The organism is Arthrobacter sp. zg-Y238, assembly GCF_024385525.1.
In the GTDB taxonomy this organism is placed as follows: Bacteria; Actinomycetota; Actinomycetes; order Actinomycetales; family Micrococcaceae; genus Arthrobacter_B; species Arthrobacter_B jinronghuae.
Map to the genome: position 1 here is coordinate 115,344 of NZ_JANFLU010000010.1, position 57,671 is coordinate 173,014.

Below are 57,671 nucleotides of genomic sequence, written 5' to 3' on the forward strand. Positions count from 1 at the left end.
GTACGGCGGCCACCAGTTCCTCGGGCGTGCCGGTGTTGTGCAGGACGACGTCGGCCGCCTCCGCCCGCTGTTCGGGAGTTGCCTGCGCCGCGATGCGGGCGCGTGCGGCCTCGGGATCCATCCCCCGCATCCGGACCATGCGGTCCAGCCGGACATCCTCGGGTGCCTCGACCACGAGGACAAAATCGAAGTTCCCGGCCTGGCCGGTTTCCACCAGCAACGGGATGTCCTGGACCAGGATCCCGTCCGGCGGGGCCTCCGCCGCAAGCTGCGCTGCCCGCGCCCGGACCAGCGGATGGATGATGCCGTTCAGCACGGCACGGCGTTCCTCGTCGCCGAAGACTACTGCGGCCAGCGCCGGGCGGTCCAGCGAGCCGTCAGCGGCCAGGATCTGAGGGCCGAAGGCCTCGACGACGGCGGCCAGGCCTTCCGTGCCCGGCTCCACCACTTCACGGGCCAGGGCATCGGCGTCCACCAGCACGGCGCCGCACTGGACGAGGGTCCGCGCGACCAGGGATTTTCCGGCAGCAATCCCGCCGGTGAGTCCAACCTTGAGCATGCCCCCACCCTACCGCCGTCGCGGACCGGAACCGCCTACTAGACTGGAAGGGTGAGCGATATCGACGCGGCGGCGGGGCGCTACACCACCGTCGCCCGTGAACACCGCGCTGAACTTGAAATCCGACGCTCACGCTTCATCACCGTGCTGCGCCGCACCGAAACCGAAGAGCAGGCGCGCGCCCTGGTGGCGGACCTGCGCCGCGAGTTCCACGACGCCCGGCACCACTGCAGCGCCTTCGTGCTGGGCCCCGGGCGCGAGGTCCAACGCTCCAGCGACGACGGCGAACCGTCCGGCACCGCCGGCATCCCGATGCTGGAAGCGCTCACCAAACGGGAGACCTTCAACGGAGCGACCGACCTCAGCGACATCACCGCCGTGACCGTCCGCTACTTCGGCGGGATCCTGCTCGGAGCGGGCGGGCTGGTGCGTGCCTACTCCGAGTCCGTCTCCTCGGCCCTCGACACCGCGCCCCTGCTGCGGCGCCGGCGGATGCAGCTTTACGGCATCCCGGCCGGGCACTCAGCGGCCGGACGGTTGGAAAACGACCTCCGGACCGCAGGCATCAGCGTGCTGGGCACCGATTATTCGGCCGCCGGTGCCTCCATCAACGTTGCCCTGCCGGACACCCCCGACGCCCTGGCTGCCTTCCATGCCAGGCTCGCTTCCCTGACCGCCGGAGCCTCCGAACCGGTCCCCCTCGGAACAGAATGGATCGACCGTGACTGACCCCGCACCGGGCCGGACCGACTTCGACTTTTCCCGCCTGCGCCGCAGGCCGGACGTCGAAGCCCCCAACCTGCAGGCCTGGGACGCCGCCGACACCCTTCTGCTGGACACGGCCGCGCCGGACCTTTCCGCAGCAGCAAACCCGGACCAGCCCGGCGTCGTCGTCATCGGCGATTCCTACGGAGCGCTCACGCTCGCAGCCGCGGCCCGGCATGGACTGCGACGCCTGCGTGTCCACCAGGATCCGCTGAGCGGCGAACAGGCGCTTGATGCCAACGCCGCGGACCTGGGGCTGCCGGACGTTTTCAGCCACCATGCCCTCGCCGCGCCGCTGGTCGAAGGCGCCCGCCTGGTGCTGCTGCGGCTCCCCCGCTCGCTGGCCGCCCTGGAAGAGATCGCTGCGCTGATCGCGGCCAACGCCGCACCGGATGTCACGGTCTACGCCGGCGGACGGGTCAAACACATGACCCCGGCCATGAACGAGGTCCTCGCCCGCTACTTCGGCTCCGTCACCGCCGGGCTCGGCCGGCAGAAATCCAGGGTCCTGACGGCGGCCTCGCCCCTTCCGCCGGAGCAGCTCCCGGAACCGGCCTTTCCGGTCTCCCAACGGCACGACGTCGGCCTGGCGCAGCCGCTGGAACTCTGGGCCTACGGCGCTGCGTTCGGCGGAACCGCACTGGATCCCGGCACCCGGTTCCTGCTGCCGCACCTGGCCCAGGCCCGCGCGGCCCGGCGCGCCGTGGACCTTGGCTGCGGGACCGGCACCATCGCCGCCTACCTCGCACTGACCCGGCCGGACCTCACGGTGCTGGCCACCGACCAGTCAGCCGCTGCTGCCGCCTCCGCCGCCCGCACCCTGGCCGCCAACGGCGTGGCGGACCGCGCCGTCGTCACCCGGGCCGATGCGCTGGGCCCGCTGCCGGACCGCTCGGAAGAACTGGTGGTCCTGAACCCGCCGTTCCACATCGGTGCCGCGGTACATGCCGGCATCGCGCTCAAGCTTTTTGCCGATGCCGGACGTGTCCTGCAGCCCGGCGGGGAGCTCTGGACCGTTTGGAACAGCCACCTGTTGTATAAGCCCGCCCTGACCAGGCTGGTCGGTCCCACCCGGGAAGTGGCCCGCAACCCCAAGTTCACGGTCACGGTCAGCACCCGGCGCTAACGCCGCACCGCCGCACCCCGTCCCCGGCCTGCCCGGGGACGCCTTTTTGTGCACCAGAGAGCGCTCTCTTGACAGTGGCGCAGATCACTCCTAGCCTGTAACCGACGCGTAGAGAGCGCTCTCTCAGACTCCGCTCCCGCCGCAGGAACCACTTTTCTTTCCTCCCGCTTTCGTCGGATCACGCCACCCGAGCACCAGGCACGGTCTACCACCCGGGATCATCAACTGCTTTACCCACACACAAAGGAGTGACCGTGAAGAATTTCCGACATCCCGCGGCGGCGATTGCAGGTGCTGCCGTAGTAGCCCTGCTGGCCGTAGGCTGCGGCGGCGGCGACAGCGAAGCTGCCAGTGAAGACAATCCCCTGAAGCTGACCGTCACCACCTTCGGAACCTTCGGCTATGACGATCTGTATGCCGAATACGAGGAAGCCAACCCCGGCATCGACATCCAGGCCAACAACATCGACCGCGGCGCCAATGCGCAGACGGACCTCTTCACCAAGCTGGCGGCCGGTTCCGGCGTCAGCGACGTGGTGGCCCTCGAAGAGGGCTGGCTCGGTGCGGTCATGGACGTCTCGGACCAGTTCGTGGACCTGAACGAGTACGGCGCGGAAGATATCAAGGACAACTGGGTGGACTGGAAGTACAAGCAGGGCACCGACGCCGACGGACGTGTCATCGGCTACGGCACCGATATCGGACCGCAGGGCCTGTGCTACAACGGCAAGCTGTTTGAGGAAGCCGGCCTGCCGAGCGACCGCGAAGCCGTAGCGGAACTCTTCGGCGGCGACGACGCAACCTGGGACACCTACTTCGAACTTGGCAACCAGTACCACGAGAAGACCGGCAAGGCCTGGTACGACCAGTCCGGATTCGTCTGGAACTCCATGGTGAACCAGATGAAGGAGGGCTACTACACTGCCGACGGTGACTTGAACATCGAAGGCAATGACGCCATGAAGGAACAGTTCATGCAGCTTGCTGCCGGAACCCAGGCAGGCCTCTCCGCCAACGAAACCAAGTGGGACTGGGGAACCGGCAAGGCGTTCACTGACGGCTCCTTCGCCACCTTCGTGTGCCCGGGCTGGATGCTGGGCACCATCCAGGAACAGCTGGAATCGGCCGGCGGCGGCGCGGACTCGGGCTGGGACTTCGCGGATGTCTTCCCCGGCGGTGCATCGAACTGGGGCGGCGCGTTCCTGGCAGTCCCCGAAACCTCCGAGCACAAGGAGGAAGCGGCGAAACTCGCGGCCTGGCTCACCGCTCCCGAGCAGCAGGTGAAGCAGTCGGCGGCCGCCAACAACTTCCCCAGCACCATTGAGGCGCAGGAACAGCTGGCGGAGGATGCAACTCCCAATCCGATGTTCAACAACGCCCCGACCGGCGCGATCCTGGCTTCCCGCGCAGAAGGCGTGGTTGCCCAGTTCAAGGGCCCGGACGATTCGGTAATCCAGGAAAAGGTCTTCGGTGTGGCACTGACCCAGCTTGATTCGGGCAAGGTCGACGGCGAGGGTGCCTGGAATGAAGCAGTTCAACTCCTGAACGAGCTGGTAGTCAAGGACTAGTACCCAGCGGGGCCTCCGGGGAACCGGAGGCCCCCTGATGGACTGTGAGAATCGATATGACCGTAACCATGAAGCCGCCCGCGCCCGCCGCGCCGCCGGAGAAAATCAAACCCACGTTTAGGCAGCGCCTGAACGTCTGGGACGTCAAAGCCTCTCCCTACCTGTACATTTCACCGTTTTTCGTGCTCTTCGCACTGGTGGGCCTGTTTCCGCTGGTCTACACGTTCTACGTTTCGCTGTACGACTGGCACCTCCTAAAGGGCCAGGGCGACTTTATCGGACTGGGGAACTTCGCCGAGGTCCTCGCCGACCGCTTCTTCTGGAACTCGCTTTTCAACACGATGAGCATTTTCCTGCTCTCGGCGATTCCGCAGCTGGCGGGCGCCCTGGTGATAGCCGCAGTCCTTGACCAGAACATCCGGGGCAAGACGTTCTGGCGCATGAGCGTGCTCATCCCCTACGTGGTGACGCCGGTTGCCGTAGCCCTGATTTTCACCTACATGTTCAACGAGCAGCATGGCCTCATTAACAGCGTGCTGAGCAACTTCGGCATAGATCCGATCATGTGGCGGACCGAAACCTTTCCCAGCCACGTGGCGGTGGCATCCATGGTCAACTGGCGGTGGACCGGCTACAACGCGCTGATCCTCCTGGCCGCCATGCAGGCAGTTCCGCGCGATATTTACGAATCCGCCGCTATTGACGGAGCCGGTGCCATCCGGCGCTTCTTCAGCATTACCCTGCCGAGCATCCGGCCCACCATGATCTTCGTGGTCATCACCTCCACGATCGGAGGACTGCAGATCTTCACCGAGCCGCGCCTCTTCGATCCCACGTATGCCGGCGGCCCGGAGCGCGAGTTCCAGACCACCGTTCTTTACCTGTGGGAGATGGCCTTCCAGCGGCAGGATTTCGGAGCTGCATCGGCCATTGCCTGGCTGCTGTTCCTCATCATCATTCTTTTCGGAGTCCTCAATCTGGCCTTGTCCAGGCGGATAGCGTCATCCGACGGCAAACGGCAGCGCCGCCGGCCCGCAGTGAAAGGGAAGCAAAAGTGAGTATCGTCGAAAAGACCGCGCCGAGGACCCAACCGCGGCCCCCGCGCCGCCGCCCGGCGCTGCGGCACCGGATCCTGGGCAACGGCCTTCGCCCCGGATATCTGACCTACGGCCTGCTGCTCGCTTTCTTCATCGGTTCCGCCTACCCGCTGTGGTGGTCCGCAGTGGTGGGCAGCCGGTCCAATGAAGCGCTGAGCCTTACCTGGCCTCCGTTGCTGCCAGGCGGGAACTTCTGGAAGAACGTTGCCGAGGTATTCGACACCATTCCGTTCTGGACGGCGTTGTGGAACAGCATCCTGATCTCGACCATCATCACTGTTTCCGTGGTGATGTTCTCCACCTTGGCGGGGTACGCCTTCGCGAAGCTGCGTTTCCGCGGGAACAACGGGCTGATGGTCGCAGTGGTGGCAACCATGGCCATTCCGACCCAGCTCGGAATCATTCCCCTCTTTATGGTGATGCGGCACTACGGCTGGACCGGTGATATCGGTGCCGTCATCATCCCGACGCTCGTGACGGCCTTCGGCGTGTTCTTTATGCGCCAGTACCTGGTGGACGTCATTCCGGACGAACTGATCGAATCCGCGCGGATGGACGGCGCCAACATGATCAAGACGTTCTGGCATGTGGCCCTGCCCGCGGCGAGGCCGGCAATGGCCATCCTCAGCCTGTTTACGTTTATGTCTGCGTGGACGGACTTCCTGTGGCCGATGCTTGTACTCGACGCCGGCAACCCCACCCTCCAGACCGCTCTAAGCCAGCTGCAGTCCAACCGGTATACCGACTACGCGGTGGTCCTTACCGGTGCCGTGCTGGCAACCATTCCCCTGCTCATCCTTTTCGCGGTGGCAGGAAAACAACTTATATCCGGAATCATGCAGGGAGCAGTGAAGGGTTAATGACGAACAACGCCACGGAGCGAAGGAATTTTCCAGCGGGCTTTATCTGGGGATCCGCCACAGCGGCGGCGCAGGTCGAAGGAGCCGCGTGGGAGGACGGCAAGGAAGACTCCGTGTGGGACACGTTCGCCCGGACCCCCGGAAACGTGAAGAATCTCGACACTCCGGCAGTAGCAGTGGACCATTACCACCGCATGCCTGCCGACGTCGCCCTGATGAAGGACCTTGGGCTGGACTCCTACCGCTTCTCCACCAGCTGGGCACGGGTGCGGCCGGGAGACCGCGGCACCAGCAGTGCGGGGCTGGACTTCTACTCCCGCCTGGTGGATGAACTCCTCGGCGCCGGAATCCTGCCCTGGCTCACTCTGTACCACTGGGATCTGCCGCAGGCCCTGGAAGAGAAGGGCGGCTGGGCCAACCGGGACACTGCGTACCGCTTTGTTGAGTACGCCAATGATGTCTACTCCGCCCTTGGGGACCGGGTGCAGCATTGGACCACCTTCAACGAACCGTTCTGCTCATCCCTGCTGGGCTACGGATCCGGGGTACACGCTCCGGGCCGGCAGGAACCCCGCGCCGCCATCGCAGCGGTCCACCATCAGCACCTCGCCCACGGCATGGCTGTCAACGAACTCCGTTCCCGCGGCGCCCAGCAGCTGGGCATCACGCTGAACCTCAGCAACTCCATCCCGCGGGATGCCTCCGATCCCGTGGACCTGGAAGCGGCACGGCTCTTTGACTCCCTGCAGAACCGCATCTTCCTCGACCCCATCCTTCGGGGCGCGTATCCGGAGGATTCGCTGAAGGACCTGGAGCCGTTTGGCTTGGCCGAGGCCATCCGTCCGGGCGACCTGGAGATCATCGGGAGCCCGATCGATTTCCTGGGAGTGAACCATTACCACGATGACCAGATCAGCGGACACCCGGACACCAGCGGCGCCGACGGCCATTCCGGCGGCGCCGGGCGGCCCGTGGCCTCCCCGTGGATCGGCGCCGAACACATCACGTTCCCGAGCCGCGGCCTGCCCCGTACCGCCATGGGCTGGGAGGTCAACCCTGACGGGCTCCGCCGACTCCTGGTCCGCCTGGGCGAGGAGTACCCGGACCTGCCGCCGCTGTACATCACCGAAAACGGGGCTGCCTACGACGACGTCGTGAGCGATGACGGAAGCGTGCCGGATGCCGAACGCACCGGCTTCATCATGGACCACATCGCCGCGGTCGGCCGTGCGATTGACGCGGGAGCAGACGTCCGCGGCTACTTCGTGTGGTCCTTGATGGACAACTTCGAGTGGTCCTGGGGCTACAGCAAGCGTTTCGGCATTGTCCGGGTGGATTACGACACCCAGGAACGCACGGTCAAGGACAGCGGCCTTGCTTACAGCCGGCTGATCGCGGCCAGCCGGGACGAGGATTCCGGCACCCGTGGGACGGCTACCGCCTCGATGGTGTGACGTCCCGTAAACTGGGCAGCGATCGGGCGTCTCGGCCCTCAGTCGCGTAGGAGAAAACTGTGAGTGCTGAATCCGGCCAGGCGCGCCCCGCCCCGACCCTGGAAATGGTGGCCGCCCTGGCCGGCGTTTCCAGGGCCACGGTGTCCCGGGTGGTCAACGGTTCGCCTTCCGTTGACCCGAGCATGGCCGACTCGGTGGAAAAGGCCGTCCGGGCGCTGAACTATGTCCCCAACCGCGCCGCCCGGACCTTGGCCAGCCGGCGGACGTATACGGTGACGCTGCTCGTTCCGGAGTCCACCTCCAAGGTCTTTGCGGATCCCTTCTTCGCCAGCGTGGTGGAAGGAATTGCCCGTTACCTGAACACCACCGAGTACATGCTCAACATGGTGACCTCCTCGGAATCCAACCCGGAGAAAACCCGCCGCTACCTGCTGGGCGGAAACGTGGACGGCGTCCTGGTGGTTTCGCACCACACGGGCGACCATTCCTGGGAGCGGTTGAACGGTCAGCTGCCGGTGGTTTTCGCCGGGCGTCCCCTGGTGGACGCCGGTCAGAGCTACTTCGTGGAAGTGGACAATGAGGAAGGCGCTGCGGCTGCCACGGCCAGGCTCACCGGCGCCGGACGGCGGAGCATTGCCACGATCGCCGGGCCGCAGGACATGCTTGCAGGTGTGGACCGGCTCGCCGGCTGGCGGGCCGAAGTCCGCCGCGCAGGCCTGGATGACGCCCTAGTCGAGACCGGGGACTTTACCGTGGCCTCCGGAGCGGCCGCGATGCGCCGCCTGCTGGACCGCGGCAGGGACATCGACGCGGTCTTCGCGGCAAACGACCAGATGGCGTCGGGTGCTTATTCGGTGCTGCAGGAACGGGGGCTGCGCATCCCGGAGGATGTCGCCGTGGTGGGCTTCGACGACGACTACTACGCCACCAGCCTTAGTCCTGCCCTGACGACCATTCACCACCCGATTACCGCCCTCGGTGGAAAGATGGCGGAGGTCCTGGTGGACCTGATAGAAGGCCGGCCCACTGAACGGGTGAACCGCCTGCCGACATCGCTGGTGGTCCGGGACTCGGCCTAGATGCCCTCAGTGGCCTTCGAGCATCTGCGCGAACTCGTCCGGCGTGACGATCCTGATGCCCAGCTCCTGCGCGCGGAGGAACTTGCTGCTTCCCGGCTCGGCACACACCAAGAGGGACGTGGTTTTCGAGACCGAACCGGCTGCGCGGCCTCCATGGGCTTCGATTAGTTCCCGGGCACCCGCCCGGGTCAGGGAGCCCAGCGCGCTGCCCTTCAGGGAACCGGTGATGACCACATTCATGGCCTCCCCCTCAGGGGTGGTGAGCCTGGCTGCCCTGGCAGCCTTCAATGGTGCGGCCGCCGGGGTGACCATATTCACCCCGGCCGCGGCCAGGCGGTCAATGACCGGCCCGTTGTCCTTCAGTGCTGCATGGATGACTTCCGCCTTGGCCTTGCCAATGCCTTCGACACCCGCGAGCTCTTCCACCGAAGCGCACCGGAGGTTCTCCATCGTCCCGAAGCGTGCGGCCAGCCGGCGGCCGAAGGTCCGTCCGGTGTAGCGCATGGCCAGGGCGGTGATAACCCGGTTCAGCGGCCGGGACTTGGCCTGCTCAATTTCGGCCATGATTTTTTTGGCCTTCTTGACTCCGAGCAGCCGGTCCGCACCCGATTCTCCCGTGCCCAGCCTCAGGTTGGCTAGCTGATCCTCGGTCAGGTGGAAGATGTCCGAGACATCCCGGACCAGATCCGCTTCGATAAGGGCGTCCCCGGTGGAGCCGCCGACGCCGTCTATATCCAACCCGGCGTCGCGGGAGACTGCGTAGGAAATCCGCCCGGAAACCGAGCATTCGGGATTTGTGCACCGCCACAGCCCGGTGGACTTATCGAATTCCCGGCCGCATTTGGGACAGCCGGCCGGCGGTTCCCACGGCGTGGAGGACGGGTCCCGAAGGTCGGCTCGCGGCAGGTGGACCTGCGGAATAACGTCGTTGGCCTTGTACGCCATGACCGTGTCTCCGACGCGGATGTCTTTCTTCAACAGGTCCTGGACGTTGTGCAGCGAGGCGTATCCGATCGTGGAACCGTCCACGTCCACGGGCGTGAACCGCGCACGGATGGACAACCGTCCGGTCTTACCGATCTCGAGTTCTATGTCTTCAATAACGGCAGGCACCTGCACCGGCGGGTACTTGTAGGCCACCGCCCACTTGGGGGCATGCGGTCCCTCCCCCAGAGCTTTCCGATCTGGGGCAGCGGGCACCTTCAGGACGGCGCCGTCGATGGGAAAACCCAGGTCAGAACGGACCGCACCCAGGGCAGCGACCGCTCCCATCGGGTCATCCGCAGCCAGGACGGCGTGCGGCAGCAGGGAACGCGCCGTCGTGAAGCCCAGGGCTGAAAGTTCCTGCATCGCGTCCAGGTGGTCGGCGTCCCCGCCAAGCGTGTATGCCGCGAAGGAGAACAGTCCGGCGTAGGTGCTGCCGTCCTTGTTCAGCATTCCGGCTACTCCGTTGCGGGCGTTCCTGAACGGCGCCTGGCCCGCCGCGGCGCGGATCGCGTTGGCCTGTCCCAGGTTCGCCTCGTTCAGGTACAGCTCCCCGCGGACTTCGAAGTCGCCTGTACCGGCGGCTTCCGGCAGCCCTTCGACGCCGCGGACCTTGCCGGTGACGTCTTCACCGGTGTAGCCGTCGCCCCGCGTGGCAGCGGAAAAGAGGCGCCCGTCCCTATAGCGGACGATAATTGCCATACCGTCGATTTTCGGTTCAACCACTGCATCGGGATGCGCAGCGGCGAACTCGATGACCTTCTCCTCGCCGGGCTTTTCCAACGACCCGGCCGGCGAGGCATGCTCGACGTTCCCGCCTTGGGCTCCCCCATGGCCGACAACCGAGTGCAGCCCGTGGGAGGCGGAGATGCCGTTGGCCGTTTCGTAGGCCAGGATCGCTGCCAGCAGACTGTCGAACCGGTGGTCCGGCATTTCCTCGACGTCGGTCTGCTCGTACGCCCTCGCCGCAGACAGGGCCTGCGCCACCAACGGGCCGTAATTATCTGCGGTGATGTTGAAGCTCCTCATACCGAACCCGTCATGGGGAACGCCACTTCCGGACCCAGCCAGAACAGGAACAGCATGAACCAGACGAGCAGTGCCGCACCGAACCACCACCGCGCCGCCGTCGGATGCTTCAACCGGCGGAGCACGGCATAGCCGCCCCAGGCAAGGCCCAAGGCGACGAACGGGCCGGGGCACAGAAACAGGGACATAACCTCGTATTTCGCTCGTTCCCCGGACTCATCGGAAGCGCCCTGCGTCATGCCGAGATTGATAAAGACAACGAATGCCACGAGCGTGGTATAGGCACCAACTAAGACGGTGAGTACCGAGGCGGTCATCAGGGCAGCAAACTCGGCACCGGATCTGGCCTTCGCCGGGCGGCCGTAAGGCGTTTGCGGGAAAAACTGCTGCGGATAAGGCTGCTGCTGGTACGGATACGGCTGCTGCTGCTGCTGCGGATACTGCTGCTGCTGGTATGGATACGACTGCTGCGGCGGCACAAACGGCCCCTGCCCCGGCCGGTCCCCTTGTTCCGCCATGATCTCCCCCTGATCGACATCGAAAAACCGTTCTCCGGCCTACCCTAGGGTGGCCGCAGGCTGGTCCGCACACAGACACGCCCGCACACGCAAAAGCGGGCCCCCACCGAAGTGGAGGCCCGCTTTAGGCAGTTACACGGTCCGGCTTACCGGACAGCGGAACCAGTGGGAATTAGTTTCCCGTGAGCTTCTCGCGCAGTGCAGCCAGGGCTTCGTCGGAAGCCAGCGTGCCGGCACCCGTCTCGGCAACGGCCGGCTCGGAGGAGTAGCTGGTGGTGCCGGAATCGGTGGATTCCGAAGCAGCAGCGATGTCCTCGGAGTTGTGCTGGGCGACCTGCTTCTTGTGGGCTTCCCAACGGGCCTGGGCATCAGCGTACTGCTGCTCCCAAGCGGCGCGCTGGGTTTCGTAGCCTTCGAGCCATTCGTTGGACTCGGGGTCGAAGCCCTCCGGGTACTTGTAGTTGCCGGCTTCGTCGTACTCTGCGGCCATGCCGTACAGAGCCGGATCGAACTCGGTGCCCTCGGGATCGACGCCCTCGTTGGCCTGCTTGAGGGACAGCGAGATGCGGCGACGCTCGAGGTCGATGTCGATGACCTTGACGAACAGTTCGTCACCAACGGAGACAACCTGCTCGGCGAGCTCCACGTGGCGGACAGCCAGTTCGGAGATGTGGACCAGGCCTTCGATGCCGTCTTCGACGCGAACGAACGCACCGAACGGAACCAGCTTGGTGACCTTACCCGGAACAACCTGGCCGAGGGCGTGGGTGCGGGCGAAGGTCTGCCACGGATCTTCCTGCGTAGCCTTCAGCGACAGGGAGACACGCTCGCGGTCAAGGTCAACTTCCAGAACCTCAACGGTGACTTCCTGGCCAACTTCGACAACCTCGGAGGGGTGGTCGATGTGCTTCCAGGACAGCTCGGAAACGTGAACGAGGCCGTCTACGCCGCCAAGGTCCACGAATGCACCGAAGTTGACGATGGAGGAAACAACGCCGGGACGAACCTGGCCCTTTTCCAGCTTGTTGAGGAACGTGGAACGAACCTCGGACTGGGTCTGCTCGAGCCAGGCACGGCGGGACAGAACAACGTTGTTGCGGTTCTTGTCCAGCTCGATGATCTTGGCTTCGATCTGCTGACCGATGTACGGAGCCAGGTCGCGGACGCGACGCATCTCCACGAGGGATGCCGGCAGGAAGCCGCGCAGCCCGATGTCGAGGATAAGACCACCCTTGACAACCTCGATGACGGTACCGGTAACGACGCCGTCTTCTTCCTTGACCTTCTCGATGTCGCCCCAGGCACGCTCGTACTGAGCACGCTTCTTGGAGAGGATCAGACGGCCTTCTTTGTCTTCCTTGGTGAGCACCAGGGCTTCGACCTGATCGCCGACGGAGACAACGTCTCCGGGATCAACGTCGTGCTTGATGGAAAGCTCGCGGGAAGGGATGACACCCTCGGTCTTGTAACCGATGTCGAGCAGGACCTCGTCGCGGTCAACCTTGACAACGGTACCTTCGACGAGATCGCCGTCGTTGAAGTACTTGATCGTTGCGTCAATCGCGGCGAGGAAGTCCTCGGCAGTACCGATGTCGTTGATGGCGACCTGCGGGGTACCGGACTTCTCGTTGGTGGTGATGGTCATGTAGTTGGGACTCCGATGTGGAAGTTGTTTTGTATTCCGGACTGGTTTCCACTAACCGGCGGTTGGGCCGGGTGGCCCCCGCAGGCAAGATACTTGCCCAAGTGAATGCCAAAGGCACGAAAGTGCCGAGGACGAACAGCTTGTTTGCCCGGAGATGGACAGGATTGGTTATAACTTGCGCTATTACGCGCCCGATCAGTCTAGCCGGACCCGCCAACGCAGGTCAAAGGGAACAGCTGGGCCGCGGTGGAAAAATACCTGCCCGCCACGCAAGTGGTTAGAAATGCGTGCTGCAGTAAGGCGCCGGCCCGGCCGAAAACAGCTCGTCCAGTACGCCTAGGGCAGCGTCCCCGGCGTGCACTGATCCGGCTGCCGCCAGGGTCCGCGCACTCACGGCCCCCAGGTACAGGGAACCGAGTGCAGCGGCGGTCAGCTGCACCCGCGGCGTATCCGCGTGTTCCCCGGCTGCGGCCGGACGTGCGGTTCCGACGCCGCCGCGTACCTCGAGCAGGAAAGCTCCCGCTGCCAGCGCCATCGGATCTTCGACGTCGAGCACTACAGCGCCGTCGCCGAAGTATCCGCGGGCCCCTAGTGCGGCCGCGGGATCCAGGATCCGCAGCCACAGGACGTCCTCGACGTGCTTTACCTTGTAGCGCCGCCGGTCAGTCAGCATCCAGGGCAGCGGATCCTCGACCGGGGCCTCGGAGAAGGTCAGCCGGTCCACCAGGTCGATGGATCCGAGGTAGCGCCACAGCTCGCGGTAGGCCTCGTCGCTGGCAGCCACCAGGTCGGTGATCTTCACCGTATGCGGCTCGTTCTGCCAGCCCAGCGACTTGTAGGCCGCATATCCGTCCGGGATGCCGTCGGCGTTGTACCGGAGGACACTGCGCACGGCCGTGTCCGGTTCAGTGTTTTCCCCGCTCCACTTCCCGGCAGCACGCATGGCGTACGAATACTGCCGCCCGAGGGCGCCGAACGTGCGTTCCAGGTGTGCCCGGAAGATTTCCGGCACGAGCCCCCGGAGCTTGTCGGCGTCGGCAACCGCGATGCTGCCACGCGGCGGGGCCGTGAATTCGAGGCCGCCGCGGGTGTCCAGCTCGACGCCGGCGGTGGAGGTGGCAGCTCCGAACCCGAAGCGCCCGTAGATGGTTGCCTCGGACGCCGTGAGGGCGGCCAGCGCCAGGCCGGAGTCTTTGGCCCGGGTGAGGTCCGCGGTAATCATCCGCCGCAGGATACCCCGGCGCCGGTGCGTGGGCCGGACGGTGACCGCCGTGACCAGGTGCGTGGGCAGCAATTCACTTCCACCGACGTTCAGGTCATTGACCATGGTCCCGTAGGTGGCCACGGGCACTGCCGGGTTCCAGGCGTACTCCGGCAGGCGATCGTCGTACACCGCGGTCAGGACGCGGCCGTCCCGCAGGTAACCGTCCACCTGGGCAGGCAGCCGCTCCTCTTTGGTGCGGTCCTCGTGGAAGCCCAGGTTAACGGCGTCGAACCACCCGGCGGTCCGCTCGTCCGCCTTGGCCGGGTCCGCGGCGTCGTACCCGGCCGGGAAGGAAGCGAACCGCAGCCCGTCCGTGGTGCTGTCCGTGCTGTGGTCCGTACCCATGGTTCCCCCTGTGTTTAGGCGGCAGCGCCTAGTGCCCGGCCTCGTGCCAGCTGATGCCCTCGCCGACGGAGACATCCAGCGGAACGGACAGGTCCGCCGCGGAGCCCATCTGGGCCCGCACCAGCTTCTCCACCGCGTCCCGCTCCCCTGCGGCGACTTCGAGGACCAGTTCATCATGGACCTGCAGCAGCATCCGGGATTTCAGCCCCTGCGCCTTCAGCTCACTGTCCACACCGAGCATGGCCTTCTTGATGATGTCCGCCGCGGATCCCTGGATGGGGGCATTGAGTGCTGCCCGTTCGGCCATTTCGCGCAGCTGCCGGTTGTCGCTGGACAGGTCCGGCAGGTAGCGGCGGCGGCCCTCGATGGTGGAGGTGAACCCGTCCTTGCGTGCCTGCTCGACGACGCCGCGCAGGTAATCGCGCACGGCACCGAACCGCTCGAAGTAGTCACGGATGAGGGTCCTGGCCTCGTCCACCGGGATGGCCAGCTGCTTGGACAGGCCGAAGGAACTGAGCCCGTAGACCAGGCCGTAGGACATGGCCTTGACCTTGGAGCGCATGGCACTGGTGACCTCTTCGGGGGCCACGTTGAACACGTGCGACCCGACGAAGCGGTGCAGGTCCTCGCCCGCCTGGAAGGCGGAAATCAGCCCTTCGTCGCCGGAGAGGTGGGCCATGATCCGCATTTCAATCTGCGAGTAGTCCGCGGTGAGCAGCGAATCGTAGCCTTCACCGACCACGAAGACTTCGCGGATGCGGCGGCCCTCTTCGGAGCGGATCGGGATGTTCTGCAGGTTCGGGTTCACCGAGGACAGCCGTCCGGTGGCGGCCACTGTCTGGGCATAGGTGGTGTGGATGCGGCCGTCGTCGGCAACGGACTTCCGCAGGCCCTCTACGGTGGAGCGCAGCTTGGACGCGTCGCGGAAGGCGAGCAGCTGCTCCAGGAACGGATGTCCGGTCTTCACGATCAGGTCCGTCAGCGCATCGGCGTCGGTGGAGTACCCGGTCTTGATCTTCTTGGTCTTCGGTAGCCCGAGTTCGTCAAAGAGGACGGCCTGCAGCTGCTTCGGGGACCCGAGGTTGATTTCCTTGCCGATGATCCGGAAGGCCTCGTCACTCGCGCGGGTGATGGTGGCGCTGAAATCGTCCAGCAGCCGGTCCAGCTTCTCGGAGGACACCGCAATACCGGCAAGCTCCATTTCGGCGAGGACCTCGGACAACGGAAGTTCCAGCCCGCCGAGCAGCTGGTTGGCGCCGCGCTCCACGAGCTGGCCGGCAAAGTGCTCGCTGAGCCGCAGGGCGGCAAACGCCTTGGACACGGCGGGTGTTGCCGCGTCTTCGTCCCCGAGGGACAGTTCCAGCTGGTTGCTGGCGGCCGCCGCGGGAACAATGTTCATCTTCAGGTGGTACTGGGCCAGGTCCGCCAGCTCGTAGCTGCGGCGGTCCGGCTGGATCAGGTAGCCCGAGATTGCGGTGTCATCAACCTCGCCGGCCAGGTGCAGGCCGCGGGCTGCCAGTGCCTTGTAGGCTTCCTTGAAATCGTGCACCACCTTGGGTGCATCTCGATCCGCCAGCCAGGCCGCAAGCACCTGTTCGGCGGCGGCGTCGAGCTCGGCAAGGGGTACGTAGGCCGCCGATGCGTCCGTCACCAGGGCGAGGCCGACGACGTCGCGCGCCCCGGCGGCACCCTCCGTCACCAACTGCACCGCGGTGCGGGCCTGGTTGCCGGCACGGAACCAGCCGTCCAGTTCCGCGGCGTCGGTGATAATGCTGTGTTCAGGGGCGGCCACTTCGGGGTGCGCGGCGGCCTCGCCCTCATCTTCCCCGTAGACGTCGAAGAGCCGTTTGCGCAGCGCGTTGAACTGCAGGGCGTCAAAGAGTTCCTCAATGGCCTCCCGGTCCGGCCGCTGGGCGGCCATGGCCTCCAGGTCCACCGGCAGGTCCAGGTCACGAAGCAACCGGTTCAGGCGCCGGTTCCGCTTCACATCCTCGATGTTCTCGCGCAGGGAGTCGCCTACCTTGCCCTTGATGGAGTCGAGGTTCTCGAGGATGCCTTCGAGCCCGCCGTAAAGCTTGATCCACTTGGCAGCGGTCTTGGGCCCCACGCCCGGGACGCCGGGCAGGTTGTCCGCGCTCTCGCCCACCAGTGCGGCGAGGTCGGAGTACTTGTCCGGCGGAACCAGGTATTTGGCTTCCACAGCTGCGGCGTCCATGCGCGGCAGGTCGGAAACACCCTTCTTGGGGTAGAACACCGTGACGTGGTCATCCACCAGCTGGAAGGCATCCCGGTCCCCCGAGACGACCATGACGTCCCAGTTGAGGGCCGACGCCTTCTCGGCCAGGGTCGCAAGGATGTCATCCGCTTCGTAGCCGTCCATGGACAGCGTGGGAATGCGCATGGCTTCCATGACCTTGATGATCAGGTCGATCTGTCCGTGGAACTCCTCGGGCGTCTTGTTCCGGCCGCCCTTGTACTCGGTGTATTCCTCTGACCGGAAGGTAGGCGTGTCCAGATCGAAGGCCACGGCCACGTGAGTGGGCTTCTCCTCCTTGATCAGGTTGATCAGCATGGAGGTGAAACCGTAGACGGCATTGGTGTGCTGGCCGGTGTCGGTGGAGAAGTTCTCGGCCGGGAGCGCGTAGAAGGCCCGGAACGCCATGGAGTGCCCGTCAATCACCAGCAGCCGGTTGTGTCCCCCGGCATTCACGGTTCCCAGGGACGCGGGTGCTGTACCCGGGGTGGCCGGGTTTTCGACGGCGGTGGTGCCGTTATTAACGCTGCTCTTGCCGCCGTCTTCCGTGTCGCTCGTAATGTTGCCGCTAAGGGGGGTCGTGGCCAGTTTGGTAGATTCACTCACAAATGCAAGCCTAGTTGCCATGAGCGAGATTTTCACGCCGGGCCCTGCCGGCCGTCAGGCGGACACCAACCCCCACAAGCAGGAACTTATCGACGCCGGTGTCCCGGAGGAGATGCATGACTGGCTGGCTGCGCACGGCGTGGGCCGGCTGGTGGCGAAGCTGGGCATCCGCTTCCTCGAGATGTCAGCGGACCGGCTGGTGGCCACCATGCCGGTCGAGGGCAACGAACAGGTGGCGGGCATCCTGCACGGCGGCGCGCACCTTGTCCTCGCGGAGACCCTCGGCTCCTTCGGAGCCGGTATCCATGCCGGACCCGGGCGGCACGCGGTCGGGATAGAAATCGGTGCAACGCACCACCGGTCCGTGTCCTCGGGGCTGGTCACCGGAACGGCCACCGCCGTGCATCTGGGCAACACCCTCACCACGCACGAAGTGGTCATGACCGATGAGGAGGGCCGCAGGCTGTCCACGGCCCGCATCACGAACATGATCCGCGAGTCCCGCTAGGGCTCTTCAGCTGCACCGAATCCGTAACAGAGCCGCATGCTGCCGTCGGCGGACCGGCGGGCGCTGAGCAGCAGCGCCGGCCGTTCCGCGGCAAGGGGCAGCAGCGGACGGCCCTGCCCGAGCAGGACCGGATGCACCACCAGGCGCAGTTCGTCCAGCAGTCCGTCATGCAGGTACTGGCCGGCCAGGTCCGCACCCCGCAGCCACACGTCTGAACCGTTGGCCGAGTCCGCGATGTCCGCCGCGAATTCCCCCACCGGACCGCGGACAAACATGATGTCCGCGCCGGGGACCGCGGGAAACTCATGATGCGTGTAGACCCAGACGGGCCCGGGCGGACAGTCCCACGCGCCGGCGCCGCCCTCCCCGACCTGCCGCTGCAGCCGGGCATAGGTCCCCGCCCCCATCACGACGGCGCCGGCGTTCGCCGGCGATTCGGCCACCCGGAACCGGTCGTTTTCCGCCTTGGCGGATTCGCCGCCGGGCGCACTGTCGGCGGTGAATCCGTCAAGGGATATCGAGGCGTAGTAGACAGTCCTCACCATGCCGCCATGGTAGCCAGCCGATGGTCAGACAGGTATGGGCTCCGCCACAGTCGGCGCCACCCGAGGAATAGGTTCGCGGGGCGCCGGGTTGCCGCCTACGGAACCACACTGCCGCTGTCAGCACCGCCTACGCGGGCGCAGGTCAGCGGCGACCTATAGGAAGAGTTACTTAGTGAGCCTGTTTTCCCCGATGACCGCCGGCAGCCTTGAACTGTCCAACCGCCTCGTGATGGCGCCGCTGACCCGCCAGCGGGCCGGACGCGAAGGCATCCCGGGTCCGATGATGGTTGAGCACTACAGCCAGCGCGCCTCGCTGGGCCTGATCGTCAGCGAAGGAACGTATCCCAGCCGTGAAGGGCAGGGATTCCCCGGACAGCCCGGGCTCGTGGACCCCGAGCAGCTGGAAGGCTGGCGCAGTGTCACCGACGCCGTGCATAACGCCGGCGGCCGGATCGTCGCGCAGGTCATGCATGCCGGCCGGGTGACCCATCCGAACATCAACGGCGGCGTCGACCTGGTAGCCCCGAGTGCAATCGCCGTGGACGGCATGTCCCACACATATGACGGCAAGCAGGCCTACACAGTGCCGCGCGCACTGGAAACCGAGGAACTGGCTTCCGTGACCGCGGACTTCGTGCGCGGGTCCCGGGCAGCGGTGGACGCCGGGTTCGACGGCGTGGAGCTGCACGGAGCCAACGGCTACCTGCTGCACGAATTCCTCTCCCCGGTAGCTAACCAGCGCACGGACAATTACGGCGGAAGCCCGGAGAACCGTGCACGGTTCGTCATCGAAACGCTTCAGGCAGTCGCGGCCGAGATCGGCGCCGACCGGGTGGGCCTGCGTATTTCGCCCGAACACAATGTCCAGGGCTGCCTGGAAATGGACCCGGAGGACGTGCTTGCCACCTACGGCGCCCTGCTGGATGCCATCGCCCCGCTCGGCCTCGCCTACCTGAGCATCCTGCACCGTGATCCCGCCGGCGAGCTGGTGCAGGCCCTGCGCACCCGCTTCGGCGGCAAGGTTCTGCTCAACACCGGCTTCGGTCCCCTGACCACCCGCGAGGAAGCCCTGGCCATCATGGACGACGGGCTCGGCGACGCCGTCGTCGTTGGCCGTCCCGCCATCGCCAACCCGGACCTGGTGCGCCGCTGGCAGGAAGACCTGCCGCTGAACACCCCGGACGCGACGACCTTCTACTCCTTTGGACCCGAGGGCTACACGGATTACCCGTTCTACGAGGCTGCTTCGCAGAACTAAGCACCGCCAACGTAAAAGGCCCGCAGGATCAACTGATCCTGCGGGCCTTTTCTGTAGGTGCTGAAGTCTTAGCCGTGCAGCGCGGGAACGATCAGGTAGATACCGAACAGTACGGCTACAGCGCTAAGCGCGAAGCAGGCGAACGCCCCTGCCTTCGCCAGGGCAACGCGGTTGCGCGGGGTGGAGCCGGTCTCCGCATCGAGCGAGACCGCGTACAGGCGAACCCCGAACGAATAGATGCAGACCACGGTCAGCGCGGCGAGGAGCGTGACGCCGAAGACCGTCAGGTAGTCCATCCAGTGGATGTTCATTTGGAACCTTCCTTGACCTTGACCCCGGCAGCGGTGCTTCCGCCCTTACCGGAGTTGTTGTTCTTGCCGGTGCTGCCGTTCTTGCCCTTGCGGTTGTTCTTGCCTCGGCGCTTCTTGATGCGGACTACTTCGCCGGCATTTTCAATGTCGCTTACGGCGTTGTCGTGGTTGACCGGGCTGCGGCGGGACCACAGGAAGATGCCCAGGATGGTGAGGGTGCCAAGGATGGAGATTGCAACCACACCTGCAGTGCCCAGGGACGCGATGAGCGCCGCGATGGCACCCATAACGGCGGCGGCGGGAAGCGTGAGGAGCCAGCCGGCGCCGACCTTACCCGCGGTGCCCCAGCGGACCTCGGCGCCCTTGCGGCCCAGGCCCGAACCGATGACGGATCCGGAGGCGACCTGTGTGGTGGAGAGTGCGAAGCCCAAGTGGGACGACGCCAGGATGGCGGCGGCCGTACTGGTTTCGGCAGCAAAGCCCTGTGCCGGCTTGACCTCGGTCAGGCCGGTTCCCATGGTGCGGATGATGCGCCAGCCACCGGCGTAGGTTCCGGCGGCAATGGCAATGGCACAGGCTGCGACCACCCAGAACTCGGGCCCGGTCCCGGAAGTCTGCAGGCCGCCGGCAACCAGGACAAGGGTGATCACACCCATGGTCTTCTGGGCGTCGTTGGTGCCGTGAGCCAGGGCGACAAGGGAGGAGGAGAAGATCTGGGCGTAGCGGAAGCCGCCGCGCTTGCGGGGCAGCTTGTTGCCCGAATCGGGATCATGCCGGCGGGTGATCCGGTATGCCAGCTTGGTGGCGAGGTAAGCCACGAACAGTGCGATGCACGGAGCGATCAGCGCCGGCAGGACAACCTTGGACATCAGCACGGAGTAATCCACCGAACCGAATCCCGCACCGACTATGGCGGCACCGATGAGGCCGCCGAACAGGGCGTGGGAGGAACTGCTGGGCAGTCCCCGCAGCCAGGTGATCAGGTTCCAGATGACTGCACCCATCAGGCCGGCGAAGATCATGACCGGGGTTATCTGGATCCCGCCCTCACCTTCCTTGATGAGTCCGCCGGAGATGGTTTTGGCTACCTCCGTTGAGAGGAAAGCACCTACCAGGTTGAGCACGGCCGCCAGAGCGACGGCCGTTTTTGGCTTGATGGCGCCGGTGGCGATGGGGGTAGCCATCGCGTTGGCGGTGTCATGAAAGCCGTTGGTGAAGTCGAAGAATAGTGCTAGCGCGATCACCAGCGCGACCATAAGGGTGAGGTCCACCGCATACCCTAACTAAAGACGAGTGAAAGAATCCGCGCAGCGGGACATCCCTCGGCACGTGTTTCGCTGCCGACGCCCGCTTTACGCCAGATTGATCGTATGCGCTCGGACAGGCGCGTACCAAAGCGGCGGATGTGCCCTTGCTCTCCCTGATGGGCGGCCAGGGTCAGATCCTCAGGCCGGTGCGGGGCTCACGCCCTCCGAGTTCGACGTCGATCACGGTGTCCGGTGCGGGCAGGACCACGCTCCGGGTGTGCGTGGTATGAGCGTCCGGTTCAATGATGCTGAGGACATACTCGCCGGGTCCGGGCAGGGGCAGTTCGTAGTTGCCTCTGCTGTCCGAGCGGGCCGAGGCAGATACCTCTCCACCCGGCCGGACCAGAATCACCAGCGCATCCGCGACGGCACGGCCGGCATGCCGGATCCGTCCGGTGAGGGCCAGTTGCCGGCGGAAGTGGATGTCGTGGTGTACGGCCGTGCCCCGGATGGCCAGTACCTCCGAAACCGGCAGCCAGCGGGCCTGGCTCGCGACCATGACGTATTGGCCGTCGCCAGGGAGCAGGACGGCATAACCGCCGTCGTGGTCCGCACGGTCCCAGTCCACCGGCCCGCCCGCGCTGTCCAGCACAGTGACGGTCCCCCGGCCCACGGGCCTGCCGTCCGCTGCCGACAGCAGCCGTCCGCCGACCATGAGCTCCCGCTTTTCCTCCGGCTGCGGCTGCCCCTGTCCCGCAACGGCATGCAGGTCCGGATGCGTGGCCTCATGCCGGCGGGACCGGGGAATCAGACAGGCGACGCCGGTGGCGGCCAGGGCGGCCAGGCCTGCCAGAACGAAGATGGTCCGGAACGCGTCCAGTGCGGGGAATGTGCTGCCGCCGGTGCTTATTGTCAGCGAGGCCAGGATAGTGGCCACTGCTGCGCTGCAGGTGGAGGTGCCCACGGACCGGAGCAGGGTGTTGAGGCCGTTGGCCGCCGCAGTGTCGGTCAGCGGGACGTTGCTCATGATGATGGTGGGCATGGCGGCCATGGAGATTGCCGTGCCGACCGACACAATCACGGCCCCGGTGATGATTTCCGGAACCGTATGTACAAAGAGGACGCGTGCCAGATACCCCGCAGCCATAACGGCGCAGCCGGTCACCAGGGTGACCTTTGCTCCGTAGGTGTTGGTGATGCGCGCCGAAACCGGGGCAACCGCCACCATCGCCAGCCCTGACGGGATCATGGTGAGCCCGGCCGTCAGCACGCTCAGCCCGAACCCGTAGCCGGTTTCCTTCGAGAGCTGCAGCTGCTGCGTAGTGACCAGCATGTTCGCGTACATGGAGAAGCCCACTAGAACGGCCCCGATGTTGGTGAGCAGAACCGGACGGCGGGCAGACGTCCGCAGGTCCACCAGGGGCTGTCCGTTGCGCAGCTCCGCCGGAAACCAGAGTGCGAAGCAGACGGCGGCGGCGGCAAAAAGGCCCAGGACCGGATAACTGGTCCAGCCCCAGACCCCGCCCTTGGTAATGGCCAGCAATACGGCGGTCATGGCCGCCGACAGCAGCACGGCCCCGACGTAGTCAAACGGTGCCGGACTGCGGACCGTCGACTCCGGGACGAAGACGACGACGGCGGCAATCAGCACCGCGCCGATCACGCCCACCACCCAAAAGGTGCCCTGCCAGCCCAACCGCTCGTAGACCAGCCCGGCAAGGGGCAGGCCTAAGGCGCTGCCGATGCCGAAGCTGGCACTCATCAGTGACACGGCGCCGGCGATCTTCTTCTGCGGCAGGGCATCCCGGAGGATGCTGATCCCCACCGGTATGACCGCACCGGCGAAACCCTGCAGCCCGCGGCCCACCAGGGCCCACGCGAAAGTCCCGCCGATGGAGGCCGTGAAGGCGCCGGCAACCATCAGGGCCATGGCCACCAGCAGCATCCGGCGTTTGCCGTACATGTCCGCCAGCCGGGAGACGATGGGCGTTGCCACCGCCGCGGAGAGCAGTGTTACGGTGACCAGCCAGGACACGTCGTCGGAGGTGACCCCGAAGATCCGGGGGTATTCCGGCAGCAGCGGAACCACTGCCGTTTTTTCGAGCGAGACAACTATGCCCCCGCATCCCAGCGTGGCAATCATCAGCCAGTCGGGGAACCTGCGCGCGCCCTTGCGTGCCGCATGCGGGGCAGTCATGCCGGTCCTTCGGGTTCAGCTCGGCGGGGGCCCTAGCCCCGCGAGATGGGAACCTTGGTTGATGTCGGTCCAACCTCCGGGACCGGCACGCGGATTTCCAGCACACCGTCGTTGTAGGTGGCAGTGACATTGTCCTGGCTGGCTCCGGAGGGCAGGGCTATTTCCCGGGTGAAGGACCCGTAACGGAACTCCGAACGATAGCCGTGCCGTCCCTTGTGCTCCGTTTGCTCCTTCCGCTCCCCCTTGATGTGCAGGACACCGTCGCTGACCGTGACGTCCAGGTCCTGTTCGGGATTGATGTTGGGCAGTTCGGCCCGGATCACCATGGCCGAACCGTCCTGGTATTCCTCGACGGGGAAGGCCGGAACCTCCCAGTCCCCCTCGAAGAATTTGCGGACCTGGTCGGGCAGTTCAAAACGCTCGCGGCGTGCAAGGGAAGCCATGGATATCTCCTTCTCTGTTGCCCGGTCCGGCGGCGCTGGAGCTAATTGGAGCTGCCGGGGCGCTGCGGCGCCGGGCGGAATGAACGGTGCCGCAAGGGTACGTCCGCTGCCCGGCGGTCCTCAATGGAAAAACGGCAAACCCGGGCCGGGGACAGGGTTTCGCCGCCGTTTTGCTTGTGGTCCCGGCGCCCGGCGTCCGAACCCTAGTCATGGATTTTCGGCGCGCGTAGAGTTTTTTCTGCGCGCAGCCCTGTGAGGACCCCACCGCCGTTCACTACGGCTTGATGGCAGTAGGCATACCGTCGATGAGAGGCTGACAAAAATGGCGCAGAATGATCCTGATTCACTTTCCGTCAATCCACTTTTTGCCCGGCCGGGCGAGGAAACCGCCGCCCCGAAGTTCCGGCTGAATGACAGTGAAATGCTGCCGGAAACGGCATACCAGATTGTCCACGACGAAACCATGCTGGACGGCAATGCACGCCTGAACCTGGCGACTTTTGTCAGCACCTGGATGGACGACCACGCGAACCGGCTCTACAGCGAGACGTTCGACAAGAACATGATCGACAAGGATGAATACCCGCAGACTGCGCAGATTGAGCAGAACTGCTGGCGGATCCTCGCCGATCTGTGGCATTCCCCTTCCCCGGAGAACTCCATCGGCACCTCGACGGTCGGTTCCTCCGAAGCCTGCATGCTGGGCGGGCTGGCGTTCAAACGGCTTTGGCAGCATCGGCGCCGCAGCGAGGGAAAACCCACTGATAAGCCGAACCTGGTGATGAGTTCAGCGGTCCAGGTGTGCTGGGAGAAGTTCTGCAACTACTTCGACGTCGAGCCGCGGCTGGTGCCCATCAGTGAAGAGCACAAATGCCTGGACGGCTTCGAGTTGGAGAACTACGTCGACGAAAACACCATCGGCGTCGTCGCCATCATGGGCGTGACCTACACCGGCATGTATGAGCCGGTGAAGCAGGTCGCCGCCAAGCTCGACGAGATCCAGTCCTCCACCGGCCTCGACATTCCCATCCACGTGGACGGGGCGTCCGGCGCCATGATCGCTCCGTTCATCCAACAGGATCTGGAGTGGGACTTCCGGCTGGAACGGGTCCACTCGATCAGCACCTCCGGCCACAAATACGGACTGGTCTATCCCGGCCTCGGCTGGGTGGTCTGGCGGGAACGGCAGTGGCTTCCGGAGGACCTGATTTTCTACGTGAGCTACCTGGGCGGCGATATGCCGACCTTTGCCCTCAACTTCTCGCGCCCCGGTGCCCAGGTGGTCCTGCAGTTTTACTTGTTCCTGCGCCTGGGCCGCGAGGGCTATGCACGGATCCAGCAGGCATCGCAGGACGTGGCTCTGCACCTGTCGGGCGCGATCGCGGAGCTTGGCCCCTTCGAACTGTGGAACGACGGCTCCGACATTCCGGTGTTCGCCTGGCGGTTGAAGGATGGATACACGGACAAGTGGAACCTGTATGACCTGGCGGAGCGGCTCCGCACCAGGGGGTGGCTCGTGCCCGCCTATCCCCTGCCGGACAACCTCTCGAACCTGACGGTGGAACGGATTGTGGTCCGCAACGGGCTGAGCATGGATCTGGCCGAGAAACTGCTGGCAGACATCCGTCGGGAAACGGCGTATCTGGAACACCTGAGCGCCCCCATGCCCCGCGAGGCGGAGCACCCCGGATTCCATCACTAATCAAAGAGGTGGGCTGAATGAGCGATTCGAAGGCAGCAAATCCGTCCGGGTCGGACCGGCGGCGGGCGAAGTCGAAGCAGAACGCCCAGATCACCATCGGTGCCCTGGCAGTGATGAACATTGTGGCCGTGGTCAGCCTCCGCGGACTTCCGTCCGAGGCCGAGTACGGCCTGAGCTCGATTTTCTACTACGTCCTGGCCGCCGTCGTCTTCCTGATTCCGGTCTCCATTGTGGCTGCGGAGCTGGCCACCGGATGGCCGGAAACGGGCGGCGTATTCCGCTGGGTCGGCGAGGCCTTCGGACCACGGTGGGCGTTCCTTGCCATGTTTATGCTCTTCATCGAGGTCACCATCTGGTTCCCCACCGTGCTGACTTCGGCGCGGTTTCACTCGCCTACACCGGGGACAGCCAGAGCCTGGATGCGCAGCTGGCAGGAAATAAATTCTTTGTCCTCGCGGTGGTCCTGGTGGTCTACTGGCTGGCCACGTTCATTGCTTTCCGCGGCGCGAAGGCCTTCTCCCGGGTGAGCCAGTGGGGCGGCATCGTCGGAACCATCATTCCGGCCGCCATTTTGATCATCCTTGGCTTCTCCTATTTCTTTGCCGGCAACACCCCGCAGATCCAGCTGGGCTGGGGCGAACTCATTCCCGACTTCGGCAACTTCTCCAACGTGGTGCTCGCAGCATCGATTTTCCTTTTCTACGCCGGCATGGAAATGAACGCGATCCACGTCAAAGAGGTCAAGAACCCCACCCGCGACTACCCGATTGCTGTGCTGACCGCGGCGGCAGGGACGGTCATCATCTTCGTGCTGGGAACCCTGGCCATCGCGTTCGTGGTGCCCCAGGCCGATATCAACCTGACCCAGAGCCTGCTGACCTCCTACAACGACATGTTTGAATGGGCCGGCATTGGCTGGGCAGGACCCATAGTCGCGTTTATGCTCCTGATCGGTGTCCTCGCCGGAGTGGTGACCTGGGTGGCAGGTCCGTCAACGGGCATGCTCGCCGTGGCGAAGGCAGGCTACCTCCCCCGCTTCTGGCAGCACACCAACAAGAACGGAATGGGCACCCACATCCTGTTCTTCCAGGCCTTTATGGTCACCGGCCTGGGACTGACCTACGTGGTGCTGCCCTCGGTTCAGGCCGCCTACCAGATCCTGAGCCAGCTGACAGTGATCCTGTACCTCATCATGTACATGCTGATGTTCGCTGCCGCGATTTACCTGCGCTACAGCCAGCCGAACCGTCCGCGGCCCTACCGGGTGCCCGGAGGCGACGTCGGGATGTGGATTATCGGCGGCGTGGGTTTCCTCGGTTCACTGATGGCTTTCGCCTTCAGCTTCATCCCGCCCGACCAAATCACTGTGGGATCCCCGGAAGTGTACGTGGGCATCCTGGTGGGCGGGGCGGTGGTGATGGTAATCCTGCCGTTCCTTATCTACGCCTTCCGCAAGCCGCACTGGCGGGACCCGACCAGCGAGTTCGTTCCGTTCACGTGGCAGATTGAGCATTCGCATCCCGGGACGGTCACCGAGTCGAGTGTTTCGACCCAGCAGTTGACCCGGGAAGCTGAATCCTCCGGTTCGCCGGTGATGTTCTCGCACGACGACGGCGGCGGGCGCGGCGGGAGCTCGGCGGTATGAAACTCGATGATGCCGCCATTGAATCGGCGGTCCGGACGGCGTACGCAGACCACCGTAACGACTCCGGGGGCAGGAACGCCAGCTACATCCCGTACCTGGCGTCCGTGAACCCGGACCTCTTCGGGGTTTGCGCGATGACCGCGGACGGAGCGTTGTTCGAAGCCGGTGACACAGGCTTCGAATTCGCCCTGGAATCCATTTCCAAGGTGTTCTCCATGGCGTGGGCCATGGAACAGGTGGGGCTGGAAACCTTCCAGGAAAAGGTGGGTGCGGATCCGACCGGGGAACCGTTCAACTCGGTGATCTCCGTTGTACTGCACGGTGACACACCGGTTTCGCCCTTGGTCAATGCCGGGGCCATGTCTACGGTTTCCCTGATTCCCGGCGACAACGCCGAGGATCGGTGGGAGGCGATCCTGCAGGTCCAGAGCGCATTTGCCGGCCGGAGAATCACGCTGAGTGACGAGGTGAATAACTCCGAGCAGTCCACTAACTTCCACAACCGGGCGATTGCCTGGCTGCTGTACTCGGGCGGCACCATGTATTCGGATCCGATGGAAGCGTGTGATGTGTATACCCGGCAGTGCTCCACCCTCGTCACTGCCCGGGACCTGGCCGCCATGGGAGCCACCATCGCCAACAAGGGAATCAATCCCCTGAGCGGGGACCGGGTGGTGCAGGCTGCCAACATCCCGGCCATGCTGGCCGAGATGACCATGGAAGGGATGTATACCGCCTCCGGTGACTGGGCCTACCGCGTGGGACTGCCGGGAAAGTCCGGCGTGGGCGGGGGAATCCTGGCCATCATGCCCGGCAAGCTGGCGATTGCCGGGTTTGCGCCGCCGCTGGACGAGGTGGGCAACAGCGTCAAGGCCCAGGCTGCGGTGGCCCAGGTTGCCGCAGCGCTGGGCCTGAGCATATACAAGGCCAGCGAGTACAGCGACTAGCCCAGGTCCCGGCCTATCCGGTCTGCGGCGGCGCGCAGCGGCGGAAGCACCGTCTCCTCCACGCGCTCGGCGCTGTGCAGCTGCAGCGACACGTTGGCGGCCGCGACCACTGTGCCGTCGCCGCTCCGGACCGGAACGGCCACGCCGCGCAGGCCGTCCTCCAGTTCATCAGCCACCCGTGACCAGCCCCTCTCGCCGGCCTCGCGTACGGAAGCCCTCAGCTCCTGGATGCTGCGGACGGTGCGCCCGGTGTAAGGCAGCAGCTCCACGGTGCTGAAATAGTCTTCCTGCTCCGCCTCGGGCAGGGACGCCAGCAGCACCCTGCCCATCGACGTGGCCCAGGCCGGGAACCGGGTCCCGACGTTGACCGCCACCCGCACCAGCCGGGGGGAAGTGATGCGCGAAACATAAACGACGTCGGTCCCGTCCAGGATGCACAGCGACGTCGTCTCACCCAGGTCTGCGGAGAGCTGCTTCAGGTGCGGTTCCGCGGTGTGCGGCAGGGCGAGATGCGCCAGGAACGAGGACCCGATGTCCAAGGTCCTCGGCGCCAGGCGAAAGGTGGTTCCGTCAAAGCCCAGGTAGCCCAGGTCCCGGAGGGTGAGCAGGAAGCGGCGCGACGCAGCCCGGCTGATGCCTGCGGCCGCGGCCGCGGAGCTGACCGTATGTTCGGGCACGTTCAGCGTGAAGGCGCCCAGCACGGCAAAGGCCTTCTCCACTGATTTCACGTAATAGCCGTCTGCGCCCTCCACTTAACCCGCCTTCCGTTTCGGCTCCCCCCGGGACGCCAGGTACTGGGAGGCCAGCCGGACGGGTGCGTTGGGTGCACCGTAACCTTCATACCCGCCGCGCCGTTCCACCACTTCGAAGAACACGTTACCCACCGTGCCCGTGTAGAAGTGCAGGAATTCGCCGTCGCCGTCACGGTCATAGAGCAGGTTCAGGTCCTGCAGTTCCGCCAGGAAGCCCGGATTCAGCCGGAAGCGGGCTGCCAGGTCCTCATAGTAGTTGGCAGGAACCGGCAGGAACTGCAGGCCCCTTTCGGCGGCCTGACGGGCCGTGGCGACCAGGTCGGTGGAGGTGAAGGCCACATGCTGGGGGTATTCCCCGCCGCCGGGCCCGGACTCCACGATCAACGGGGCAATGTTCAACGCCAGCCGCACCCCGCCGTCGGCGCTGCGCATCACCTGGCTGCGGACCAGCCCCATGGGGCTGGGGACCTCCTGCGAGGCGATAGGGGTCAGGGAAAGCGTGGACTCGTAGAAGAGCACCGCTTCGTCGAAGTGCTGCCAGGGCTGGGACAGGTTGATGTGGTCAATGGCCGAAATCAGCGGCTGTGCCGGCTGCCCGGCGGTTCCCCCGGGTCCCTGCTGCACCGCGGGTCCGAACTCGTCCGCCCACGCGGCAGTGCCGTCGGCGGTGGCTTCGCAGAGGAAGACCTCCGTGGAGTCCGGGGCAAACACGGCCTGGAGAACCTGCTCGTCCGCCTGGCTGCGCCGGCTTACCGGCCGTGCCCGCAGCTGCACGGCGCGGGAGGCAGCGGCCTGCGGGTCCTGCACGTCCAGGCCCAGTGCCGAGATGCCCGGTTCCATGCCGCCGGCCTGCTGCCCGTTGATGATCACGCGGGCCGCGCCGGAGGTCCACAGCTGCACTGGTTTGGTCCGGTGCCCGCCGGCGAAGCTGAAGCCCAGCTGATACAGGAGCGCGGAGACGGCGTCCGGGTTCCCGGCCTTGACCTCGGCGAAGTTGAACCCGGTGGGCTCGGCCACGCTCGGCAGGGTCGCGAGGGACATCGGATACTGCGTGCCGCCGTCGTGCTCTTTGAGGTACGACGCCGTACGCTCCTCCAGCCAGATCAGGGACCGCATGGCGTCCACCGCCGTGCGGTCCTCGGCCGTCTGCCGGAAGACGTCGTTGAAGATCTCCAAGGAGACGGGCCCGTTGTAGCCGCTGCGGACCAGGTGGGCCATGAACCGCACCAGGTCGAACGCGCCCTCCCCGGGAAAGACCCGGTAGTGCCGGCTCCAGGATAGGACGTCCAGGGACAGTTCCGGCGCGTCGGCGAGTTGGACGAAGAAGATCTTCTCCGCCGGGATTTTTTCGATCGCGGCCGGGTCCCAGCCGCGGGAGAGGATATGGAAGCTGTCCAGGCAGGTGCCGATCTGCGGGTGGTCGGCCAGGTCCACTATGCGCTGGGCATGCTCGAAGTCATTCACGTAGCGCCCCCAGGCCAGTGCTTCGTAGGCAACCTTCACCCCGTAGCCGGCCGCCAGTTCACCCAGCCGGCGCAGCTGGTCCGCCGCCGCGGCGTCGTCGTCGATGGTGGCAGTGCCCACGTTGCTGCACAGGAGCATGGTTTCGATGCCCAGGCGGTTCATCAGTTCGAACTTTGCCCGGGCCCGGTCCAGGTTGGCTTCCAGCAGGGGTGCTTCGACGCCTTCGAAGTCGCGGAACGGCTGGTACAGGTCCAGGGTCAGGCCCAGGGCGTCCGCCAGGGTGCGGATCTGCTCCGGGCTGGACGGGGACACCAGGAGGTCCGGTTCGAAGATTTCAATGCCGTCGAAACCTGCATCGGCGCAGGCACGCATTTTCTCTTCGAGCGTCCCGCTCAGGCAGACGGTGGCAATTGACGTGCGCATGGTGCTCCGGTCCCCGGCCCTCAGCGGCCCTGGCTAATCAGTTCGTGGAAGTGGGTGAGCATCCGCGCCGCGTCGGGCCGGATGCCGGTAATCAGTTCAAAGGCGTCCACGGCCTGGCCCACGGCCATCCGGCCGCCGTCCAGCACACTGCAGCCCCGCGCCTGTGCGCCGCGGATCAGTTCCGTTTCCACCGGACGGTAGACGACGTCGGCCACCCACTGGGAGGGGCTGAGCAGGTCCAGGTCCACGGCGAGGCCGGGATGGGAATGCATCCCCACCGGTGTGGCATGGACCAGGCCGTCGGCTCCGGGCAGGACGGCTGCAAGGTCTGCCGGCGTGCCGGAGATAATCTGCCGGTCCGGGAAGAGCCCGGACAGTGCTGCGGCGCGTTCCGCAGCGCGCAGGGGGTCCAGGTCCAGCAGGGTCAGCCGGCCGGTGCCCGCCTTGAGCAGGGCATAGGCCACGGCCGCTCCCGCCCCGCCCACGCCGAGCTGGACCACCGCGTCCAGCTTGGCGTCCGGCAATCCGCCGGCCAGTGCTCCGCCGAAGCCGGAGAAATCGGTGTTGTGCCCGATGAACCTGCCGTCGCGGATCAGGACGGTGTTGACTGCGCCTAGCCGCGCGGCGTCGTCGGACACTTCATCGAGTTCGGCCAGGACCAGCTGCTTGCAGGGATGCGTCACATTGAAGGCATTGAAGCCCAGGTCCCGGCCGGCGCGCAGCAGCGCTCCGACGTCGGTGCCCGGACGGCCCAGCTTTGTTAGGTCAATCGGCCGGTAAATGTACCGCAGCCCCTGATGATCGGCCTCCCTTTCATGCATGGGCGGGGTGAGGGAAGCGGTGATGCCTTCCCCGATCAACCCGACAACGAATGATTCCTCGGTGCCGCTCATGGCGCTGTTCCTTCCGGTGCCTGACTGTGGGCGGCGGTGCCCTTTCGACCACGCAGGACTCATATGCGTCGCTGCTTGCCGGACCCTTAACTGTGGGCTACATTACTTCAAGCGTACGGAGAATGCACACAAGTGCGCATTCCGCACAATCCAATACCGCACACGTCGCCCACCCCCCCCACCTCAGCCCACGTCAGGAGAGATGCAATGGACGCATCCGCCCCCGCTGGACCAGCAACGGGCAAGACCCCGCGCAAGGCCGCCACTGCCAGCTTTATGGGCAGTGCCGTCGAGTACTACGACTTCTTTATCTTCGGTTCCGCTGCCGCGCTCATTTTCCCGCGCGTGTTCTTCCCGGACGCCGACACCCAGGCCAGCGTTATGTCGCTCGCCACCTTCGGTTTCGCCTATATTGCCCGTCCGGTCGGCGCCGTTATCCTCGGACACTTCGGCGACCGGGTGGGCCGCCAGAAAGTCCTGATGTTCACCCTCCTGCTGATGGGCGGGTCCACCTTCCTGATCGGCTGCCTGCCGGACTTCAACACGATCGGCTGGTGGGCTCCCGTCCTGCTGGTCTTCTGCCGCCTGATGCAGGGACTTTCCGCCGCCGGCGAGCAGGCCGGCGCCAGTTCCATGACCCTGGAACACGCGCCGGACAACCGCCGCTCGTTCTTCACGTCCTGGACCCTGACCGGCACCCAGGGCGGACAGATCCTTGCCGCACTGGTGTTCATTCCCGTGGTTGCCCTGCCGGACGACATCAAGTACGGCATCGGCTGGCGCATTCCGTTCTGGCTGAGCGCCGTGGTTGTCGTAGTCACCTACTTCATCCGCCGCTCCCTGCATGAAACCCCCACCTTCACGGAGGCCAAGGAACGCAACGAGATCGTGAAGCTGCCGGTGGGCGTCCTGCTGAAGGACCACTGGCGCGACGTGCTGCGGGTCATCTGCTGCGCCTTCATCGCGGCGGTTTCCACCGTCTACGGAACGCTGGCCATCAAGTACGGCACCGAGGTGGGCGACGTGGACGCGAACATTACGCTCTGGCTCGTGGTCGCCGGCAACGTCTTCGCGCTGTTCACGCAGCCGCTGTTCGGCCGGCTGGCCGACCGGATCGGGCGCCGTCCGGTCTTCATCTACGGTGCGGTATCCAGTGCGGTGATCATGCCGTTCTACCTGCTGTCCATGGAGTCCGGTAACACCCTGCTGCAGTTCGCCCTTTCCGTGGCGGTATTCTCCTGCGGCTACGCGGCGGCGAACGCCGTCTGGCCGTCCTTCTACGGAGAGATGTTCAGCGCCAAGGTCCGCTTCTCCGGCCTCGCCATCGGCACGCAGCTCGGCTTCCTGATGGCCGGTTTTGCACCGTCCATCGTTGCTGCCATCGGCGGACTGGAACCCGGCGGATGGGTGGTCACCAGCATGTTCACCGGCGCCATCTGCGCCATCGCCGCGATTTCCGCCCTCACCGCCAAGGAGACCGCACACACCCCGACGGCGGAACTGGGTCTGCACCTGGACAAGACCGCCGCCCCGGTGCGCCCGGCCACTGCATAGGAGGCGGCAACCGCATTACCCGCAGGGCCGGGGTGGGAACTTTTCCCGCCCCGGCCCTGCGTCGTATGCCGCGCCGTGTCACGTTCCGCAGTGTCATAAGCCGCGCAGCCGGGCCCGGCGCGAAGTCCAGGCGATGTATCCGCCCAATGCCCCCGTCGATGCGAGCCCGGCACTCATCAGCGGTGCCTGCCAGGATTTCCAGCGGGACGAATCACCCAGGGTCAGTTCCCCCACGCCACGGATAAACGCCGATGCGAAGATTGCCGCCACCAGCCTGTTTCCCACGCGCTCCAGCCGCATCACCAGCGGCAGCAGTTCCTCGCCGCGGAGGTGGACCTCCACTCCCTCGATTTCCAGGGTGCTGAGCAGCCGGCGCGCCTGGTCCGGCAGTTCAGCTCCCAGCTCCAGGACCTCGGTTCCGGCGCGGCCGAGCCTGCGGGCGTAGTTCACCGGGTTCAGCTGGTGCACCGCCATCCTGCGGGCATAGGGCCCCAGGGTGGGGCCCAGCCGGAACCGGGGATCCAATACCTCGCCCATTCCCTCGGTCATGATCAGCATCCTCAGCAGCAGCGCCATTTCCCGCGGCAGCTGGATGTGGTGCGTGCGCAGGATGCCGAGCCCGGTGGTGATGATGGTTCCCACCGGTGCCGAAGCCAGGTCCTTGCCCGAATACAGGCGGATCAGCGGACCAAGGTCCATCCTCAGCTTCACCCGGTTCACCCGCATCCCTGAGGCGTTGATCCGGACCAGCGCATTGGTGATCCGCTCGGGATCCTTGCGCACGATGCCGATGAACAGGGCGGACAGCTGGCTGCGCAGCTTCTCGTCCACCTCGCCCACCATCCCGAAGTCGATCAGCCCCACCCGGCCGCCGGGCTGCACGAAAAGGTTTCCCGGGTGCGGGTCCGCATGGAAAAACCCGTCGTCGAAGACCATCTTCATTTCAACGCGTGCCGCGGACACCGCCAGCGCCGGTCGGTCGATCCCGGCGGCATCGAGCGCGGCAACGTCCGTGACCTTCATTCCCCGGATCCGGTCCATCGTGAGGACCCGGGAGGTGCTGTGGTCCCAATAGACGGCGGGAATGGTGATCGCGGCGTCGTCCTGGAAGTTGGCCTGGAACCGGTCCGCATTGCGGCCTTCCTGGAGATAGTCCAGTTCCGAGCGGAGGGTGGAGGCGAACTCGTCCATCAGCCCGGTGAGGTCGTAGTCGCGGGCGGCTTCCCAGCGCTTGCCGGCCGCGTTGGCCAGGTTCTGCAGGATTTCCAGGTCCTGCTCCACCTGCGCGGCGATGCCGGGCCGGCGTACCTTGACCACCACCTCGGTGCCGTCTTTGAGAACGGCGGCGTAGACCTGTCCGATCGAGGCGCTTGCCATGACCGTGGTGTCGAAGGACCGGAAGACCTCCAGCGGGTCTCCGCCCAGTTCCTGCCGCAGCTCGTCGGCGATCTGCGGCCACGGGACCGCTTCGGCGTCATCCTGCAGCTTCGCCAGCTCGCGCTGGTACTCCGGGGGCAGCAGGTCCGGGCGGGTGGAGAGCAGCTGGCCCATTTTCACATACGTGGGGCCCAGCTCCTCGAGGGCCGTGCGCAGGTACTCCGGACGGGTGCGGGGCTTCGCTCCCGGCTCGGCTGCCTGCTGGCGGCGGAACGGCAGCCTGCCCTCCAGGCCGAGGGCAGACACCAGGAAGCCGAGGCCGTTGCGGGAGAGGATTTCGGCGATCTGCCGGTAACGGTCCAGCTGGCTGATCATTGGTCTGCTCCGTCCACGAGGACTCCGGTTCTGCCGGTGCTGTTCGTTACCGAAACACTAGCGGCAGGGCAGGTTCCGCCGACAGGCTCCGCACCTGTACGGCACCTGTACCGCTTCAGCCGTCCGGTGCTCTTCTCCCGGCCGCGGCCGGGACCTAGACTCCGGCACATGCCGATGTCCTCACCTGACCAGCCGTCCGCTGCCTCGCTGCGGGAGCGGGTGTCCTCTCTCCCGCCGGACGAAAGACCCGTCCTGCTGTCCGGAGCCTCCTTCTGGAGCACCGCCGCTGCCCCGGCGGCAGGGCTCCGGCCCCTGGTGCTCTCCGACGGGCCGCACGGCATCCGGCGTCCGCGCAGCGACACCGAGCCGGGAATCGGCGACGCGCTTCCCGCCACCTGCTTCCCGGCCGAATGCCTGACGGCGTGCTCATGGGATACGGACCTGCTGGCCCGTCTCGGCACCGCAACGGCGAGGGAAGCGGCAGCCGCGCATGTCGACGTCGTGCTGGGACCGGGGCTGAACATCAAGCGCACTCCCCTGTGCGGACGCAACTTCGAGTACTTCTCCGAAGACCCGCTGCTTGCCGGCGCCCTGGGGGCTGCCTGGATCCGCGCGGTCCAGGCCGAGGGGGTGGCGGCCTGCCCCAAGCACTTCGCCGCGAACAACCAGGAAGCGGACCGGATGCGCATTAACGCGGCGGTGGACGAACGTACCCTGCACGAGATTTACCTCAGGGCTTTCGAAACGGTGGTCCGGACCGCACACCCGTGGACCCTGATGGCTGCCTACAACAAGGTCAACGGCATCCACTCCGCGGAGAACGCCTGGCTGCTGGAGACGGTCCTGCGCGGTGAGTGGGGTTTCGACGGCCTGGTGATGTCCGACTGGGGTGCGGTCACCGACCGGGCGGCCGCACTCGACGCCGGACTGGACCTGGAGATGCCCGCCAGCGGCGGGCTGGGGCTGGCGGAACTGCAGGCCGGCCTGGTCGCCGGCACCGTCAACCAGCAGATGGTGGATTCATCCGTGGCGCGGCTGCTGCAGCTGGCAGACCGCACCGCGGCGCCGGCGCACAACGATGCGGACCTGGACGGACACCACCAGCTGGCACGCGAGGCAGCTGCGGCATCCATGGTGCTGCTGAAGAACGAGGGCGGAATCCTGCCGTTCTCCCCCGACCTGCGGCTGGCCGTGGTGGGCGAGCTGGCCCGCACCCCCCGGTACCAGGGGGCCGGTTCCTCGCAGGTGACCCCCACACGGGTGAGCGTCCCGCTGGAGGTCCTGTCCGAGCGGACCGCTGCAGCCGTCTTTGCCGCCGGTTACCGGCTGGACGGAACGCCCGACCCGGAGCTGGTGACCGAAGCGGAGACCGCGGCCGCCGCGGCGGACGCGGTGCTGTTCTTCCTCGGCCTGCCCGAGGACAAGGAGTCGGAGGGATTCGACCGGCCGGACCTGGCCCTGCCGGAGAACCAGTTGGCGCTGCTGCGGGCGGTGACCGCCGCAAATCCCTGGACCGTGGTGGTCCTGTTCAACGGCGGCGCAGTGGAGACCGGGTGGGTGGAGCAGGTGCCGGCCGTACTGGAGGCGTGGCTGCCCGGCCAGGCCGGAGGCGAAGCACTGGCGGATGTCCTGCTGGGAGACGTCAACCCCTCCGGAAAACTGGCCGAAACCTTTCCGCGGCGGATCGAAGATACTCCGGCCTTTGGAAACTATCCCGGCGAGGCGGGCACCGTCCGCTACGGCGAAGGGGTGCTGGTGGGCTACCGCTGGTATGACGCGCGGGCCATCGAACCGGCCTTCGCCTTCGGCCACGGGCTGTCCTATACCGCTTTCGAGTACACCGGCCTGGCCCTCCGCCTTGCGGACACGGACATGGGGCCGGTCCTGGCAGTCGAGGCAACGCTCACGAATACCGGCAGCCGGGCCGGCGCCGAAGTCCTGCAGGTTTACTCGGGCGCTCCCGCGGGACCCGCGGTACGGCCGCCCCGCGAGCTCCGGGCCTTCCGCAAGGTCTTCCTCGAACCCGGGGCCTCGGCTCCTGTTGCGTTGACGGTACCGCTGCCGGACCTGGCGAGGTTCGACCCGGCGTCGCACCGGTGGATTACCGACGCCGGAACCTACCGGATCGACGTCGGATCCTCCTCCCGGGATATCCGGCTCAGCGGAACCATTGACCTGCCCGGCACAGAAGGCGGCACGGCGGCCCCGCTGACACTGGATTCGACTATCTCGGAGTGGCTGGCCCATCCGCTGGGGCGGAAGCTGCTGGGCGGCACAGACCGCGGCGCAGACCCGGGCAGCGGCGGAGATGCTGCGGGCGGGACCGGCACCGGCGGCATGGCCGACGCGCTGGCGCTCATGGGCAGTATGCCGCTGCGCCGGCTGGCCCGGTTCCCCGGCACGCCCCTTACGCCGGACCTGCTGGCCGGACTGGAACAGGTACTGCGCGGCGCCGGCCCGGCGGGCGGGGAATCCTCCTAGTCCGTGAGCAGGGACCGGTAGAGCTCCTCATGCGCTGCGGCGACCATCCGGCGCTCGGCGGTCCGCTCCGCCCGGCTCATTCCCGGCCGGTTCCGGGCGGCATGCACCTGCTTGAGCCCGTTGGCCAGGGACTGGGCATCGAGCCCGTCCTCGTTATGCACGAATTCGGTGACACCGGCGCGCTGCTGGGCGTAGAAGCCGCAGGACGGGGCCAGCACGGCCGTGCCCAGGTCGGTGCACGCTTCGAGCCAGCCCGAGTGGGTGCCGAACCGGTACGGCAGCACGGACACATCCAGGCTCGACAGGTAGTCCCAGAGCTGCGGTTCGTCGAAGTAGTCCCGGACGTGCAGTTCGAGCCGTCCTGCCGCGGCGGCTTCAGACAGCCAGCGGTGCAGTTCCGGGCGGTACTTGTCCCCTCCGGGAGTAAGGATGTCCGGATGCCCGTTCACCTGCAGCACGGCACCGGGCAGCTGCTCCACGGCGTCGAGCAGGTCCGGAAGAATCGCCCCCTCCATCATGTTCGGACGCAGGCTCTTCAGGTGCACCCCGACGCGGAACTCCTCACGCGGACCGGCTGCCAGCCGCACGGCCTGGCGCCGCTCGAGCTCCTCGAGGTCCACCACGTGCGGATGCGGCAGCACCTGCGGGCGGCGGCCCCACCGGCGCTCGACGACGGCCGCGGCCCCGGGGGTGAGCGTGATCAACGCATCGGCTGCGGAGATCAGCACGCCCAGCTGCGCGTCGTGTGCCTCCGGCGTGAGGTGGTGCGGATTGCGCAGGTCGTGGACCGTGTAGACCAGCGGTTTTCCCTGGGCCTTCAGCTCGTCGGTGACCGCCTGCAGATCCTGGGGCGAAATGGCGTCGAAGCCGAAGTGGATGTGCATCAGGTCGAAGCTGTCCGCGTTCTCCCGGATCCAGCCTGCGTCCAGCATGACCGGCGGCCACCACGTCGCCTCCGTGGACTGGCCGGGGTTGCGGGGGTCCGGGTCCGGCAGGCGTACCACCGGGTTCCGCTCACCGGGGACGGCGCCGGTATGCCGGATATAGACCTGGCTGTGCGGCACTGACGCCACCCTGATGTTCGATCCTTCAGCCCTGCCCACGCATCCTCTTTCGCCGCTGATAAAAAACCGTCTTCAGTATACTTAGTATTTTGCGGTGCCCGCGGAGGGCACCCCCGGCGGAAGGAACGAATGCAGCCGCAGCAGACCGGCCCTGATCAGGCGTTTTCCGTGCTCATCATCAGCTCGGGACGCGATGCCCACCTGGCCAATGCCGTCCGCGGGATCAGCCGCTCCACCCGCACGCCCGCCGAGATAGTGGTCTGCTACCTGAACCAGCCCGAGGCTGTTCCCCCGCCCAGTGACGTGCCGCTGCGGGTGGTCCATGCGGCGTCGGGACCCGGCGAACCGCTGCCCCTGGGAGCAGGCAGGAATGCCGCAGCTGCTGCGGCGCAATGCGAGACACTGGTCTTCCTCGACGTGGACTGCATCCCCGGTATCGGGATGTTCGAGCATTTGCTGTCGGACCTGGACCGGACCGGCGGCCTGGTTATGGCCTGCCCCCGCTACCTCGCGGCAGACGCGGACGTGCCGGCATGGGTGTCCGACGGCGACGAGCAGGTGCTGATCCGGGACTCCGTGCCGCACCACGCACGTGCCGCCCTGGCGCCGGCGCAGGGGGAACCGGCAATTGCCTCCCGGGAATACGCGCTGTTCTGGTCGCTGGGGTTTGCCGTCCACCGGGAGACCTTCGAACGGATCGGCGGCTTTGACGAGTCCTTTGCCGGGTACGGAGGCGAAGATACCGACTTCGCCTTCACGGCGCAGCGGCTGGCGGTCCCGCTGGCGTTCTCCGGGGCAACCATGTTCCACCAGCACCACGGCGTGCACAGGCCCCCGCTGCAGCACCTGGAATCCATTGTCATTAACGCCAAGGCGTTCCGGGGCAAATGGGGCAGCTGGCCGATGACCGGCTGGCTCGATGCCTTTGCCCGGGACGGCTACGTGTCCTGGGACCGCGACGGCGGGGACCTGCGGCTGCTGCGCCGTCCGGCTCCGGACGAACTCGCCGCGGCCCGCGTCAATGCACCGTACTGACGTTCCCGCCGCCGGGAACGGCCTCCCCCTGCAAATCCACACCGGACACGGCCGAGCCAACTGCAGCCAGGAAACGGTCCCGGAACTCGTCGGAAGAAACCAGCAGGGTCCTGGCCAGCAGCTGCGGATCGGACCCGCGCAGCTCTTCCAGCAGGCTCGGCCAGTCCGCCACTGAGGCGAAGCCTGCGGCGGCCGCGGCCCCGGCCGCAGCGAGCGAAGAGGCGAACACGGCCTGTTCCCTGAACGGCCGTGGTTCGGGAATCAGCAGCGCCGGCCGGCGGGCGGCAGCCGCAGCGGCCACCGCATTGTGCCCGGCCGAGGTAACCACCACGTCCGCGCCGGCCAGCCGGGGTCCCGGATCCGCCACCACGCCCAGCAGCGACACATTCGCGGGAACCTCGCCCGGGGCGCCGGCGGTATGTCCCATCACGTCCCATTGCCAGTCCGGGGTCTGCCGGGCGGCGGCGAGCACGTCCGCCAGCGCCACGCCGGTTCCGCCCAGGGAGGTCTGCACCGCGACGGTCCGCGGCCGCACCGGCACGAGCCCGGCGGAGGGAGCGGTGTCCGGAGCGAGCATGCCCAGATAGGTGCTCCTGGAGCCGTAAGCCTGCAGATGCGCCGGATCCTCGATGGCTTCCGGGAAGTAGGCGATGAGCCGGTGAACGGAGTCGTAGGCCAGACGGTGGGCCGGATCGGTCCGTTCCCCGTGCATCCGGCGGTGGATGACCGGATAACCCGCCAGCCGGGCAAAGGCGGCAACCTCCACGGACACATCCACAACCACTACATCCGGGGCAAACTCCTCCCAGAGCCGGTGCAGCCGGCTGAAGCGGGACTGCAGCGCCGACCCAGCCGGCGCATAGTGCAGGAACTCCCCCGGTCCGGGCGCGAACGGACCGTCGGGTCCGACGTCGGGCGGCAGCGGCGCAAACCGCGCACCACCGGGCAGCCGCGGGGGTCCTCCGGCCGGGGCGGTGCCGGTGACAAGCAGCTCCACGGCTCCCAGCCGGGCAATGTTGGCGGCATGACGCAGGTGTCCGGTGCCGTGATGGTGCGCGTAGTAGGCCACGCGCGGCATGCGGGAGGAAGGCAAGTACTGCTCCTGTTACGGCACGAGGGCGGCGTCGGGATGACCGGCGGCGGGCAGGGCGGAGCCCGACGGTAGTCCGTCCGGCTCGAGCAGTGACCGCATTTGTTCCTCGTAGGAATCCACCATGGCGGACGCGCTGAAGCGCGCAGCGGATTTCCGTACCCGATCTCGGTCGAGCCGGCGGGCATCCGTGACGGCAGCGGCCAGGGCATCTGCACCGAGGCCTTCGGCGAGCCGGCCGGCGTCGGCGTCGATGATCTCGGGCATGGCACCCAGCGGCAGGGCAGCCACCGGCGTACCGCAGGCCATCGCCTCCAGCGCGGTTAATCCGAAGGGCTCGGACCAGACAGGCGAGGCAATGAAGACCTCTCCGGAACCGAGGAAGGCGGCCAGTTCGCGGTGGTCAAGGTGGCCAACGTGCTGCACCCCGCGGCCGAGGTGCGGTGCAACGGTGCGTTCGAAATACTTCGCATCGCTGATCGGCCCGGCAAAGTGCAGTTCCATGCCTGCCATCCGAGCCGCATCGATCGCTATGTGAAGGCCCTTTTCGGGGGTGACCCGTCCGGCCCAGACTACGGTTCCAGTACGGCGTCCGGTGCCTGCGGGCCAGTCCGCCAGCCGGATGCCGTTGTGGACGACGTGCAGGTCCGGCAGGTACGGGGACCAGCCGGTGGCGTTGCGGGCCGAAACACTGACGAAGCGGTGCAGCGGTGAGAGCGGCGCGCGTCCGTCCTCTACGGCGTCCACAATCCACGGCAGCGGCGGGGTGTGGAGGATGGTCAGCATCGGTGTATCCGCCAGCAGAAGGTAGGGCAGCAGGCTCAAGGAGTTGTTCACGACGACGTCGAAACCGCCGTCCCGGACCGCGGCAACGGCGGAGCCCAGCGCGGTGTCCAGGGCCTGCTGCTGCCGCTGCATTCGTTCGGGGGCCAACCCGCGCCGGAATTCGAAGTTTTCCGGGAGGACCTCCACCACCCGGCCGGCGGACACGGAGCCGGCCTTGGCGAAGAGCGTGACCTCGTGGCCGCGGGAGGCGAGCTCGTCCGCCATCAGCGAGGTGTGCATTTCGAGCCCGCCCTGGAACGGGCTGGAGATCGGGTGGTGCAGGTGGGACAGGACGGCTATGCGCAGTGGTTTCCCGTCTGCCGCGTGCCCCTGCGGCAGGGGGAATTCAAGACTCATATTACTAAGTATGCCTTAGTATTTTCCGCCGGGCCCGGGCAGCGGCAGGCCGTAACAGGCAGGCGGGGCGCTAGGCGGAGAAGGGTTCCGCGCCGAACGGCACCGGCGGGATGTGGTGGGAAGGCAGCCGGTCGCGGTCGTAACTGATGGTGGTGTACCCGTGCGGGACGGGCTTGCCTTCCTCATTCAGGTTGACGAACACGATCTTGTCGATCGTGAGGATGCTGCGGCGGGTGATCATGTTCCGCACTTCTGCCTGCATGGTCAGCGACGTACGGCCGAACTTGGTTGCGGTGAGCCCCATTTCAATCAGGTCGCCCTGAACTGCGGAACTGACGAAGTTGATCTCCGACATGAATTTGGTGACCACCCGGCCGTTGCCCATCTGCAGGATGGCGTAGACCGTGGCTTCTTCGTCGATCCAGCGCAGCAGGCTGCCGCCGAACAGGGTGCCGTTGGCGTTCAGGTCCTCGGGGCGGACCCACTTGCGGGTATGGAAATTGATGTTCTCAAGGGGCATATATTCAGCTTATCCACAGGACTGTTGCCCGTTGGCCGGATCGATGGATGCCTTGCTCACAGACCCCTGTTAGGTGTCTGACGCTGCTGTGACGGCGCTCCCGGGCGCGGTGCCGCCGCTTCAATCCGGGGCCTCATTCAGCTGGTCGCCGAGGTGGGTCAGGTCACCGTCCGGCGGAACCTCCATGGCTTCGAGCCCTGCGGCCTGCTGCAGGTCCCGGATCAGGTCCGCCGACCCGCCCACGATCGTGGAGTCGAAGTCGATCTCGGAAGCCAGGAACCATGCGCCGTCGGCCGGCCAGAGCAGGTTGGGGCTCTGGATCGGGTCCCAGCCGTTGTGCTCCTGCCAGCCCGGTTCGGCAAAGACCGCCAGGCTGCCGGTAAACAACAGGTAGTCGCGCAGCGGCAGTTCGAGGCGGCGCACCGTCTCCACGGAATCGTAGCCCCGGAAGGGCTGCGGCAGCGCCTCCCGGTCGCCGGCGCCGGACAGGGAAAGGGTTTCCCCGCTGCCGGCCACCCAGCCGTACCCGTCCCACAGCCCGGCGAAGCAACTGCCGGGGGTTTGCGTGTGGGCGCCGAGGACGCGGCTGACCTCGGCCAGCGTGCCCGCCGGGAGCGCGCCGACCAGCGGGTCTTCGTAGTGCCACCCCGGTTCGTTCGATACCGGATTGCGGTAGCCGGCAAGAATGGCGGCCCATTGCATCATCGGGTGGGCAACCGTACCGCGCACCCCCGCCAGCTCCTCCCAGCGCATGGGGCGGGACTCAACACGCACCGGTCCGTCCTGCTGCCAGCCCAGCAGCTGCGCCCGGATCGGGTGGAAAACCCGCGCGTAGGCCTCAAACCCGCCAGGGACGGTGCCCGCAACCGTACCGGGCTCAGCAAGCCGCTCCGCGATCCAAACTCCGGACTGCGGGTCGGAAAGCGGCCCTTCCAAGCTCGTCATGCGGCCAGTATGCCCTACCGGGTCCCGCAGCGGGTGCTGCTGCTGCAAGGGATTGCCTCGCCGGCGGCGGATTGGCCGGCTAGCCGGAACGTGCCGCGTCCCCGACAGCCGGCAGGTCGCGGCTATCAGCCGGTCCCTGGTCCAGCCGGAACGGCGGGTATTCGTCACGCATCAGCGCCGTGTACGCCAGGACGCGGTAGGACCACCGCTGCAGGCCCATAACGAAGTCGAACAGCGGACGCGGATAGCGTCCGGTGAACAGCAGTGCCACTGCAGCAACCAGGACCAGCAGGGACAGCAGGGATATGCCGACTGTCCAGCCGCCGGCCGACCGCAGCCCTTCGCCGGCCGGGTCCGTTGCCCAGTTCACCGCTGAGCCGCCGTCGCCGCCGCCCATGCTCCGGTCCCACCCGCCGAACGGGCCGTTTTGGCGCACAATGACATAGCCGGACCCGGTGAACGCCCCCACGATCAGCGCCTGCGGGATAACCAGCAGCCACCACTTCACCAGCACCAGCCCCCGCGAAAGCCGTTCCGGGTAGGCGACGTCGAAATCGGCCGGATAGTCGGTCCGCTCCAGGCTGAAGGGCGGATACCGGTCCGTGCCCAGCACCCCTGAGGCATAGAACGCCACCCGCCAGCTCCAGCGCAGCACCCCCACGTTGAAGTCGAAGAGCGCCCGCGGATAACGGGCAGTGAAGAGGATGGCGAAACCCGCAATGACGGTGGCTACCCAGAACGCGATCCACAGGAAAGCCAGCAGGATGTAGTGCGGAATGGCCAGAAACCACTTCACCAGCCACAACCACCGGGAGAGCCCGGGGTCCAGTTCCCCGTAGAGCCGGGCGGGATACGGCGCCCCGGTGCCTCCGGCAGTCAGCTGTGCGGAAGCGGGAACCGGGGCTGCTCCGTAACCGTAGGGACCGTGCCCGCCGCTGGGTCCTGGGTATTCTCCGCCATGCTTCCGGCCGGTCAGAATGGCAGCAAGGATCAGTGCCGTGCCGCCGAGGACCAGGATGACGGCTCCGATGACCAGCCACAAGGTGAGCGGTCCCAGGACATCCGACAGGATGCCTGCCTGCAGGTCCGCCCTGACCCCGGGGGCGGCGTCGGCGTTCATCACGACAACGGTCCACTCGCCCTGTTGCAGCGGCCAGGCAAGCTCCTGCGTGCCGGCTCCTGCGGAAGAGGCGGCCCAGAAGTCCTGCTCCCCCGGCGGGGCCGGCGCGGCGGTGCCCGGGATCTCCTCGTACTCCGCGGAGAACGGTTCGAACGTAACGTCCCCGAGTTCCGAATGGGCGACGCCGGCCAGGTACCGGTCGACGTCGGCCTCGGACGCAATGCCGATAAACAGCTCGCCGTCGGGGTCGGTTCCCCGGACCTGCACCGTCGCGACGTTGTCTTCCGGCCGGACGCCCGGACTCACCTCGAAGCTCTGGCTGGTCAGGGCGTAGGAACCGACGCTGTAGGTCTCTTCGGGAACGGACAGGTAGCCGTCGTCGCGCTGGGCAGCGGCGAGGATCCCCAAGGCAGCAGCACCGACCCCGGCCGTCAGTCCGGCAAGGACCAGCAGGGAACCAATGATGACCAGAACGATTCTGCCTGCCTTCATGGCATTGCCCTTCGCTCGCTGGAAAGCGGTACCCGGCTAGAAGTTGATCATGTGGCCGGTCAGTCCGTGGAAAGCTTCCTGCAGTGCCTCACTGAGGGTTGGGTGGGTGTGCACGTTGCGGGCGAGTTCGGCAGCTGTCAGGTCCCACTTCTGTGCCAGGGTCAATTCCGGCAGCAGTTCCGAAACATCGGGGCCGATCAGGTGCCCGCCCAGCAGCTCCCCGTACTTGGCGTCGGCCACCAGTTTCACGAAGCCCACCGGTTCGCCCAGCCCGTGGGCCTTGCCGTTGGCCGTAAACGGGAAGGTGCTGACTAGGACGTCATGGCCCTCGTCGCGGGCCTGCTGTTCGGTGAGCCCGAAGCTTGCCACCTGCGGCTGGCAGAAGGTGGCACGGGGCATCATGCGGTAATCGCCCAGCGGCAGGGTTTCGGCCTTGCCGATGGTTTCTGCCGCCACCACGCCCATGGCCTCCGCCACGTGGGCAAGCTGGAGCTTGGCAGTGATGTCGCCGATGGCGTAGATGTGCGGAACATTGGTGCGCATGTACTCGTCGATGCCGACGGCGCCGCGTTCCGTGAGTTCCACCCCGGTTTTCTCCAGGCCGAAACCCTCGGTACGCGGGGCAAAGCCGATGGACATCATCACCCGGTCAGCTTCGATGCTGCCCTGCTGGCCGTTCTTATCCGTATAGGCCACCGTCACGGACGATCCGTTGTCCTTCACGGTTTCAACCTTGGTGGAGGTGAGGATGGGGATGCCGAGCTTCTTGTACTGCTTGGTGATTTCCTTGGAGACGTCCACGTCCTCGTTGGGCAGGGCACGGTCCAGGAATTCGATAATGGTGACATCCACGCCGTAGCTCCGCAGCACATAGCCGAATTCCATCCCGATGGCCCCGGCACCGACGATCACCATTTTCTTCGGCAGGTCCCGGTCCATGATCTGGGCTTCGTAGGTGACCACGTTCTCGCTCAGTTCGACGCCGGGCAGCAGCCGTACGTAGGTTCCGGTGGCGATGATCGCGTTGTCGAAGGTGATGGTCTCGCTGCCGCCCTTGGACAGGTCCACCTCGAGGGTGTGGTCGTCGGTGAAGACGCCGTGGCCGTCGTATTCCGTGATCTTGTTCTTCTTCATCAGGAAGTGGACGCCCTTGACCCGGCCGTCGGCCACCTGTCGGCTGCGGTCAAATGCCGCCCCGTAATCAAAGCTGACGTCACCGCTCATGCCGAACGTCTTGGCCTGGTTGGTGAAGATCTGGGCCAGTTCGGCATTGCGCAGCAGTGCCTTGGACGGAATGCACCCGACATTGAGGCAGACGCCGCCCCAGTATTTCTCCTCCACTATTGCCGTTTTCAAGCCCAGTTGGGCCGCGCGGATGGCGGCCACATAACCGCCGGGTCCGGCCCCGAGGACCACGACGTCGTAATGTTCGCTCATGGGAACCAACTCTCCTTGCCTGGGGGTGCGGGAAAATTTTCTAAGCCGGCTTAAGGCTCTCACGAGGCTGCCGCCGAGGGCACGGGTGCCGGGAACGTTCAGTTGTAGCCCCGGTAGCCGGTCCAGGCCCGGCGCCGTTCGGGAAACGGATCCGACTCAATCCGGTCCAGCTTGTCGAACACACGGGTTTGCCGGTGGGCTTCGTCGTAGGCCGGCCAGTCGCTGCCGGGGTGGGAATGCCGGGCCAGGCTCAGCAGCGAGCCCTGGAAGCGTTTGGACAGGGCTCTCAGCTCTTCTGCCCCGCCCAGCAGAGTCAGGGCCTTTGCGGTTCCGATGCCGATGTCCCCGAACATCACCGGCACATCGAAGGAATGGGTGGCGCCGAACCCCAGCAGGTTCATTGCCGGTGTCGCGTAGTCGTAGCGGTATGCCCAGGTAGGCGCAACGCGTGAGTGCCCCTCGGCAACCATTTGGCTGGGATACCAGAACACCAGGTCGCCGCTGATATCCACTGAACGCTGGCGGGACGGATAGCCGGGATACGCGGCCACCACCCGGTCCCGGGCCTGCGGATCGGTGCCGGCAAACATCTTCTCGATCCGTTCGGGCGTGGACGGCAGGATGTTGGATACCTTCGCGAACAGCGCACCTTCCCGGGCCATGGTGCCCAGCACCAGGGGAACCGGATTCGAGTCTCCGGAAAGGAACATGTCAACGGGGTATCTGGGCAGGAAGTCGCCGTCGATGACCGGTGAGACGCTCAGGGACCCGGGTTGCTTGACCGGGCCGATCTTCGTGGTCAGTTTCCGGGTGGCGTTGACCAGTTTCGCCGCGGGCAGGCGGGTCAGGGCGTCGGCAGCAGCAGAGGGCGGGACGCCGAGGATTTCCAGCAGGTCAGCCGCCCAGCCCGCGTGCATTTCCGGAGAATAGGCTGCCGATGGTGCCGGGCTTTGCGCATAGGCCTGGTGGAACAGGGACCGGGCGCTCGGAACGCACATCAGGGAGGTGACCGCGAGCCCGCCTGCGGATTCCCCGAAGAGGGTGACGTTGTTGGGGTCTCCGCCGAATGCTTCGATGTTCTGCTGCACCCATTCCAAAGCGGCGACCTGGTCCCGCAGGCCCATGTTGGTATCAAAGGGTCGGTCCGGCGTCGAATACGCGCGGAAGTCCATGAACCCCAGTGCGCCGATGCGGTAGTTGAGCGAAACGTAGAGCACGCCGCCGTCCCGGACCAGTCTTGTTCCCCGGTACGTCGGCTCCGCCGAGGATCCGGAACTGAAGGCCCCGCCGTAGAGGTAGACCAGGACCGGCAGCAGACCGTCCGCAGGTTCCAGCGGTGCAGAGACATTCAAGGACAGGCAGTCCTCATCCATGGCCACCCGGCGCCGGGTTCCGGTGAGGCTCGGCGCCTTGGACTGAGGAGGAACCGGTCCGAAGCTGCCGGCGTCGCGGATACCGCTCCAGCTCTGAGGCGGCTGCGGTGCACGGAGGCGGAAGTCACCGACCGGCGGGGCCGCGTAGGGAATGCCGCGCCACGTGCGCACGCCGTCGTCCACTATGCCCTGTACCAGCCCGCTGCCGGTTTCAACCACCAGTGACGCAACGTCAATAGCCACAATCGACTCATTTCAGCCGGGGAACCCCTGCCTTGCGACTACCTACGATAGGCGTGCGTCGATGGGGCCACCAGATCAGGACCCGCTGCCGGCCGTCCCCGGCCCAACATCCTGGTCCTGCTGTACGAGCCGGCGCCTAGGCTGCAGTGACGAGCTGCCGGGAACCGGCGCTGCGCCGTCCATGGGCGGGCCTCGCCGCCAGGCGGCGGTGCACAATGACTTCCCGAAGGCAGAACCCAGCGACTGCTGCGACGTTGAGGGCGATCTTTGTGCCGGTTGACCAATCGGTTCCGACGCACAACATCCAGACAAGGATCAGGACGGGAACTTCCCCCGACCTTAACGCCTTCACAGGGCGGTTCCGACGCGGCCAAACTGCGCGCCCGGATTTCCTGCGCACCCGCGCTGATCCGTTTTGCCGATGCTTCCGCGGGCCGCTGAGGCGGCACTGCGGTATTCCATCCGTGGAGCCATGAGGACACTTCTTCCGTGAAATCGCCCGAGACCTACGTTCCGCACCTCCCAAGGATGCGTCACAGCATACTTTGTATCACATCCGGCACCGTACTGCCGGGTCGAAGCCCGGCGCGGGATTCGACCGACACCCGGCGGCAACGGGGCTAGGCTGCGCTGACCTTTCCGTCCGTGACTTCCCAGCGGGTGTCGAGGCGGACATTTTCCAGCAGTCGCCGGTCGTGGGAGACCAGCAGCAGGGCCCCTTCGTAGCTTTCCAGCGCCTCTTCGAGCTGCTCGATGGCGGGCAGGTCCAGATGGTTGGTGGGCTCGTCCAGGACCAGCAGGTTCACGCCCCGGGCCTGCAGGAGGGCCAGCGAAGCGCGGGTACGTTCCCCCGGGGAGAGTGCGTCGACGCGGCTGGCCACCTGATCGGCCTTGAGTCCGAACTTGGCCAGCAGAGTGCGTGCCTCCGCGGACGTGAGTTCCGGAACGGCCGCCTCAAAGGCCTCCCCCAGCGGTAGATGGGCCGGAAGCTGGCCGCGGCCCTGATCGATTTCCCCCACGGCGACTGAGGCACCCAGGGAGGCCGTGCCGGCGTCGGGCACCTCGCGTCCCAGCAGCAGCCGCAGCAGCGTGGATTTGCCGGCACCGTTGGGACCGGTGATGCCGATCCGCTCCCCGGCGTTCACCTGTACCGATACCGGACCGAGGGTGAATCCGCCCCGGGCCAGCACGGCGTCGTTCAACGTGGACACCACCGAGCTGGAGCGGGGCGCCGATCCGATGCGCAGCTGCAGCTGCCATTCCTTGCGCGGTTCCTCCACCTCGTCCAGCCGGGCGATGCGTGACTCCATCTGGCGGACTTTACGTGCCTGCTTTTCGGATGATTCAGTGCTGGCCTTGCGCCTGATCTTGTCATTGTCAGGGTTCTTCTTCATGGCGTTGCGCACGCCCTGCGAACTCCATTCCCGGGTGGTCCGGGCACGGGAGACCAGGTCCGCTTTTTTGTCAGCGAACTCGTCGTAGGCCTCGCGGGCATGCCGGCGGGCGACGGCGCGTTCCTCCAGGTACGCCTCGTAGCCGCCGTCGTAGACCGCCACGCTGTTCTGCGCCAGGTCCAGCTCCACCACGGTGGTTACGCACCGAGCGAGGAATTCACGGTCATGGGACACCAGTACGACGCCGCCGCGGAGTCCGCGGACAAACTGTTCCAGGCGCGCCAGGCCGCCCAGGTCAAGGTCATTGGTGGGCTCGTCGAGCAGGACAATGTCGAAGCGGCTCAGCAGCAGGGCGGCCAGCGCCACGCGTGCCGCCTGCCCGCCCGAAAGCCCGGCCATCTCGGTGTCCAGGCCGAGCTGCAGGCCAAGGTCTGCCAGTACGGCGGGTGCCCGGTCTTCCAGGTCGGCTGCACCGGACGCCAACCACCGGTCCAGTGCAGCCGCATAGGTGTCATCCGCACCGGGGAGTCCGGATCCCAGCGCTTCGGCAGCAGCCTCCATGGCAACGGTGGAAGCCGCCGCCCCGGTACGGCGGGCCAGATACGCGCCGACGGTTTCCCCGGCCAGCCGTTCGTGCTCCTGCGGCAGCCAGCCCACGAAGGCGTCCGCGGGAGATGTGCTGACCGTGCCGGCCTGCGGTTCGGCCGCTCCGGCGAGCAACCGCAGCAACGTCGATTTGCCGGCACCGTTCGCGCCCACCACGCCCACGACGTCCCCCGGCGCGACAGTGAGGGAAAGATGCTCGAAAAGGGTGCGGTGGGCGTGGCCGCCGGAAAGGTCCCGGGCGACGAGGGTTGCAGTCATTCCTCCATTCTATTTTGTGCACGCACCTGTCTCGGCCCGGGTCGCCGGCGGTAAGGTAATCACCTGTTCCGCACCTAAGGACGATCATGACCTCCATGCATCCATCCGGGCCCGGGGCCCTTCGGCTGATCTTTCCGCAGTGGCAGGGCGCCGCCGGAGCAGGCGCCGTCGGTTCGCTGCCTGCGGGCCAGCCGCACCAGACCCAGCTTTCGTACCATCTGGGACCGGCCCTGCTCGAGCTGCTCTCCCCCGCCCATGAAGGACCCACCGCCTTTGTGCCGGTCAGCACCGACACATCGGATGAGGCAGTGGAGACGGTGGACGGCATCTATGCCCGCGAGGCGGTCCTGCGCCAGCTGCGGGAAGGGCTCCGGTTGGTGTCGGAAGCCGATCCGGCGTCAGTGGTGACCTTCGGCGGGGAATGTTCGGTGAGTGTGGCGCCGTTCAGCTACCTGGCCGCCAGGTACGGACCGGACCTTGCGGTGCTGTGGGTGGACGCGCACCCGGATACCGGGATCCCTGGCGACAGTTATACCGGGTTCCGTTCCATGTCCCTGTCGACGCTCGCCGGGGAGGGCGACGCCGAATTCCTGGCCGCGCTGCCGGCTGTGGTGGCGCCGTCGAACGTCCTCCACATCGGCCTGCAGGACTGGCAGGATCCCGGCATGGCCAATAAGCACCGGCTGGGCATTTCCAGCGTGGGCATCACGGACACCCCGGAGGACACCCGCCGCATCCTGGATTGGCTGGCACTCACCGGAGCAACCAGGCTGGCCATCCACGTGGATCTGGATGTGCTGGACCGGAGGGATTTCACGGGAACAACGGGTAACGGCACCCGGGGCATGCGGGTGCCGGACCTGCTTCGGATTATGGATGCCCTGGGCGATGCCGGCGAGATAGTCGGCCTCTCGCTCGCCCAGCATGCACCGCTGGAGCTTCTTCGCCTGGGCGGACTGCTGCGGGACCTGCCGGTCTAGGTCAGCGGTAGCCGCGGTAGCCGTTCCAAGCTTCGCGGCGGTTCCGGTGGGGATCCTGTACAACACGGTCGGTGTCGTCGAAGACCTTGGTTGCGCGCGTCCCGATCCCGTAGGCCGGCCAGAGTCCCGGATTTCCAGTGCGGGCAAAGCGCAGCAGCGCGCCGCGGAACCGGTTGCCAACGGAAACGGTAGTGCGTTTGCTGCCCGGCAGCGTCAGGAACCGGCCAAGCCCGGTGGTGTAGTTGCCGAACACAGCCGGGGTGTCCATACCGTGGGTGGCGCCGATCCCCAGCAGGCCCGCCACCCGCGGGGCGTAGTCAAACCGGTAGGACCACGTGGGCGCATAGGAGCAGTGCCCTTCCGCCACTTGGACACTGGGAAGCCAGAAGACCACATCGCCCCCTACGTCCACGGCTGCGTGCTTTGAGGGGTAGCCGGGGTAGGCGGCGAGGACGCGTGCCTTAAGCTCCGGTTCCGTGCGGGCAAACATTGTGTCAATCCGTTCCTCCGTGGTGGGGAGAACGTCCTGGACCCGGTCGAACAACGCACCTTCGCGGAACATATTGCCGATGACCAGCGGGATCCGGTGTGCCTTGCCCGTCCGGAAGGCATCGATGGGATGCAGCGGCAGGAATTCCCCGTCGACTACCGGCGCCACGGCCAGGGCGCCGGGCTCGGATTCCGGTGTGACCTTGCGGGTGAGCCGGCCGACTGCCTTCACCAGGCGCTCCGCAGGCAACGAGGCCAAGGCATTCGGTGCTTCCTCATCGGAGACCCCCAACAGTTCGATCAGGCTGCCCGCCCACTTTTCCGGCAGGCCGGGGCCGTAGGCAGTAGCCGGTGCCGAGCTCTGCACGAAGGCCCGGTGGAAGAGCCCCTCGGCAGACGGAACGCACATCAGCGCAGTAATCGACATGCCGCCGGCAGACTCGCCGAAAACCGTCACGTTCTCCGGATCCCCTCCGAAGCCGGCAATGTTGCGCTGCACCCAGCGCAGGGCCGCGACCTGGTCCGCCAATCCGACGTTGACGTCGAAGGGCCGCTCCGGCGTCGAATACCGGCGGAAATCCATGAACCCCAGTGCTCCCAGCCGATAATTCATGCAGACGTACACCACGTCCCCGCGCTCCACGAGATTCGTGCCGTCATAGGCTGCGGCAGAAGCGGCCCCGATGGTGAATCCGCCGCCGTAGAAATACACCAGGACGGGGCGCGGCGGAGCATTGTCCAACGGTGCGGTGACGTTGATGGTGAGGCAGTCTTCGTCCATTGGAGTTTTCCGGCCCGCACCCATGGACGGCAGTCCGGGTTCCTGGGGCGGCACGGGACCGTACCTGCCGGCGTCCAGCACACCCTCCCATGGCTGTACCGGACGGGGCAGGCGCAGCCGCAGGTCGCCGACGGGCGGGGCCGCGTACGGGATTCCGCGCCACGCCCGCACACCGTTCACCACTATTCCCTGCACCATTCCGTCCGACGTCGAAACAGTGAGGTCCGGCTGAGCCGTAGTTGTTGCCACAGCGTTCCTTCCGCGGTTTTTCGAGCCCAGCGCGATCATAACCAAGCGCCGGAGGCCGCCGCTATCCCCGCCCATGCTATTCGCACGAACTGCTAAGCCCTTGGCGGACGGCAGGGGCAGAACCCTGCAAAAATTCGACAGCATGCTTATGGTGGAAGGACCGTCACCAACCTAAAGGAGAAACATATGTCCCGCATCGCCATTATCGGAGGTCACGGAAAAGTAGCCCTGCACCTGGCCCGCCGGCTGACCGACAAAGGTCACACCGTCACCTCGCTCTTCCGCAATCCGGAACATGCAGCCGATGTTGAAAAGACCGGCGCGGAAGCCGTCGTCGCCGACGTGGAAAACCTCTCCACCGACCAGATCACCGAACTGCTCCGCGGGCAGGACGCCGTCGTCTGGAGCGCCGGAGCCGGGGGCGGCACCCCCGAACGCACTTTCGCCGTGGACCGGGACGCCGCGATCCGCTCCATGGACGCCGCAGAAGCAGCCGGAGCCGGCCGCTATGTGATGGTTTCCTACTTCGGTGCCGGCAAGGACCATGGGGTTCCCGAAGACGACGGGTTCTTTGCCTACGCCGAAGCTAAGGCCGACGCCGATGAGCACCTGCGGGCCAGCGGCCTGAACTGGACCATCCTTGGCCCCAGCGCGCTGACCATGGATCCCGGCACCGGCCGGATCGAAACGGGAGCAGGAGTTGAGGGCACGTCCGTTTCGCGTGAAGACGTTGCCCACGTGGCCGCCGAAGTCCTCGAGCGCCCCGACACCGCCGGCAAGACGATCGAGTTCAACAACGGCTCGACGCCGGTTGCCGAGGCCCTGGATTCCCTCGCCTAGGCAGGGATCTTCTCCGGCACTGCAGCCACGGCCGTCCCTATAGTCCCCCTATCCACGCCAACCGAAGGATTCCCCCATGAACCAACCGGAACAGCAGCAGGAAGTACCCGGAACCCAGGCGCAGATGACGCCCGTTCCCGACTGCGGCGAAGACTCGTACCGAGGCAGCGGCAAGCTCCAGGGCAAAGCGGCGGTCATTACCGGCGGCGACAGCGGCATTGGCAGGGCTGTGGCCATCGCCTATGCGCGCGAAGGCGCCGACGTCCTGATTTCCTACCTGAGTGAAGACGAGGACGCGCAGGACACCGCGCGCCTGGTGGAAGAGGCCGGCCGCCGGGCCGTCCTGGTCCGGGGCGACCTGGACACGGCCGAGCAGTGCCGCAAGGTCATCAGCACGGCCGTTGAAGAATTCGGCAAGGTGGACATCCTGATCCACAACGCCGCGTTCCAGATGGATCACGAAACCATCGAGGAGATCCCGGACGAGGAATGGGAGTACACCTTCAAGGTCAACATCAACGCGATGTTCTACCTGGTCAAGGCTGCACTGCCGCACATGGCACCGGGTTCGTCCATCATCGGTACCTCCTCGGTGAACTCGGACATGCCGGTGCCCACCCTGGCACCGTACTCGGCCACGAAGTCCGCCATCGCCAACTTCTCCGCCAGCCTGTCCCAGCTGTTGGGCGAGCGGGGCATCCGCGTCAACAGCGTGGCCCCCGGCCCCATCTGGACCCCGCTGATTCCCGCCACTATGCCCGCGGACAAGGTGGGTTCCTTCGGGGCCGACACCCCGCTGGGACGCCCGGGACAGCCGGCCGAACTGGCGCCGGCCTACGTCCTGCTCGCGTCGGATGACGGCAGCTACATTTCCGGTGCCCGGATTGCCGTCACCGGCGGCAACCCGATCCTGTAGCCGGTCCACCAACAACAACGGCAGCCGCACCTGCGGCTGCCGTTGTTGTTTCTGCGGTGTTAACCGGTGATCTTGTACTTTTCGCGGTCCGCGGCGTCGAGGATCTGCTGTTCCTCAACGGCCATGGCGCTGCCGCCGCGGCTCCGCGGCATCCACCAGGCTCCGGGCTCGGGCGTCACCGGGTAGGTATCGATGCAGTAGTCGATTCCCTCCTGCAGTTCCTCCTGCAGCCGACGGGTCTCTTCGACGACGTCGGCATCCGTTTCAACGCGGATCATTTCCCCTACGTGCACGCGCACCGGATTTTTCCAGGCGGCCTTGATGCTCAGGCCGTGTCCGCGGGTCAGCATGCGGTGACCGCCCCAGACCGATACCGGAATGATCGGCACACCGGCTTCGGCGGCCATGCGCACGGCGCCGGTCTTCAGCTGCCGCACGGTGAAGCTGCGGCTGACGCCTGCCTCGGGCAGGACCGCAAGGTAATCACCGCCGCGCAGCTTTTCAACGGATTCCTTGTAGGCTGCTGCGCCGTCGGCACGGTCCACGACCACGTGCTCGCACCAGTCACAGACAGCCTTGACGAACTTCTTCTTCGTGGCTTTCTTGGTGACGAGGAACCGCATGTGGACCTTCAGCTTCCTCCACATCAGGAGCTCCGCGAACGCAAAGTCCAGGTAGCCGAAGTGCGTGATGGCCACCACTGCGCCCTTGCCGGGGACGACGGTCCGGTTCAGGCCGCGGATTTCTTCCTCTGCGGGAAGGTTCTCCAGGCCGGAGGGGATCACGGGGACCCTAAAGAGGCTGCGGGCAGTGAGGCCCGTAAATACGATGCCTCGATAGACGAACTTGTTGGGGTTACGCTTTGCGGGCAACGTCGGCTCCTGAGTCGGGCGGATTTTCGGGGCAGGCAACGAAATTCTACCGCGGCGGCCGATGGCTGCTGTCCTGCTTGTCCGCGCCGCGCGGAAATGACCCGCCCCGCGCTCCCCGGGCCCGGGTTCAGCAGACGCGGACCAGGTTGGCGGCTATCTTTTAGCCATGGTGATACGCGGGAGGTTCGCCGGCCGGGGGCCGGGTGCAAGGCTGCGCACCGAACCGGCTGCCCCGGCTGATCCTGCTGCCGCCCGAGACGCGCAACTCGGCGACGTCGACTGGTCCGCACTTCCTGCCGGTTGCGTCAGTTCCCGGTTTCCGGCACCCAGCGGGTCCCTCGCGGCCATCAGCATGGGAGACGCAGGAAGTCCGGCGGTGGTCCTGGTGCCCGGGGCCATGGGATCAAAGGAAGACTTCTCACTGATGCTGGCGGAGCTGGCAGCGGCGGGATACTTCGCCTTCAGCTTCGACCTCGCCGGCCAGTACGAGTCCGCCGACGCCGGCCCCGAGCATCTGCGGCCGCCGCGGGACCGGTACGACTACGAGCTGTTCACGGGTGACCTGATATCCGTGCTGACTGCCTGCGGCCCGGCCCACGTGGTTGGCTACTCGTTCGCCGGCATCGTGGCGCAACTGGCCCTGCTGCAGCGGCCGGACCTGTTCCGCAGCATCACCCTGCTTGGCTGTCCGCCCGGCGGCGGCCAGAGTTTCCGCGGTGTAAGCCGTATCGGCTGGGCCGCCCCGTTCGTCGGGGACCGGATCAGCGCGGACCTGATTGTCTGGGGCGTGCAGCGTAACTTCATTGGGGCATCCCCCGGCCGGATGGCGTTTGTGTCGCACCGGTTCACCCGCACCCGGAAAGACTCCATCCGGGACATGGTGGGGCTGATGCGGCACGCCCCGGACCTGCGGGCGGACCTTCGAGCGGCCCGCCTCCCGAAGTTCGTGGCCGTGGGCGAGCATGATGTCTGGCCGCTGCGGCTGCACCGGGAGTTCGCCGCCGGTATCGGAGCATCCTTTGCGTCCTACGGCAGCGGACACAGCCCCAGCGAGGAATCGCCCTACCAGTTCACGCGGGACCTGCTGCACCTGTTCGATTCCGCCGGCTGAGGCTGCGTGCACGCTCCCGCCGACGCCGGCACGGCGGCTCCTGCTCGAAGTCGAGCTTGAACGTGGTCCAGGCCATGGAAACCCGCCGCCCCAGTCCGCGCCACGTGTCAAAGGGCCGGGCGGATACACCTACGCGCAGATCCGGGTCCCAGCGGACCCACATCCCGGGACGAAGCTGATAACAGAGGTCCAGGTCATCATGCACGCGGGGATCTCCCCGGTGCACCCGGTTCCTTAGCCGTATCCACATGCTCCGGTGCAGGCCGAAGTTGGACCCGAAGAGCGGCGGGTGCCCCAGCAACAGGTTCATGGACCAGCGGTAGCCGCCGATGTAGAGGGTTTCCGCTATCCACCGGACCACCGGCCCGGAGCCGTAGAACTCCCCCGGTCCGGTGACAGCGGTGTCTTTGCCGGCCTCGAGGAGATCCGCTTCCAGATGCTCCAGCCAGTGCGGCGGAGGCACCGAGTCTGCGTCCAGGCGGGCCAGCCATTCACCGCCCGCCTCATCGAAGCCGCGGAAAGTAGCGGAGGCGACACCGACGTCGGGCTCGTAGATCCTGCGGACGCCCGCTGCCCGGCAGACGTCCGCCGTCGCATCGGTACTGGCGTTGTCCACTACCAGCACCTCGTCCGGCTGCCGTGTCTGCCGGGCCACCGCGCGCAGGCACGCAGCAAGCATGGCGGCGTCGTTATGGGAGGGGATCACCACTGTAATAGTCGACATCGCGTCCTGGCTGCCGGTTGTCCGTTGCCCTCCGATTCTGCCACCGCATGCTTCCCCCGGCCACGGACGGGAAGGCTGCAGGCGGGCGGCACGGTCAAGTGGTGCACTCCGGTGCCGCCTTTGTCCACCTAAGCCGTCACGGCGCTTAATCCGCGGACATGCGGGGCCATATTCCTTGGCGGCCCGAAAGCACCCGGACTAGCGTTGCTCAACTGCGGCACGTTGCCGCGGCATCTCCCCTTTCTCCTAGGAGCAGTTTCAATGCTTATTTCAGGCCTGCTGGTCGGGTTGGCACTCGGATTCGTTATGCAGCGGGGCCGCTTCTGCGTCACCGGTGCCTTCCGGGATGTCTGGGTCACACGCAATACCCGCTGGCTCACCGCGTTCCTGGTGGTTGTTGCCGTGCAGAGCGTCGGCGTATTCGCCTTGGACGCTGCCGGCGTCATTACCCTGCAGGCCGAGGCGTTCCCCTGGCTGGCGACCATCGTGGGCGGCTTCATCTTCGGCTTTGCCATCGTGCTGGCCGGCGGCTGCGCCACCGGAACCTACTACCGCGCCGGTGAGGGCCTGGTCGGCAGCTGGCTGGCGCTGATCTCCTACGCACTGTTCGCCGCGATCATGAAGACCGGGCCCCTGGCCGGCTTCAACACCGCAATGCGCTCCGTGACCGTGGAG

The 57,671-nt window shown here is 66.2% G+C and carries 48 protein-coding genes (2 of these 48 cut by a window edge); 21 read left to right on the plus strand and 27 right to left on the minus strand.

Translation table 11 applies throughout. The annotated features are described in order from the left end of the window. Positions 1 to 559, minus strand: partial view of a dephospho-CoA kinase gene (gene coaE, locus NNX38_RS09450; protein WP_255797753.1) — the 5' portion only. The gene continues 62 nt to the left of window position 1, outside the view; the window shows 559 of its 621 coding nt (coding positions 1–559); the start codon lies at positions 557 to 559; its stop codon lies off the left edge, out of view. Between the two features lie 51 nt (positions 560 to 610). Between coaE and NNX38_RS09455 the strand changes: the two genes are divergently transcribed. From NNX38_RS09455 to NNX38_RS09485, 7 genes are all read left to right on the plus strand, one after another. Next, positions 611 to 1,288 carry a YigZ family protein gene (locus tag NNX38_RS09455; RefSeq protein ID WP_255797754.1) on the plus strand — a complete coding sequence of 226 codons (678 nt, stop codon included), beginning with the start codon at positions 611 to 613 and terminating at the stop codon, positions 1,286 to 1,288. Next, positions 1,281 to 2,450 (plus strand): methyltransferase, encoded by a 1,170-nt coding sequence (locus tag NNX38_RS09460; RefSeq protein WP_255797755.1) that lies wholly within the window; start codon positions 1,281 to 1,283, stop codon positions 2,448 to 2,450. The genes NNX38_RS09455 and NNX38_RS09460 overlap by 8 nt, the downstream gene beginning before the upstream one ends. 254 nt (positions 2,451 to 2,704) lie before the next feature. Then, the gene (locus NNX38_RS09465; RefSeq protein WP_255797756.1) at positions 2,705 to 4,018 is read left to right on the plus strand and encodes an ABC transporter substrate-binding protein; all 1,314 of its coding nucleotides are present in this window, start codon (positions 2,705 to 2,707) and stop codon (positions 4,016 to 4,018) included. 56 nt (positions 4,019 to 4,074) lie between these two features. Then, a complete protein-coding gene (locus NNX38_RS09470) occupies positions 4,075 to 5,076 on the plus strand; it encodes a carbohydrate ABC transporter permease (RefSeq protein WP_255797757.1) in 1,002 nt (333 codons plus the stop codon). 59 nt (positions 5,077 to 5,135) lie between these two features. Continuing rightward, positions 5,136 to 5,975 (plus strand): carbohydrate ABC transporter permease, encoded by an 840-nt coding sequence (locus tag NNX38_RS09475; RefSeq protein WP_227922784.1) that lies wholly within the window; start codon positions 5,136 to 5,138, stop codon positions 5,973 to 5,975. After that, entirely contained in the window at positions 5,975 to 7,429 is a 1,455-nt protein-coding gene (locus NNX38_RS09480) for a GH1 family beta-glucosidase (RefSeq protein WP_255797758.1), read from the plus strand. Before NNX38_RS09475 ends, NNX38_RS09480 begins: the two co-directional genes overlap by 1 nt. Before the next feature lie 104 nt (positions 7,430 to 7,533). Then, on the plus strand, positions 7,534 to 8,508 hold the full coding sequence (locus NNX38_RS09485; RefSeq protein WP_304660413.1) for a LacI family DNA-binding transcriptional regulator: 975 nt from the start codon (positions 7,534 to 7,536) through the stop codon (positions 8,506 to 8,508). A gap of 6 nt (positions 8,509 to 8,514) precedes the next feature. On the opposite strand, the gene ligA is transcribed toward NNX38_RS09485, so the two are convergent. The 5 genes from ligA to polA form a co-directional block, all read right to left on the minus strand. Further along, complete coding sequence (gene ligA / locus NNX38_RS09490) at positions 8,515 to 10,521, minus strand: NAD-dependent DNA ligase LigA (RefSeq protein ID WP_255797760.1); 2,007 nt, start codon at positions 10,519 to 10,521, stop codon at positions 8,515 to 8,517. Further along, on the minus strand, positions 10,518 to 11,039 hold the full coding sequence (locus NNX38_RS09495) for a hypothetical protein (protein WP_255797761.1): 522 nt from the start codon (positions 11,037 to 11,039) through the stop codon (positions 10,518 to 10,520). Before NNX38_RS09495 ends, ligA begins: the two co-directional genes overlap by 4 nt. Positions 11,040 to 11,211: 172 nt before the next feature. Further along, positions 11,212 to 12,684, minus strand: a complete 1,473-nt coding sequence (rpsA, locus tag NNX38_RS09500) for a 30S ribosomal protein S1 (RefSeq protein WP_227921792.1) — start codon at positions 12,682 to 12,684, stop codon at positions 11,212 to 11,214. A gap of 277 nt (positions 12,685 to 12,961) precedes the next feature. After that, positions 12,962 to 14,293, minus strand: coding sequence for a GNAT family N-acetyltransferase (locus tag NNX38_RS09505; protein WP_255797762.1), 1,332 nt, complete (start codon positions 14,291 to 14,293; stop codon positions 12,962 to 12,964). A gap of 28 nt (positions 14,294 to 14,321) precedes the next feature. Next, positions 14,322 to 17,153 carry a DNA polymerase I gene (gene polA, locus NNX38_RS09510; RefSeq protein ID WP_370646411.1) on the minus strand — a complete coding sequence of 944 codons (2,832 nt, stop codon included), beginning with the start codon at positions 17,151 to 17,153 and terminating at the stop codon, positions 14,322 to 14,324. Between the two features lie 19 nt (positions 17,154 to 17,172). Between polA and NNX38_RS09515 the strand changes: the two genes are divergently transcribed. Beyond that, positions 17,173 to 17,661: a hotdog fold thioesterase gene (locus tag NNX38_RS09515; RefSeq protein WP_255797764.1), complete on the plus strand. Its 489-nt coding sequence runs from the start codon at positions 17,173 to 17,175 to the stop codon at positions 17,659 to 17,661. Here NNX38_RS09515 and NNX38_RS09520 read toward each other — a convergent pair. Continuing rightward, positions 17,658 to 18,206, minus strand: a complete 549-nt coding sequence (locus NNX38_RS09520; RefSeq protein ID WP_255797765.1) for a dihydrofolate reductase family protein — start codon at positions 18,204 to 18,206, stop codon at positions 17,658 to 17,660. The two genes, NNX38_RS09515 and NNX38_RS09520, sit on opposite strands and share 4 nt — an antisense overlap. 172 nt (positions 18,207 to 18,378) lie before the next feature. On the opposite strand from NNX38_RS09520, the gene NNX38_RS09525 reads away from it, so the two are divergent. Continuing rightward, a complete protein-coding gene (locus tag NNX38_RS09525; protein ID WP_255797766.1) occupies positions 18,379 to 19,464 on the plus strand; it encodes an alkene reductase in 1,086 nt (361 codons plus the stop codon). A 68-nt stretch (positions 19,465 to 19,532) separates the two neighbouring features. On the opposite strand, the gene NNX38_RS09530 is transcribed toward NNX38_RS09525, so the two are convergent. The 4 genes from NNX38_RS09530 to NNX38_RS09545 form a co-directional block, all read right to left on the minus strand. After that, positions 19,533 to 19,775, minus strand: coding sequence for a hypothetical protein (locus tag NNX38_RS09530; protein WP_231703681.1), 243 nt, complete (start codon positions 19,773 to 19,775; stop codon positions 19,533 to 19,535). Beyond that, on the minus strand, positions 19,772 to 21,046 hold the full coding sequence (locus NNX38_RS09535; RefSeq protein WP_255797767.1) for an inorganic phosphate transporter: 1,275 nt from the start codon (positions 21,044 to 21,046) through the stop codon (positions 19,772 to 19,774). Before NNX38_RS09535 ends, NNX38_RS09530 begins: the two co-directional genes overlap by 4 nt. 166 nt (positions 21,047 to 21,212) lie before the next feature. Beyond that, positions 21,213 to 23,219 carry an MFS transporter gene (locus tag NNX38_RS09540; protein WP_255797768.1) on the minus strand — a complete coding sequence of 669 codons (2,007 nt, stop codon included), beginning with the start codon at positions 23,217 to 23,219 and terminating at the stop codon, positions 21,213 to 21,215. Positions 23,220 to 23,251: 32 nt separating this feature from the next. Next, on the minus strand, positions 23,252 to 23,662 hold the full coding sequence (locus NNX38_RS09545) for an Hsp20/alpha crystallin family protein (RefSeq protein ID WP_229951982.1): 411 nt from the start codon (positions 23,660 to 23,662) through the stop codon (positions 23,252 to 23,254). 322 nt (positions 23,663 to 23,984) lie between these two features. Here NNX38_RS09545 and NNX38_RS09550 point away from each other — a divergent pair, with 322 nt between their 5' ends. Genes NNX38_RS09550 through glsA form a run of 4 tightly spaced genes read left to right on the plus strand, consistent with a single transcriptional unit; the run spans position 23,985 to position 27,956 of the window. Next, the gene (locus NNX38_RS09550) at positions 23,985 to 25,364 is read left to right on the plus strand and encodes a glutamate decarboxylase (RefSeq protein WP_255797769.1); all 1,380 of its coding nucleotides are present in this window, start codon (positions 23,985 to 23,987) and stop codon (positions 25,362 to 25,364) included. A gap of 17 nt (positions 25,365 to 25,381) precedes the next feature. Beyond that, positions 25,382 to 25,891: an amino acid permease gene (locus tag NNX38_RS09555; RefSeq protein WP_255797770.1), complete on the plus strand. Its 510-nt coding sequence runs from the start codon at positions 25,382 to 25,384 to the stop codon at positions 25,889 to 25,891. Then, positions 25,780 to 27,009, plus strand: a complete 1,230-nt coding sequence (gadC, locus tag NNX38_RS09560) for a putative glutamine/gamma-aminobutyrate antiporter GadC (protein WP_255798161.1) — start codon at positions 25,780 to 25,782, stop codon at positions 27,007 to 27,009. The genes NNX38_RS09555 and gadC overlap by 112 nt, the downstream gene beginning before the upstream one ends. Next, the gene (gene glsA, locus NNX38_RS09565) at positions 27,006 to 27,956 is read left to right on the plus strand and encodes a glutaminase A (RefSeq protein WP_255797771.1); all 951 of its coding nucleotides are present in this window, start codon (positions 27,006 to 27,008) and stop codon (positions 27,954 to 27,956) included. The genes gadC and glsA overlap by 4 nt, the downstream gene beginning before the upstream one ends. On the opposite strand, the gene NNX38_RS09570 is transcribed toward glsA, so the two are convergent. The 3 genes from NNX38_RS09570 to NNX38_RS09580 are packed head-to-tail and all read right to left on the minus strand — an operon-like array spanning position 27,953 to position 31,488. Next, complete coding sequence (locus NNX38_RS09570) at positions 27,953 to 28,708, minus strand: IclR family transcriptional regulator C-terminal domain-containing protein (protein ID WP_255797772.1); 756 nt, start codon at positions 28,706 to 28,708, stop codon at positions 27,953 to 27,955. The two genes, glsA and NNX38_RS09570, sit on opposite strands and share 4 nt — an antisense overlap. After that, positions 28,709 to 30,595 carry a bifunctional sugar phosphate isomerase/epimerase/4-hydroxyphenylpyruvate dioxygenase family protein gene (locus tag NNX38_RS09575; protein WP_255797773.1) on the minus strand — a complete coding sequence of 629 codons (1,887 nt, stop codon included), beginning with the start codon at positions 30,593 to 30,595 and terminating at the stop codon, positions 28,709 to 28,711. 20 nt (positions 30,596 to 30,615) lie between these two features. Further along, on the minus strand, positions 30,616 to 31,488 hold the full coding sequence (locus NNX38_RS09580) for a shikimate dehydrogenase (protein WP_255797774.1): 873 nt from the start codon (positions 31,486 to 31,488) through the stop codon (positions 30,616 to 30,618). Positions 31,489 to 31,695: 207 nt separating this feature from the next. Between NNX38_RS09580 and NNX38_RS09585 the strand changes: the two genes are divergently transcribed. Further along, a complete protein-coding gene (locus NNX38_RS09585; RefSeq protein WP_255797775.1) occupies positions 31,696 to 33,042 on the plus strand; it encodes an MFS transporter in 1,347 nt (448 codons plus the stop codon). A gap of 93 nt (positions 33,043 to 33,135) precedes the next feature. Here NNX38_RS09585 and NNX38_RS09590 read toward each other — a convergent pair whose 3' ends face one another. Continuing rightward, complete coding sequence (locus NNX38_RS09590; protein ID WP_255797776.1) at positions 33,136 to 34,794, minus strand: AarF/ABC1/UbiB kinase family protein; 1,659 nt, start codon at positions 34,792 to 34,794, stop codon at positions 33,136 to 33,138. A 168-nt stretch (positions 34,795 to 34,962) separates the two neighbouring features. Here NNX38_RS09590 and NNX38_RS09595 point away from each other — a divergent pair, with 168 nt between their 5' ends. Next, positions 34,963 to 37,275, plus strand: a complete 2,313-nt coding sequence (locus NNX38_RS09595; protein ID WP_255797777.1) for a glycoside hydrolase family 3 C-terminal domain-containing protein — start codon at positions 34,963 to 34,965, stop codon at positions 37,273 to 37,275. On the opposite strand, the gene NNX38_RS09600 is transcribed toward NNX38_RS09595, so the two are convergent. Continuing rightward, entirely contained in the window at positions 37,272 to 38,378 is a 1,107-nt protein-coding gene (locus NNX38_RS09600; protein WP_255797778.1) for a glycosyltransferase family 1 protein, read from the minus strand. The two genes, NNX38_RS09595 and NNX38_RS09600, sit on opposite strands and share 4 nt — an antisense overlap. A 90-nt stretch (positions 38,379 to 38,468) precedes the next feature. On the opposite strand from NNX38_RS09600, the gene NNX38_RS09605 reads away from it, so the two are divergent. Further along, a complete protein-coding gene (locus NNX38_RS09605) occupies positions 38,469 to 39,374 on the plus strand; it encodes a glycosyltransferase family 2 protein (protein WP_255797779.1) in 906 nt (301 codons plus the stop codon). Here the strand turns inward: NNX38_RS09605 and NNX38_RS09610 are convergent. From NNX38_RS09610 to abc-f, 8 genes are all read right to left on the minus strand, one after another. After that, the gene (locus NNX38_RS09610) at positions 39,358 to 40,467 is read right to left on the minus strand and encodes a glycosyltransferase (RefSeq protein ID WP_255797780.1); all 1,110 of its coding nucleotides are present in this window, start codon (positions 40,465 to 40,467) and stop codon (positions 39,358 to 39,360) included. The two genes, NNX38_RS09605 and NNX38_RS09610, sit on opposite strands and share 17 nt — an antisense overlap. A gap of 12 nt (positions 40,468 to 40,479) precedes the next feature. Continuing rightward, entirely contained in the window at positions 40,480 to 41,646 is a 1,167-nt protein-coding gene (locus tag NNX38_RS09615; RefSeq protein ID WP_255797781.1) for a glycosyltransferase, read from the minus strand. A 70-nt stretch (positions 41,647 to 41,716) separates the two neighbouring features. Beyond that, the gene (locus NNX38_RS09620) at positions 41,717 to 42,166 is read right to left on the minus strand and encodes an acyl-CoA thioesterase (protein WP_227921835.1); all 450 of its coding nucleotides are present in this window, start codon (positions 42,164 to 42,166) and stop codon (positions 41,717 to 41,719) included. A 120-nt stretch (positions 42,167 to 42,286) separates the two neighbouring features. Next, on the minus strand, positions 42,287 to 43,111 hold the full coding sequence (locus tag NNX38_RS09625; RefSeq protein ID WP_255797782.1) for a hypothetical protein: 825 nt from the start codon (positions 43,109 to 43,111) through the stop codon (positions 42,287 to 42,289). A 79-nt stretch (positions 43,112 to 43,190) separates the two neighbouring features. Then, positions 43,191 to 44,723, minus strand: coding sequence for a DUF4389 domain-containing protein (locus tag NNX38_RS09630; RefSeq protein WP_255797783.1), 1,533 nt, complete (start codon positions 44,721 to 44,723; stop codon positions 43,191 to 43,193). A 36-nt stretch (positions 44,724 to 44,759) separates the two neighbouring features. After that, positions 44,760 to 46,160, minus strand: coding sequence for a dihydrolipoyl dehydrogenase (gene lpdA / locus NNX38_RS09635; RefSeq protein ID WP_255797784.1), 1,401 nt, complete (start codon positions 46,158 to 46,160; stop codon positions 44,760 to 44,762). A gap of 98 nt (positions 46,161 to 46,258) precedes the next feature. After that, complete coding sequence (locus tag NNX38_RS09640; RefSeq protein ID WP_255797785.1) at positions 46,259 to 47,776, minus strand: carboxylesterase/lipase family protein; 1,518 nt, start codon at positions 47,774 to 47,776, stop codon at positions 46,259 to 46,261. Between the two features lie 620 nt (positions 47,777 to 48,396). Beyond that, the gene (gene abc-f, locus NNX38_RS09645) at positions 48,397 to 50,034 is read right to left on the minus strand and encodes a ribosomal protection-like ABC-F family protein (protein ID WP_255797786.1); all 1,638 of its coding nucleotides are present in this window, start codon (positions 50,032 to 50,034) and stop codon (positions 48,397 to 48,399) included. 86 nt (positions 50,035 to 50,120) lie between these two features. Here abc-f and NNX38_RS09650 point away from each other — a divergent pair, with 86 nt between their 5' ends. Continuing rightward, entirely contained in the window at positions 50,121 to 51,014 is an 894-nt protein-coding gene (locus NNX38_RS09650; RefSeq protein ID WP_255797787.1) for an arginase family protein, read from the plus strand. A gap of 1 nt (position 51,015) precedes the next feature. Here NNX38_RS09650 and NNX38_RS09655 read toward each other — a convergent pair whose 3' ends face one another. Further along, complete coding sequence (locus NNX38_RS09655) at positions 51,016 to 52,533, minus strand: carboxylesterase/lipase family protein (protein WP_255797788.1); 1,518 nt, start codon at positions 52,531 to 52,533, stop codon at positions 51,016 to 51,018. Positions 52,534 to 52,719: 186 nt separating this feature from the next. Here NNX38_RS09655 and NNX38_RS09660 point away from each other — a divergent pair, with 186 nt between their 5' ends. Then, positions 52,720 to 53,373 carry an SDR family oxidoreductase gene (locus tag NNX38_RS09660; protein ID WP_255797789.1) on the plus strand — a complete coding sequence of 218 codons (654 nt, stop codon included), beginning with the start codon at positions 52,720 to 52,722 and terminating at the stop codon, positions 53,371 to 53,373. A gap of 76 nt (positions 53,374 to 53,449) precedes the next feature. Next, a complete protein-coding gene (locus NNX38_RS09665) occupies positions 53,450 to 54,289 on the plus strand; it encodes an SDR family oxidoreductase (protein WP_255797790.1) in 840 nt (279 codons plus the stop codon). A gap of 59 nt (positions 54,290 to 54,348) precedes the next feature. Here NNX38_RS09665 and NNX38_RS09670 read toward each other — a convergent pair whose 3' ends face one another. Then, complete coding sequence (locus tag NNX38_RS09670; protein WP_255797791.1) at positions 54,349 to 55,161, minus strand: 1-acyl-sn-glycerol-3-phosphate acyltransferase; 813 nt, start codon at positions 55,159 to 55,161, stop codon at positions 54,349 to 54,351. A gap of 166 nt (positions 55,162 to 55,327) precedes the next feature. On the opposite strand from NNX38_RS09670, the gene NNX38_RS09675 reads away from it, so the two are divergent. After that, entirely contained in the window at positions 55,328 to 56,272 is a 945-nt protein-coding gene (locus tag NNX38_RS09675; RefSeq protein ID WP_255797792.1) for an alpha/beta fold hydrolase, read from the plus strand. On the opposite strand, the gene NNX38_RS09680 is transcribed toward NNX38_RS09675, so the two are convergent. After that, the gene (locus NNX38_RS09680) at positions 56,232 to 56,996 is read right to left on the minus strand and encodes a glycosyltransferase family A protein (RefSeq protein ID WP_255797793.1); all 765 of its coding nucleotides are present in this window, start codon (positions 56,994 to 56,996) and stop codon (positions 56,232 to 56,234) included. The genes NNX38_RS09675 and NNX38_RS09680 overlap by 41 nt on opposite strands. A 261-nt stretch (positions 56,997 to 57,257) precedes the next feature. Here NNX38_RS09680 and NNX38_RS09685 point away from each other — a divergent pair, with 261 nt between their 5' ends. After that, on the plus strand, positions 57,258 to 57,671 hold the beginning of the coding sequence (locus NNX38_RS09685) for a YeeE/YedE family protein (RefSeq protein ID WP_255797794.1). It continues 639 nt past the right edge of the window; only the first 414 of its 1,053 coding nucleotides appear in the window; its start codon is at positions 57,258 to 57,260; the stop codon falls past the right edge of the window.

What these genes read in the sequence shown, in the direction of transcription:
- NNX38_RS09470 (WP_255797757.1), top strand. Translation starts at nt 4,075, where the DNA reads ATGACCGTAACCATGAAGCCGCCCGCGCCCGCCGCGCCGCCGGAGAAA.
- NNX38_RS09480 (WP_255797758.1), top strand. Translation starts at nt 5,975, where the DNA reads ATGACGAACAACGCCACGGAGCGAAGGAATTTTCCAGCGGGCTTTATC.
- NNX38_RS09485 (WP_304660413.1), top strand. Translation starts at nt 7,534, where the DNA reads ATGGTGGCCGCCCTGGCCGGCGTTTCCAGGGCCACGGTGTCCCGGGTG.
- ligA (WP_255797760.1), bottom strand. Translation starts at nt 10,521, where the DNA reads ATGAGGAGCTTCAACATCACCGCAGATAATTACGGCCCGTTGGTGGCG.
- NNX38_RS09495 (WP_255797761.1), bottom strand. Translation starts at nt 11,039, where the DNA reads ATGGCGGAACAAGGGGACCGGCCGGGGCAGGGGCCGTTTGTGCCGCCG.
- rpsA (WP_227921792.1), bottom strand. Translation starts at nt 12,684, where the DNA reads ATGACCATCACCACCAACGAGAAGTCCGGTACCCCGCAGGTCGCCATC.
- NNX38_RS09505 (WP_255797762.1), bottom strand. Translation starts at nt 14,293, where the DNA reads ATGGGTACGGACCACAGCACGGACAGCACCACGGACGGGCTGCGGTTC.
- NNX38_RS09515 (WP_255797764.1), top strand. Translation starts at nt 17,173, where the DNA reads ATGAGCGAGATTTTCACGCCGGGCCCTGCCGGCCGTCAGGCGGACACC.
- NNX38_RS09520 (WP_255797765.1), bottom strand. Translation starts at nt 18,206, where the DNA reads ATGGTGAGGACTGTCTACTACGCCTCGATATCCCTTGACGGATTCACC.
- NNX38_RS09530 (WP_231703681.1), bottom strand. Translation starts at nt 19,775, where the DNA reads ATGAACATCCACTGGATGGACTACCTGACGGTCTTCGGCGTCACGCTC.
- NNX38_RS09540 (WP_255797768.1), bottom strand. Translation starts at nt 23,219, where the DNA reads ATGACTGCCCCGCATGCGGCACGCAAGGGCGCGCGCAGGTTCCCCGAC.
- NNX38_RS09545 (WP_229951982.1), bottom strand. Translation starts at nt 23,662, where the DNA reads ATGGCTTCCCTTGCACGCCGCGAGCGTTTTGAACTGCCCGACCAGGTC.
- NNX38_RS09550 (WP_255797769.1), top strand. Translation starts at nt 23,985, where the DNA reads ATGGCGCAGAATGATCCTGATTCACTTTCCGTCAATCCACTTTTTGCC.
- NNX38_RS09555 (WP_255797770.1), top strand. Translation starts at nt 25,382, where the DNA reads ATGAGCGATTCGAAGGCAGCAAATCCGTCCGGGTCGGACCGGCGGCGG.
- glsA (WP_255797771.1), top strand. Translation starts at nt 27,006, where the DNA reads ATGAAACTCGATGATGCCGCCATTGAATCGGCGGTCCGGACGGCGTAC.
- NNX38_RS09575 (WP_255797773.1), bottom strand. Translation starts at nt 30,595, where the DNA reads ATGCGCACGTCAATTGCCACCGTCTGCCTGAGCGGGACGCTCGAAGAG.
- NNX38_RS09580 (WP_255797774.1), bottom strand. Translation starts at nt 31,488, where the DNA reads ATGAGCGGCACCGAGGAATCATTCGTTGTCGGGTTGATCGGGGAAGGC.
- NNX38_RS09585 (WP_255797775.1), top strand. Translation starts at nt 31,696, where the DNA reads ATGGACGCATCCGCCCCCGCTGGACCAGCAACGGGCAAGACCCCGCGC.
- NNX38_RS09590 (WP_255797776.1), bottom strand. Translation starts at nt 34,794, where the DNA reads ATGATCAGCCAGCTGGACCGTTACCGGCAGATCGCCGAAATCCTCTCC.
- NNX38_RS09595 (WP_255797777.1), top strand. Translation starts at nt 34,963, where the DNA reads ATGCCGATGTCCTCACCTGACCAGCCGTCCGCTGCCTCGCTGCGGGAG.
- NNX38_RS09605 (WP_255797779.1), top strand. Translation starts at nt 38,469, where the DNA reads ATGCAGCCGCAGCAGACCGGCCCTGATCAGGCGTTTTCCGTGCTCATC.
- NNX38_RS09615 (WP_255797781.1), bottom strand. Translation starts at nt 41,646, where the DNA reads ATGAGTCTTGAATTCCCCCTGCCGCAGGGGCACGCGGCAGACGGGAAA.
- NNX38_RS09620 (WP_227921835.1), bottom strand. Translation starts at nt 42,166, where the DNA reads ATGCCCCTTGAGAACATCAATTTCCATACCCGCAAGTGGGTCCGCCCC.
- NNX38_RS09625 (WP_255797782.1), bottom strand. Translation starts at nt 43,111, where the DNA reads ATGACGAGCTTGGAAGGGCCGCTTTCCGACCCGCAGTCCGGAGTTTGG.
- NNX38_RS09630 (WP_255797783.1), bottom strand. Translation starts at nt 44,723, where the DNA reads ATGAAGGCAGGCAGAATCGTTCTGGTCATCATTGGTTCCCTGCTGGTC.
- lpdA (WP_255797784.1), bottom strand. Translation starts at nt 46,160, where the DNA reads ATGAGCGAACATTACGACGTCGTGGTCCTCGGGGCCGGACCCGGCGGT.
- abc-f (WP_255797786.1), bottom strand. Translation starts at nt 50,034, where the DNA reads ATGACTGCAACCCTCGTCGCCCGGGACCTTTCCGGCGGCCACGCCCAC.
- NNX38_RS09650 (WP_255797787.1), top strand. Translation starts at nt 50,121, where the DNA reads ATGACCTCCATGCATCCATCCGGGCCCGGGGCCCTTCGGCTGATCTTT.
- NNX38_RS09660 (WP_255797789.1), top strand. Translation starts at nt 52,720, where the DNA reads ATGTCCCGCATCGCCATTATCGGAGGTCACGGAAAAGTAGCCCTGCAC.
- NNX38_RS09665 (WP_255797790.1), top strand. Translation starts at nt 53,450, where the DNA reads ATGAACCAACCGGAACAGCAGCAGGAAGTACCCGGAACCCAGGCGCAG.
- NNX38_RS09675 (WP_255797792.1), top strand. Translation starts at nt 55,328, where the DNA reads ATGGTGATACGCGGGAGGTTCGCCGGCCGGGGGCCGGGTGCAAGGCTG.
- NNX38_RS09680 (WP_255797793.1), bottom strand. Translation starts at nt 56,996, where the DNA reads ATGTCGACTATTACAGTGGTGATCCCCTCCCATAACGACGCCGCCATG.